Below are 56,369 nucleotides of genomic sequence, written 5' to 3' on the forward strand. Positions count from 1 at the left end.
GATCCCAGTAACGACCACCAGTTTGTAAAAAAATGATTTAGATGGGTCGTTAGCTCAGTCGGTAGAGCAGTTGACTTTTAATCAATTGGTCGCTGGTTCGAATCCAGCACGACCCACCATCATTTCAAGAATCCCAGGTCGTTTAGCTCAGCTGGGAGAGCACCTCCCTTACAAGGAGGGGGTCACTGGTTCGATCCCAGTAACGACCACCATATTCGCAAGCGAGGCTGAGATATCAGCTGCGGTTGCAGAAAAAATCCCCACTCAGATGGGGATTTTTTCTGCCTGAAATTCAGTGATCAGCATTTTCTATTGCTCGATCTCTTAACCTGTCCCGTCTTATCCAAGCGCCCTTTTCCACTCCCGCTCTGGGTCTGCTGATGCCTGCTCATCTTATTGCTGCACCTGACTGCTGCCTCTGGATAGCGGCAAGAAAAAGGGCAGGCCAGAGCCTGCCCTCATCGCGATGATCGACGTTACATGATCCCGCGGATCAGGATCCCGCTGATCAGCAGAGGCGCCACCACGCGCCAGCACCAGAGCAGCGCAAGGCGCAAGGCGGGTGACAGGCTTGCAGGCAGAATGGCATCACCCAGTCGCCAGCCCAGCAGCAGGGTCAGTACCAGGCCAAACAGCGGCATCATCAGGTTGGAGGTGAGGTAGTCGAGCAGCTCGAAGATGGTCTTGCCAAACAGGGTCAGATCGCTCCAGGGGCCGAACGACAGGCTGACCGGAATGCCGGAAGCCATGATGAGCAGGGTCAATACCCGGCAGGCGCCACGACGCGACCAACCCCACTCCTCGGTGGTGAAGCGCACCAGATGCTCCAGCATGGAGATGGAGGAGGAGAGAGCGGCAACCAGCAGCAGCAGGAAGAAGACGACGCCGAGCCCCTGACCGAACGGCAGATGGCTGAAGACGGCGGGCATGGTCATAAAAGTGAGCCCGGGCCCGGCAGTGGGGTCGATGCCGGTGGAGGCCAGCGCCGGGAAGATCATCAGCCCCGCCAGTACCGAGATCAGGCTGGCCAGGGTAACGACCCAGACGCCGGAGCGCACTACGCCGTCGCTATTGGGCAGGTAGGCGCCATAGGTGGTATGTACCCCGAGCCCGATGGAGAGGGAGAAGAAGGCCAGCCCCAGCGCATCCAGCACGCTCTGGCCGGTCAGCATGGAGAAGTCCGGCAGCAGCAGCCGGCGCACACCCGCCATGGAGCCGGGCATGGAGAGGCCAACCCCCACCAGCAGCAACATCATGATGAACAGCGCCGGCATCATCCAGCGCAGCGCCCGCTCCACCCCTTTCTGAATGCCACCCTGCACGAACCACCAGGTTAGCCCGGCAAAGATCAGATGGGTCAGCACCGGCCACCAGGGGTTGCTGACATAGCCGTTGAACAGGGCGGTGAGGGCGCTTCCTTCGCTCAGGTTGAGCTTGCCAGCCATCGCCAGCGCGGCGTAACCCACGGTCCAGCCGCCCACCACGCTGTAGAAGCTGTAGATAAAGAAGCCGCATGCGATCCCCATATACCCCATCCAGCGCCAGTTCGGCCCCACCAGCTTGCGGAAGGCGCCGAGCACCCCGCGCTGGCTATGGCTGCCGAGCAGGGTTTCGCCGACCTGTACCGCCACACCCAGGGTGAAGCTGAACAGCAGAAACACCAGCAGGAAGGCGCCACCGCCATTGGTGGCGGTCACATAGGGAAACTTCCAGATGGCACCAAGGCCAATCGCTGTACCTGCTGCGGCCAACACATGACCAAGACGGGAAGACCACTGAACCTGGCTCATACAACCTCCGGGTAACACGTCATCGAAGCAATACTCCTCTGTAGCAATAAACGACAGACAACAAAAAGGCCGCCCGAGGCGACCTTTGCAATGAACATTCAGAAAACTGTGCGTGCAAGGTCACCTCTCTTGCGAGATAAAAAATCGACCAAACAGCACGAGGATGGCAGACATGGGTGACAGCCTGAATAGTGAATGAGGGAACAGCCTAAACCATGGAAAGAAAAATTGACACATAAAATAAAATTTTTTTGATGGCGATGGGCTGTCTTCATGGTTCACCGCAGAGGCGGGGCTGGCATGCCCTATCTTTTATCCCCTTTCACCCGTTACTGGGCGATAATCCAGCTAGCTTCTTGTGGAACTTGCGGTCATCAGCTGGCCCGGCAGGTGCCAAACATGAGACAGGATGTCGTATGAGATGGATGGTTTTGCCCTGGCTGTTGTTGAGTCTGAGCTTGTCGACTCAGCCGGGATTAACGCTGCTAAGTCATGATCTGCCCCCCTTTACCGAGTCCCGCGACGGCAAGCTCGACGGTCTGGCCATTCGACTGGTGCAGCAGGTTCAGCATGAGCTGGGTAGTGACTATCCCGTCCGGCTCTATCCGCTCAAGCGCGCGCTGGCGTTGACTCAGGTCGAGCCGGGTTACGCGCTCTTTGTGGTGCAGCGGATCCCGGAGCGGGAGGCGCAGTTCAAATGGGTGGGCCCGCTTTTTATCAACCGGGTCTTTATCTATCAGGCGCCGGGCAGTCCTCGGCCACTGACCGAACTGGCCCAGCTGCGTCAACTGCCGAGAGTCGGGGTGGTGCTTGGCAATGCGGATGATGTGCGGCTGACCCACGAGGGCTACACCAATCTGGTGCGCTACAAGACGGTGACAGAGGCCATCGAGCGGTTGATGCTGGGCAAGATAGATGCCTTGCCGATGGCGGAGAGAGTCATGGATGCCACCCTCGACAAGATGGGGTTATCCCGTCACAGCGTGGCCAGCAGTGGCGTGCTGCTCCATGAGGCTGGCCTCTACATCGCCTTCTCCAGAGCCACTGACGATGGTGAGATAGTCCGTTGGCAACGAGCCCTGGACAAGGTGAGAGCCATAGAGGGGCGGGCCGGTGAGCCCACCCATCATCATTGATCCTCAGATAAGACCGCGAACCAGGATCCCGCCGATCAGCAAGGGTGCAATCCAGCGCCAGCAGTTCATCAGCAGGTGATGCCAGTGGGCAGAGAGCCCTTGCGGCAGCGCCCTACGCCCCAGTTTCCAGCCCAGCAGCAGCGTCAGCATCAGGCCGAACAGCGGCATCATCAGGTTGGAGGTGATGAAGTCGAGCAGCTCGAAGATAGTTTTGCCAAACAGGGTGACATGTTGCAGCGGGCCAAACGACAGGCTGACCGGAATACCGCACACCATGACGAACAGGGTGATGGCGCTGCAGGCGTTGCGACGCGACCAGCCCCAGGTTTCGCACAGGAAGCACTGCAGGTGCTCCAGCAGCGAAATGGCGGAGGAGAGCGCGGCAAAGACCAGCAGGGAGAAGAAGATCACCGCCAGACCCTGACCGAAGGGCAACAGCTGGAATACCGCCGGCATGGTCATGAAGGTGAGGCCCGGGCCCGCAGCAGGGTCGATACCGGTCGATGCCAGCACCGGGAAGATCATCAAGCCTGCCAGTACCGCCACCATGCTGGCCAGCAGCACCACCCAGAGGCTGGAGCGACCAACCCCTTCACTGGAGGGCAGGTAGGCGCCGTAGGTGGTATGAATGCCCAGACCGATGGAGAGGGAGAAGAAGGCCAGTCCCATGGCGTCGAGCACGCCGGACATCCCCAGCTTGCTGAAGTCGGGCATCAGGAAGTGGCGTACCCCCGCCATGGCGTTGGGCAGGGTGAGGCCAAAGGCGACCAGCATCAGGATCATCACGAACAGGGCCGGCATCATCCAGCGCAGGGTGCGTTCCACCCCTTTCTGGATCCCGCCCTGCACCACCATCCAAGTGAGGGCGGCAAACAGCAGATGAGTGAGAATGGGCCAGACGTCGCCGCTGACATAGTCATTGAAGCGGGCGGTGAGGGCCGCCGCATCCCCATGATTGAGCTGGCCGGCAGCTGCCATGCCGGTATAACCCAGGGTCCAGCCGCCCACCACACTGTAGAAGCAGAAGATCAGCAGGGTGCTCAGCACCCCCATGACGCCGACCCAGCTCCAGCGCTTGCCGAGCAGCTCGCCAAACGCACCCGCAACGCCGCGACGGCTCATGCTGCCAAGCAGGGTCTCGCCCATCAGCACCGCAACCCCCAGGGTGAAGCTGAACAGCAGAAAGACCAGCAAAAAGGCACCACCGCCGTTGACGGCAGTGACGTAGGGAAACTTCCAGATTGCGCCGATACCGACGGCGGAGCCGGCGGCAGCGAGAATATAGCCGAGGCGGGAGGACCATTGGGACTGCATCATTTGAACTCCAATCGAGGGCCCATGGCTGGGCCAGAATGGCGCTCATATTACGGAAAGGGGTCCGCAATCACTACGCAGCTTGCCAGCCTTAAATACGATTTATTGGCACGATTGCCTAATAAAATTCGCTTATTTGCGCGATTGTGCCAACAAATAAAAACCGGAGCATTTTTGCTCCGGTTTTGGATTGATGCCAGACTGGCAGGGCTGGTCAGATGACGCCCAGCTCGCGCAGCCGCTCCATCAGGTAGCTGTGGGCGGTATGACGCTCTGAGAGCACCACCTCGGGCCGCGGATGGAGGAACAGTGGCAGGGAGATGCGTGACTTGCTGGCGCTGCCGCCGGTCGGGTTGATGACGCGGTGGGTGGTGGAGGGGTAGTAGCCGCGGGAGGCCTCCTGCAGCATGTCACCGATGTTGATGATGAGGGTGCCAAAGTCGCACGGCACATCCATCCACTCGCCGTCGGAACCCTTCACCTGCAGACCGGGCTCGTTGGCGGCGGGGAGAATGGTGAGCAGGTTGATATCCTCGTGGGCGGCGGCGCGGATGGCACCCGGCTCCTCGGTGCCGTTGAACGGCGGATAGTGCAGCACCCGCAGCAGAGTCTTCTGGCTATCGTCGATCATCGAGGAGAGGGGGCAGCTGTAGTTGGCGGCGATATCGGCCGGGGTATGCTGCTCAACCCAGCCCAGCAGCTCGGCGGCCAGACCGTTGGCCAGACGATAGTACTCCATCGCCTGCTCTTTCAGCTCTGCCGGCATCTGGCCCCAGGGGTAGATGTGGAAGTACTCCTTGATGTCTTTCTGGCTATGGCCCTTGGCCACCTCGGACACCGATGGCGGGAAGTAGCCATCCTGGGTTTCGCGGTTGAACAGAAAATCCTGTTTCTGCTCGCTCATGAAGAAGCGATACCAGTTGTCGTAGATGGATTGCACCAGCTCTTTCGGGATGGGGTGGTTGGTCAACACACCAAAGCCGGTGGTACGCAGGGATTCGGTGAAGCGTTGGGCCGCATCGGGTGAGCGGTAATCGACGGTCAGGACTTGCATTGTTTTTGTTGCGCGCCAGTTAAAAGATGGCGCAGTTTACCCTGCAAGCCGTAACAAGGAAAGCAACGCAGCCTCCAGTGGCCGTCCCCTGCCTGATAGTGATAAAAACATCAGATAAAAGAGGCGGATAGTGGCGAGAGTGGCTCCCTTGTCCTGCCTGCCCATCCTCACTAGAATGCCAGCCACTGTCTTTTCCGGAGTCTGTCCATGTCCTCGAAGATCCTGTTGCTCACCCTGCCACTGCTGCTGGCCGGATGCAGCTCCCTGTCGGAAGATGAGTGCCGCACCATGAGCTGGTACAACCTTGGCTATCAGGATGGTGAGCAGGGCAAGACCCGCAATCAGGCGCGGGACTACGTCTCCACCTGCGGCGAGTATGGCCTCAAGGTGGACGAGGCGGAGTGGAAACGGGGTTACGACAAGGGGCTGGAGCTCTACTGCATTCCCGAGCTGGCCTACAGCAAGGGCAAGGAGGGGCAGGAGTATCGCGGTGTCTGTCCCAATGACGCCAGCTTCCTCAAGCAGTACCAGCGCGGCTATGAAGAGTACAAGCTGGCGACCCGGCTGCGGGAGATCAGCGACGAGCTGGAGCGCACCGAGCGGGATATCGACGATCTCGAGCGCAGCATCCGCAACGAGACCAACAGCGAGCAGCGCGACTACTACCGCGCCAAGCGCAATCGCGCCATTCGCCACTATGAATCCCTGCGCCGTGAATATGACCGGCTGCGCTATCCGGATCGGGTGATCCAGTTCTCCTTCGGCAACTAAGCCATCTCTTGTGGCCAGCCATTGCGGCTGGCCATCTTGCATCCTGTCCGCTCAGGGCAGAACCCAGCGCTGCAGCGCCAGCGCGATGCCATCCTCGTTGTGATCGGCGGTGACCTGGTCGGCATGGTGCTGGATCTGCGGCGCCGCATTGCCCATCGCTACCGCCAGCCCCACCTGCTCGAACATGCTGATGTCGTTGTTGTTGTCACCAAACGCCACCACCTGCTCCATCGCAATGCCCTCGCTGGCGGCCCACTGGGCCAGCCGGTTGCCCTTGCTGCAGCCGGGCTGTACCAGCTCCACCGCGTAGGGGGCAGCCCAGTCGCGGGTGAAGGGGATGAGGTCGCGCTCTTCGTCCATAAAGCGGTGCAGGCGTGCCGGATCCTGATTGAACAGCTCCAGCTTCCAGACCGGGTTGTCGAGCCAGCCTGCCAGCTCCTCGACCGGATGGATGGCGATCTTGAGGTGGTCCGGCTGATTGGCCGACCAGTGGCGGATGCGGGTGACATGCTCCTCGCAGCCGATGTAGCCGATCCCCTCGCTCAGGTGGAACAGGGCGCCCATCTGCTGCGCCTCGACTTGTGCCAGCAGGGCGTTGAGCGGCGCGCTTGCCAGCGGATCGCCAGTCAGAATGCGGTCTGTCGTCGGGTCGTAGAGGCAAGCGCCGTTGCTGCAGATGATGGGAGTATCGAGCGCCAGCTCGTGGTGAAAGGGGCGCGCCGTCATGAAGTGGCGCCCGGTGACCAGCAGCACCTTGATGCCGTGGGCGCGGGCCTGCGCCAGTGCCGCCCGGGTGGCCGACGAGATCTTGTGATCCCGGGTTAGCAGGGTGCCATCCATATCGAGGGCGATGGCCTTGTACTCACTCATAACTCCTCCAGCATCGAACAAACCAGCAAGAGCCTTACCGTCCCAGACCCGGCGCCCCGATGCAAGTCTTGCCGCATGGCGGAGCGCCGAACTGTGATCTTTTGCCGGCTCAGGCGCAGCTGGCCAACTGCTGGCGGCGGTCGGCACGCTGGCGCAGCAGATAGAAACCGGCGGCGCTGGCAAGGGCGCAGAGGGTGGCGAGGTAGAAGGGCCACTCGCTCCCTGCCAGCAGTACCAGACTACCGAGCACGACCGCCAGGATCTCGCTGCCCACCGCGAGGGCGCGGTAGAGCCCCATCGCCTGTCCCTGCTGCTCGGCATGGCTGCGGTTGGAGACCGCCACCGAGGTGGCCAGCTCCCCCAGACTCATGCCGATGCCGGCCGGAATGAAGGTGAGCGCCAGTCCCCACCAGTGGCTCGGCAGGATAAAGAGCAGCATGCCGGTCGCCATCACCAGATGGCCGACGATGCCGAGAGAGCTGCCGCGCCAGTGGCGGGCGATGCGGGAGCCGAGCCAGGAGCCCGCCATCATCGGCAGGCTCACCAGCACCGCCGCCTGCGCCAGCTGGGCCGGATCCCAGGCCAGCCGCTCCACCAGCCAGATATTGAAGTAGGTGAAGTAGAGCTGCACCGCGCCATAGCTGACCAGAGTGAGGGCGAAGTAGGGGAGCAGGGCCGGTTGCAGCAACAGCTGGCGGCTGGAGAGGGTCGGTGCCTGCCGGGCGGCTGCCACCGGCGGGCGATGGGGCACCAGCCAGAGCACCAGCAGCAGGTTGAGCAGGGTCATCGCGACGGCCAGCCAAGCCGCCAGACTGTAATCCCCCGAGATCACCGCGGCGTAGCCCCCGATCACCGGCCCCACCACCCAGCCCAGATTCATGCCGATATTGATCCAGGCGAAGCTGCGCGCCTTGTGCTCCTTGCCGGCGAGATCCGCCGCCATCGCCTGCACGATGGCGATGTTGCCGTTGCACAGCCCCTCCACCACCCGGCTGAGCAGCAGCAGGGGGAGGGAGCGCCAGGCGATGCCAAGCGCCATCAGGGCATAGCCGGTCAGCACGCCAGCCAGCGAGAGCAGCAGCAGTGGCTTGCGGCCGTAGCGGTCGGAGAGCCGCCCGAGCCAGGGGCTGCCCACCAGCTGGAACAGGGGATAGAGCCCCATGATGACCCCCAGCCACACCTTGCGGCTCCAGTCGGAGGCTTCCGGTGTCAGCATCCCCTGTGCCGGATCCAGCAGCAAGGGGGCCAATACCGGGGAGGGGAGGCTGAAGCCGGCGACCGCCAGCGTGACCGTCATCACCAGCACCCAGAGAGGGTTTTTGGGCTGTTGTTTCGTCATGTTGCACCCATTAAGTAAAGTAATTGGTTTATTTATGCTGGGTGATAATCGGCATTAAGTAAAGTGAATTGTTGATTTAATAGAGGGGGCTCCCCATAATGGGGTCATGAACGCAAGCACCGACAAGATCCTGTTTCTGCTCAAGAGCCATGGCCCGCAGAGCGCCGCCGCGCTGGGGGAGCAGTTGCAGATGACCTCCATGGGCGCCCGCCAGCACCTGCTCGCACTGGAGCAGGAGGGGTGGGTCACATTCAGCGACGAGGCGCGCGGACGCGGTCGTCCCGTGCGGCTGTGGCAGCTCACCGAGCAGGCCTGGCAGCGCTTCCCCGATACCCATAGCGACCTGACCGTGCAGCTGATCGACAATGTGCGCGAGCTGTTTGGCGAGGAGGGGATGGAGCGGCTGATCCTGCAGCGGGAGCAGCAGATGCTGGCGCGTTATCAGCAGACGCTGGGCAGCATGGGGTTGTCCGGTCGGCTGGAGGCGCTCAGGGAGCTGCGCAGCCGCGAAGGCTACATGGCGGAGATCCGCCGTGAGGAGGATGGCAGCTGGCTGCTGTGGGAGAGTCACTGCCCCATCTGTACAGCGGCGCGCAGCTGCCGCGGTTTTTGTCGCAGCGAGCTGGCGCTGTTTCGCCAGCTGCTGGCACCGGCGACGGTGGAGCGGGAGCAGTATCTGCTGGATGGCGCGCACCGCTGCCTCTATCGCATCACGCCGACCGCGCTCTGATGGTGCCGTTGGCAACCCTCCAAAAACAACAAAGCAGGCGCCGGGATGCCTGCTTTGTTGCCTTCGGGGGAGTGGATGCTCTCGTTCCAGCCCGTCGTTGCCCGATAAGGTGAGACGGCTGATGGGGCTCTTGACCCGGTAAGGTCCTTCGCCACAGAGACCCGGTCAGGTATCTGTCTTGCCACCGGAAGATGTAACCATAGTATCCCTCCCGTGCCAGTGAGTGGTTGCAAAGTAGCCACTTATTTCGGTTGTTTTTGCAATAGTTCACCCTTAACCTAGGAAAAGTGGATTAGTCATTGCAACGAGGAAGGGGTAATGCTGAAACTGGATCGCATAGACAGACACATTCTGGAGCTGATGCAGGAGAATGGCCGCATCAGCAATCTCGAACTGGCCGAGCTGGTGGGGCTCTCGCCGTCACCCTGCTCCCGTCGGGTCAAGGCGCTGGAGGATGCCGGTCTCATCGACACCCACGTCACCCTGCTCAATGCCCGCCAGCTTGGTCTCACCCTCACCGCCTACATTCATATCTCCATGGACCGCCACACGCCGGAGCGGTTCGAAAACTTCGACCGTGCCATCAGCGAGCTGCCCGAAGTGCTCGAGTGTGACCTCATCACCGGCAACGATGCCGACTACCAGCTCAAGGTAGTGGTGCGCGACATGGAGCACTACCAGCACTTCCTGCTGGACAAGCTGACTCATATTCCGGGGGTGACCGGGGTGCGCTCCAGCTTCGTGCTGCGCCGCATCAAGCACAAGACGGCGCTGCCGCTCAACCACCTCGGCTAACGGCGGGGCGACCAAAAGCAAAAGAGGAGGCCAATGCCTCCTCTTTGTTTAACCGGTTGCCGGTCAGACGGCCACTTCGCGGACCTGCTCCACCTGCAGCAGCCAGCCGCTCTGATCCTGTTGCGGTGCCCCGCTCACCCGCAGCCGTTCCCCTGCGGGCACCCAAGCCCCGTCGGGCAGGGAGACCTGCAGACTCTCGCTGCCGTTGTCGAATAGCCAGCGATTTTCGCCAAGCGATTCAATCAGATAACCTTCCATCTCCACTCTGGATCCGGTTTGCCAGGATGGCGCAACGGAATCACGGCTCTCGATGAAATCCCCCTGAACACCAAAACTGGCTAGCCCCCACAGAATGGAGAGCCCGACCAATGATGACTCCATCTTGTCTCTCCTCTTTTGGAACTGTGGGGCCAGTATGGGAAGAGAAAACTGAGCGCTCTATGAACAAAACCGCAAAGTGGAACCGGGATCGCTAAAAAATCGATATCCGGTACCACTTTCGTCATTTTATGGCGCAGAGATCACACTCTCTGGCGGCTTGCTCCGTGGTGGCGGTCGTTACTGGCGTATCTCTCTGCGGGCCGTTTTTGCGGTTGATGGCGTGCAGCGCCTCCGGCAGGCTTGTCCTGCCCGTTTATCCGGCCTAAGGTAGGCCGTTTTCATTGCGCCATCGAGGAGGCTTGCTCATGTCCACCCCCTATCCCCGCGTCGGTGTCGGCGTCATCCTGACCAACCGCGACGGGTTGGTGCTGCTTGGCAAGCGCAAGGGGAGCCACGCCCCCTACTGGTCCATCCCGGGCGGTCATCTCGAATTGGGTGAGAGCTTCGAATCGGCGGCGATCCGCGAAGTGGCCGAGGAGACGGGGCTGGCGATCAGCGCGCCCGAGGTGGTGGCGGTGACCAACAATCTGGAGACTTGGCGCGAGAGCGGCCTGCACTATATCTCGGTGACCCTGCACGCCCGGGTCGAGGGCGAGCCGCAGTTGCTGGAGCCGGAGAAGTGCGAGGGGTGGGTCTGGTGCGATCCGCGCGCGCTGCCCGAGCCCCACTTCGATGCCAGCCGCCAGTCGATCGCCTGCTGGCTGGCGGGACGCTGCTATCTGCCGGGTGATGTGGCCATGGTGTCGGCCGGATCAGCCTGATTGTCATAAAAAGATCATCGCGCTGTCATATTATCTCCCCTCCATCGGCGTGAAAGGGACGGGAGCAGCAGCGTGGGCGAGGTCTTTTGGCGGTTTTTGTGGCTGGGATGCGTCAGTTTTGGCGGCCCGGCCGCCCATATCGGGTATTTCCAGCGCACCTTTGTCCAGCGCCTGGGCTGGCTGGAGCAGGGCGAATTTGCCCGCCTGCTGGCGCTCTGCCAGCTGCTGCCGGGGCCAGTCTCCAGTCAGCTTGGCTTTGCCATCGGCCGCCACCGTGCCGGTTTTGGCGGGGCGCTGGCCGCCTTTGTCGGCTTCACCCTTCCCTCTTTTATCCTGCTGCTGGCGGCTGCCCTCGGGGTAGCGCTGGTGGGCAGCAACCTCTGGCTGGCGAGCGCCCAGCACGGCCTCAAGCTGCTGGCGCTGATCGTGGTGGCCGATGCCGTGCTCGCCATGAGTCGCCAGTTCTGCAGCAACCGCTTGGCTCAGGGGATCATGGTGGCGACCGCCGCCGCGCTCTGGTGGCAGCCCGGCCTGCTGACCCAGCTGGGGATGCTGGCGCTCGCCGCGCTGCTCTCGGCCCGCTTCCAGCGCGGGGAGGGGAGACAAGGGGCCGCCGAGTCACAAGCTGCCACCACCAGCCAACCAAACTGGCTGCTTCTGCTGCTCTTTGCCGCCCTCTTTGTTGGCCTGCCGCTGCTCGGTGGCCCCCTCGGCCAGCTGGTGGCCGACTTCTATCGGGCGGGCGCGCTGGTCTTTGGCGGTGGCCACGTGGTGCTGCCGCTGCTGGCCGAGAGCGTGGGCCACACCCTCAGCGAGCAGCAGTTCCTGACCGGCTACAGTCTGGCCCAGCTGGTGCCGGGCCCCATGTTTACCCTTGCCACCTACCTTGGCGCCCAGCTGTTGCCCGGGATGCCGCTGCTCGGGGCCCTGTCGGCGACGCTGGCGCTCTTTGCGCCCGGCTTTCTGCTGCTCTGGGCGGTGGGCCCCTGTTGGCAGCAGTGGCTGGCGCGGCCCCGTCTGGCGGGGGCCGTCGCCGGCATCAATGCGGCCGTGGTGGGGCTCTTGCTGGCCGCGCTCTACCAGCCGGTGTGGCAGAGCGCCGTGCTGGCACCCACCGATCTGGCGCTGGCCGTTATCGGCTTTTATCTGCTGCGGGTGGTGAAGCTGCCGGTGCCGGCCATCGCAGGGTTGCTGGTGATGGCGGCCCTGTTGCAGGCGTGACAGGGATGTTCCCTGCTGCGTTGTCAGGGGATGCCGCTTGGCGTTTTGCTGTTAATCGCTCATAGCGGATCGGGCGCTGGTCTGTGGCGGCTGCCGACATGCTGCGAAAGGCGAGGGAGGCTATGACTGGCTTGGTATAAGGCAAAATTGGGTCATGCAGCCAAAATCCATAAATTAAATTTATAGTGTCGGCTTGGCGGTACGGCAGGCTCCGGGGGCGGGGATCGCCGCTGAAAGAGAGCCCCTCCGATCCTGTCAGGCAGATAAAAAAACGGCGCCTCCATAGGGAGGCGCCGTTTTTTATTTTGGTCGGGCTCAGGCGTCCGGCTCGAAGTCGAGGCTCAGGCTGTTGACGCAGTAGCGCTGGCCGGTATCGGTCGGCCCGTCGGGGAAGACGTGCCCGAGGTGGGAGCCGCACTGGCTGCAGGTGATCTCCACCCGCTTCATGCCGTGGCTGTTGTCCTCGGTGTAGGTCACGGTTCCCTCGATGGCGCGGTCGAACGAGGGCCAGCCGCAGCCGGAGTCAAACTTCGCATCCGAGTGGAACAGCACGCTCTTGCAGCAGACGCAGAGGTAGTCGCCACTCTTGCGATTGTGGAGCAGGGCGCCGCTGTAGGGGCGCTCGGTGCCCTTCTCCCAGCAGACATGAAACTGCTCGGCGCTCAGCTTGCTGCGCCACTGTTCCGGGTTGTTACTGCTCATACCGACTCCTTGCCATCAATAACGGAGCCCAGCATAGCGGCTCCGTAAAGCTGACTCCAGCATGCCTGTTATGGTTTGCCCGGATCTGTGATCGGGGTTTCAGCCATATCCGCACTGGATGCCGGCAGCAGCGCCTGCTCCGGCGGCTGGGCATCCTCAGCCGTACAGGCCAGTGCCACCCGCTCCAGCAGCTTGAGGGAGTGGGCGCGGCCGACCGCCACCTGCCGTTTGATGTCGTCGGGCAGGAACGGCAACCCGTCGTTGGTGGCGGTGTCGATGGTCTGGATCCACTCCAGCCCTTCCCCCGGCGGTGGCAGGCGGAACTGGATATCGTAGTCGCTGGCGTTGAACAGCACGTACCAGCGCTCGCCAACGCAGTTGATCATGCCGATATCCATGGCAAACGCCTGCCCCATGGGGGCGTGCCAATCCTGATCGGTGAGCTGGTGGCCATCCGGGTGATACCAGTTGACCTGATGGCAGCTGGTGGCGGTGCCGTGCCAGCTGTCATCGCTCAGTTGCAGGTTGGAGAAGACGGTGGACTCCGCCCGCAGCGCCATCATCTGCTGGGTGAAGGCGAACAGCCGCTCATCCTCCGGGCGCCACTGCCAGTTGACCCAGCTGATCTGGTTGTCCTGACAGTAGGCGTTGTTGTTGCCAAGCTGGCTGCGCCCCATCTCGTCGCCGGCGAGGAAGTGCGGGGTGCCCTGGGAGAGCAGCAGGGTGGCGATCAGGTTGCGCTTCTGCTGCTGGCGCAGGTTGTTGATGCGCGGATCCAGGGTCGGCCCCTCGACGCCGTGGTTGCTGGAGAGGTTGTTGCCGTGGCCGTCGCGGTTATCCTCGCCGTTGGCCTGATTGTGGCGCTGGTTGTAGGAGACCAGATCCTCCAGGGTGAAGCCATCGTGATAGCAGAGGTAGTTGACGCTGGTGTGGGGCGAGCGCCAGTTCTTCGGGAAGAGATCCCGCGAGCCGACCAGCCGGGTGGCAAAGTCACCCATCTTGCCCGCATCGCCGCGCCAGAAGGAGCGCACCGTGTCGCGGTAGCGGTCGTTGATCTCCAGCCACTGGCTCGGGAACTGGCCGAGGCGATAGCCGAAGGGGCCGATATCCCAGGGTTCGGCGATGAGCTTGACCTGTGACAGCACGGGGTCGGCCATCACCGCCTTGAAGAAGGCGCCCATGGGGTCGAACTCGCCCGCTTCGCGGGCCAGCGTCACCGCCAGATCGAAGCGGAAGCCATCCACCTGCATCTCGGTCACCCAGTAGCGCAGGGCATCGAGCACCAGTCGCAGGGTGTTGGGGTGATCCAGATTGACGCTGTTGCCACAGCCGGTGACGTTGGCGTGACGGGTGTAATCGGGGCCGTGGGAGCCCGCCTCGAAGGCGTAGTAACCGGCGTTGTCAAAGCCCTTGAAGGAGAGCATGGGGCCGTCGAAGCCCGACTCGGCGGTGTGGTTGTAGACCACATCCAGAATCACCTCGAGCCCGGCCCGGTGCAGCTCGCGCACCATGGTCTTGAACTCGGTCACGGCATCGTCTTGTCTGGTGCCGTAACGGGGCTCGGGGGCGAAGAAAGCGATGGGGTTGTAGCCCCAGTAGTTGGTCAGTCCCAGCTCTTCCAGCCGGGGCTCCGACATGAAGGCGGCCACCGGCATCAGTTGTAGCGAGGTGATGCCGAGGGACTTCATGTGTTCGATCATCAGCGGGTGGCTGATGCCAAGATAGGTGCCCTGCAGCTCCTTGGGGATCCCCGGGTGCTGGCGGGTAAAGCCCTTGACGTGGGCCTCGTAGAGAATGGTGCGCGAGTGGCAGATGGCCGGTTTTCCTACCCCCTGCCAGTCAAAGGCGTCATCCACCACCAGCGACTTGGCGATCATGGCGGCGCTGTCACCCTGATAGAGGGCGTTGTCCCAGTAGGTGGGGCGGCTCACCGCCCGGGCATAAGGGTCGATCAGCAGCTTTTGCGGGTCAAACAGCATCCCCTCCTGGGGGATGCCATAGACCCGGTAGCCGTAGCGCTGGCCGGCTTGCACGCCGCTGACATAGCCAAAGCGATACTGGCCGCGGCGGCCGGGCAGCTCGAGGCGCGCCAGCTCCTGCTCCTGTTCGTCGAACAGACAGAGTTCCACCTTGTCCGACTGGGGAGCCCAGACGCAGAAGTTGCAACCGTTCTCGTCAAGACGGGCCCCCAGCGGGTAGCCCGACCCTTTTTCCATTACCAGCATCAGGACTCCTGTTTGATGAACAAGGTCGCCAGTGGCGGCAGATCCAGCACTATGCTGTGTGCCATCCCCTGCCAGGGGGTCGGCTCGGCCGCGAAGACCAGACCCACATCATAGTTGCTGCCCCAGTAATACTCGCTGTCGGTATTGAGCACCACCCGATAGTGGCCCGCCGCCGGTACGCCAATCCGGTATTCGATGCGCGGCACCGGCGTGAAGTTGCACGCCACCATGATGGCCTGCTTGCCCTCTTTGTCGGCCCGCAGCCAGGCAAAGATGCTGTTGTCGGCATCGTTGTGATCCAGCCAGCGGAAGCCGTTCTGCTCATAGTCCGCCTGATACAAGGCAGGCTCATGACGGTAGAGGTGGTTGAGGTCGTGGATCAACCGCTGCTGGCCGCCGTGTTTGGGATATTGCAGCAGGTGCCAGGGCAGCTGGGCATCGTGGTTCCACTCGTTGCTCTGGGCGATTTCGGTGCCCATGAAGTTGAGCTTCTTGCCCGGGTGGCCGTACATGAAGCCCATGTAGGCGCGCAGGTTGGCGGCCTGCTGCCACTCGTCGCCAGGCATCTTGTAGAGCATGGAGTGTTTGCCGTGCACCACCTCGTCGTGAGAGAGCGACAGGATGAAGTTCTCGTCATAGTGGTAAACCATGGAGAAAGTCATGTCGTTGTGGTGATAGCGACGGTGGATCGGCTCTTTCTGCATGTAGGTGAGGGTGTCGTGCATCCAGCCCATATTCCACTTGAAGCCAAAACCCAAGCCCCCCAGGAAGGTGGGACGGGAGACCCCAGCAAAGGCGGTGGACTCCTCGGCGATGGTCATGGCGTGGGGGTACTTGCGATAGACCTCCTCGTTGGTCCACTTGAGCAGGCTGATCGCCTCGTAGTTGTGGTTGCCGCCATCGACGTTCGGTACCCACTCGCCGGCGTTGCGCGAATAGTCCAGATAGAGCATGGAGGCGACAGCATCGACCCGCAGACCATCGATATGGAACTTGTCGAGCCAGAACAGGGCGCTGGCTACGAGGAACTGACGCACGGTATTGCGGCCGAAGTCGTAGATGTAGGAGTTCCAGTCCGGGTGCCAACCACGGCGCGGATCTTCGTATTCGTAGAGCGGGGTGCCGTCGAAGCGGGCCAGCCCGTGGGCATCGGACGGGAAGTGGGCGGGTACCCAGTCCAGAATGATGCCGATCCCGGCCTGGTGGCACTGATCGACGAAGTATTTGAAATCATCCGCGGTGCCGTAGCGGCTGGTGGGGGAGAACATACCCACCGGCTGGTAGCCCCAGGAGCCGCTGAAGGGGTGCTCGGAGACCGGCAGCAGCTCGATATGGGTGTACTCCATCTCCTTGATGTAGGCGACCAGCTCCACCGCCAGCTCGCGCCAGCTCAGGCTGTCGCCGTTGGGGTGACGCTTCCAGGAGCCGACGTGCAGCTCATAGATGGAGAGCGGCTGCTCGCGCTTGTCGTTGAGCTGGCTCTCGCGCCAGGCGGCATCCTGCCACTGGTACTGGTCGTGGTCATAGACCACGGAGGCGAACGAGGGATACTGCTCGCAGTAGAAGCCGACCGGGTCGCTCTTGTGCGGCAGCCGGTTGCCCATGGGATCTTTAAGTTCGAACTTGTAGCGATCCCCGGCCTTGATGCCCGGCACGAACAGCACCCAGTGGCCGCACTGGCTGCGCTCCATCGGGTGGCGACGGCCATCCCAGAAGTTGAAATCGCCGATCAGGCTCACCGAGGTGGCGCTCGGCGCATAGACCGCAAAACGGACCCCTTCCACCTGCTGACCGAGATGCTCCACGGTGCGCAGCTGGGCGCCAAGGGTGTGGTAGAGGTTTTCCGGCTGGGCGGTCAGTTCGGCAAGACCCGACCAGGCGGCATCCTGAAACTGGTAGGGATCGATGACTTCGGCAGTCGCTTCTGCGTAACTGACGAGCAACTGGTAGGGGAAGGCGTTCTTGCGGCGGGTGAAAACAGTTTCAAAAAGACCCGATTCATCGGTGGGCGCCAGGGTGGCAACAACTTTGCCCGACTTGAGATCCTTGACGCGAACTTCAACGGCATCAGGCAACCAGGCAGTCAGTTTGAGGCCGGGCCCATCCGGATTGGCCTGCAGGCCTAAGTGTGAGAAGGGATCGGAACAGCGGGCAGCAACCAAACGTTCAACGAGCATCGAGATTTCCTTTCATGACAGAGCGTCCGCTCCGGCCAGGGCCGGAGCGGATTTAGGTGAGTCGGCTGTAGCGGACAACCGCTCAACGACTGGCCTCATCACGGGCGCGGCTCATCTTGCCGGCCAGTGCCTTGAGTGCCTCATTGGCAAAAATATCTTCCAGGTCGGTGGAGAGCTTGCGGCGCCAGTTGGGGTATTCGTAACTGGTGCCCGGTACGTTGACCGGCTTGTCCATCTCCAGCCAGTCTTCCAGCTGGGTGCTGAACAGGGCGCAGCTGCCACGGGACATGTGGATCTGCAGACCGTGGTTGAGTTCGGTATTCATACCGACCCAGTTCACGTCATGGCTGATGCTCTCGGGGATGACACCGTGGCCATGCAGGCTGTCGAGGATCCGCTGTTTGGCCTGGTGGCGATCAGCATACAGACTCTTCAGCACATCTTCATCTGGATACAAACCCAGTTGGCGGCCCAGCGCCAGATCATCGCAGTGCCAGAAGCCCTTGAGAGTCGGCATGTCGTGAGTGGTCAGGGCAGACATCGCCTGCTCGGCATAGTGGGCCGGGGAGATGAAGCCGCCATCGGCCTTGGAGCGCTCGAAGAAGAACACCTTGTAGGAGTGGACGCCGTTCTCCTTCAGGGTCACGTCGATCCCCTCCGGCACGGTACCCAGATCTTCGCCGATCAGCAGGCACTGGTTGCGGTGGGATTCGAGGGCCAGGATGCCCAGCAGATCGTTGACCGGATAGTAGATGTAGGCGCCCTTGGCGGCAGACTCTCCGGGTGGGACCCACCAGAGGCGCAGCAGCGCCATCACGTGGTCGATGCGCAGTGCGCCGCAGGAGCGCATGTTGGCACGGAACAGATCCACCATCGGCTGGTAGGCCGCTTCGAACAGCCTGTTCGGGTTCATCGGGGGCAGACCCCAGTTCTGACCAAGCGGGCCGAGGATATCGGGCGGCGCACCGACCGAGGCTTTCGGGCAGTAGAGATCCTGGTTGGCCCAGATCTCGGTGGAGCCTTCGGAGACGCCCACCGCCAGATCGCGGTAGATCCCCATCACCATGCCGGCAGCCTTGGCACGGGCATCGGCTTGCGCCAGCTGCTCGTCGGCCAGGAATTGCAGGTAGAGGTAGAAGTTCACATCCTGCTGGTGTTCGGCCATCCACTTGGCAACGGCGGGATTGTGGTAGTTGCGGAACTGCTCCGGCCATACCGGCCAGCCCCAGGCATTCTCGCCCTTGCCATAGAAATAGGCTTGCAGGGCATCGAACGCGGCCTGCTGTTGCAGGCTGTCGCCACCGGCGGCGACGAAGGCATCGAAGGCGGCCTGACGCTCAGCGCTCAGGGTGGCGTCGTCGAATACCTGACGCAGCATGCCGATCTTGGTCTCGATGACGCCGGTGTAATCGACGTTCTCTTTGGCGCGCAGATCGGCCAGATGCTGCTGGAAGGCGGGACTCGCCACGTCAGCTTTCAGGCGCGCATTGCTCTGGAATTCGGGCACCGCTTCCACATTGATGTAGGCCACGTTGAGCCAGCGACGGGAAGAGGGGCTGTAGGGACTGGCGCTCTCCGGGTTGGCCGGATAGAGGGCGTGGATGGGGTTGAGACCGACGAAGTGGGCACCCCAGTCGGCCGCTTTCTCGACCAGCTGGCCGAGATCGCTGAAATCGCCGATACCCCAGTTGTGGCGGCTGCGCAGGCAGTAGAGCTGCACGCTCGGGCCCCACACCTTGCGACCATTGGCGATAGGTGCCTGCTTGTAGCACGCCTTGGGTGCAACGATGAGGCGCATGGTGGCCAGCGGCTCGTCGTTGCCCTCTTCCAGCAGTACCAGCTCGTGATAACCCAGTTCAGGGGCCATCTCCAGTGTCACGCGGTAGGCCTGGCACTCCATCTCTTCAAATTCGGCCACGCCAACCAGCTCGCCCTCGATGGGGGTGAACTGGCCGGAGAGCTCGCCGCCCTGTTCCAGCTTGAGCTGCCAGGTGAGGGCGTCATTGACGAATTCGATGGGGAGACGGACTTCGAGCGTGACGGCGTCACCGGTGCGAACCACCATGACGGGATCCAGCGCTCGCAGCCAGTGCTGGCGATGTTCCTCTTCCAGCTGCTGCATCAGGGCTGCTTCGTCATCGACGCGATAACCCATGGCGCCCAGCATGGCGGCCTTGCTCTCTTCGGATACCTGAGCCGGCTGGCCCCAGGCATCGACATACTCGCTGGCAATGCCTTTTGCGGCAGCCAGCTGTTCAATCAGGGTGGTCATAGTTTGAGAATTCCCGCTGTGGATTCTATCTATACTATTTTGTTTGATTTTTATGGGGTGGTACTTGAACAGTGGCTCTATGGGCCATGCTAAACCGCGCACATTTTTACATATCCATCATCACGGTTGTGTGACGTGGCAGGCACTATTGTCGATCTCCGGGCGATGCAACAACTGACCTCTTTTTCGACAAAACGTGGTAATCAGTTACATAAACAGAAAATAAATTTCACAGTTTTTCATGATATAGCGCAATTTCAGACAGAATGTTGGTTGACTCACCAGAGAGTTCTAGTAAATTTACAAGCGGAATTTTCTTTGACTACTGAACAGTTAGGTAACTAAATATGACTATCAAAGTAGGTATTAACGGTTTTGGCCGTATCGGTCGTTTCGTATTCCGTCTGGCTTGCGAGCGTTCTGACATCGAAGTTGTTGGTATCAACGACCTGATCGATGTTGACTACATGGCTTACATGCTGAAGTACGACTCTACCCACGGTCGTTTCAAGGGTACCGTTGAAGTTAAAGACGGCAACCTGGTTGTAAACGGCAAAACCGTACGTGTTACCGCTGAGCGTGACCCGGCCAACCTGCGTTGGAACGAAATCGGTGTTGACGTTGTTGCTGAAGCTACCGGTCTGTTCCTGACCGACGAGACTGCTCGCAAGCACATCGCTGCCGGTGCCAAGAAAGTTGTTCTGACTGGCCCGTCCAAAGACGCGACCCCGATGTTCGTAATGGGCGTTAACCACGCTACCTATGCTGGCCAGGACATCGTTTCCAACGCTTCCTGCACCACCAACTGCCTGGCTCCGATCGCCAAAGTACTGAACGACACCTTCGGTATCGAATCCGGTCTGATGACTACCGTTCACGCTACCACTGCTACCCAGAAGACCGTTGATGGTCCGTCTGCCAAAGACTGGCGCGGTGGCCGTGGCGCGGCTCAGAACATCATCCCGTCCTCTACCGGTGCTGCCAAGGCTGTTGGCGTAGTTATCCCGGAACTGAAAGGCCTGCTGACCGGTATGGCTTTCCGTGTTCCGACTCCGGACGTGTCTGTTGTTGACCTGACCGTTAACCTGAAGAAAGCTGCCACCTACGCAGAAATCTGCGAAGCGATGAAAGCTGCTTCCGAAGGCTCCATGAAGGGCGTTCTGGGCTACACCGAAGACGAAGTTGTATCTACCGACTTCCTGGGTGAGCGTCAGACCTCCGTATTCGACGCCAAAGCTGGTATCCAGCTGACCGACAAGTTCGTTAAAGTTGTATCCTGGTACGACAACGAAATGGGCTACTCCAGCAAAGTTCTGGACCTGATCGCTCACATCACCAAGTAATTTGGGATGCGCAATCGCGTAGCTTGAAAAAGGCGGCCATGGGCCGCCTTTTTGTTTTCCGGTTTCCCTGATGACAGGAGTCCTCATGCAATCCATTCGTCCCCTGACAGCCAGCTGCCAGCTCGCCAACAATGCAGCCGGCCTGCCCGTTCTCACCGTCAACAACGACTATGCCAAGGCCGAGATCAGCCTGTTCGGTGGTCATGTGCTCACCTATCAGCGCCATGGTGAGCCAGCCTCCATCTGGTTGAGCGACAAGGCGGTGCTGGATGGCAGCAAGCCGATCCGTGGCGGTATTCCGCTTTGCTGGCCCTGGTTTGGTCCGGCGCCGGCCCGTGTCGGTAGCGGCAAGCCTTCCCACGGTTTTGCCCGCACCACCCTCTGGATGCTGGACGGGGTCTCCGACCATGCCGACGGCACGCTCGTCCATCTCTCTCTGCGCGACAGCGACGCCACCCGTGCCCTGTGGGATCACGCCTTCGAACTGGAGCTGGATGTGCTGGTTGGCAAGGAGCTTTCGCTGGTGCTGACCACTCGCAATACCGGCAGCCAGCCGCTGGTCTATAGCGGGGCGCTGCACACCTATTTGCAGATCAGCGCACCGGAGGCGGTGAGCGTCACCGGCCTTGGCGAGCCCTATGCCGACAAGCTGACCGGTCTGAATGGCCAGCAGCAGGGGGCGTTGACCCTGAACGGGCCGCTGGATCGGGTCTACTGGCAGCCTGAGGCGCTGGTGAGTGTGCAAGATGGCGAGCGCGAGATCCGGGTGGTAAGTGGCAACCATGACAGCACAGTGGTCTGGACCCCCTGGCTGGAAGGGGCTACCGCCATGGCTGACATGAGCGATGACGGCTATCGCACCATGCTCTGCGTCGAAGCTGCCATTGCCGGGGATGCGGGGGTGACCGTCGCACCGGATGAGGAGCACAGCTTCTCTACCGTGATCATCTGAGCAGGATGAGGTTCAGCTAAATAAAGAGGGCTCCCGCGGGAGCCCTCTTTGCATCTCGTTATCCCGGCAATCAGGCGTTGCCCTGGGTTTTCAGCTTGAGTTCGGCGGCGAAATTGAGCATGCGGTCGAGCGGGATGAGGGCTTTTACCCGCAGCGCTTCATCGACATGGATCTCGTGGCGCTCGGCTCCATCGGTGAGCGCCTCCTTGATCGCCACCAGACCATTCATCGCCATCCAGGGGCAGTGGGCACAACTGCGGCAGGTGGCACCATCACCACCGGTCGGGGCTTCCACCATCTCTTTCTCCGGACAAGCCTGCTGCATCTTGTAGAAGATGCCCCGGTCGGTCGCCACGATCAGCTTCTGCTGGGGCAGCTCTTTGGCTGCCTTGATCAGCTGGCTGGTGGAGCCGACCGCATCGGCCAGCTCGATTACCGAAGCGGGGGATTCCGGGTGAACCAGCACGGCGGCGTCCGGATTCTGCTCTTTCAGCTCGCGCAGGGCGCGGGCCTTGAACTCGTCGTGGACGATGCAGTGGCCCTGCCAGCGCAGCATCTGGGCGCCGGTTTTCTTCTCGATATAGGCACCCAGATGGCGATCCGGGCCCCAGATGATCTTGTGACCCAGACTGTCGAGGTGTTCGACAATCTCGAGCGCGATGCTGGAGGTAACGACCCAGTCAGCCTGCGCTTTGACCGCAGCCGAGGTATTGGCGTAGACCACCACGGTATGATCCGGGTTGGCATCGCAGAACGCGGAGAACTGCTCGATGGGGCAGCCCAGATCGAGCGAGCATTCGGCCTCCAGCGTCGGCATCAGCACCCGCTTGTGGGGGCTCAGGATCTTGGAGGTTTCGCCCATAAAGCGCACCCCGGCGACGATCAGGGTCTGAGCCTCGTGATCGCGGCCAAAACGGGCCATCTCCAGCGAGTCACCAACAAAACCGCCAGTGGCTTCGGCCAGCGCCTGGATCTCGGGATCCGTGTAGTAGTGGGCTACCAGCACCGCCTTGCGCTCCTTGAGCAGTGCCTTTATCTCTGTCGTCAGGGCGGCTCTCTGCTCGGCACTCAGGGGCTGCGGTTTGGCCGGAAAGGGGTAGTCCATTTCGACTACCGGTGGGATACTGCTCAGTGCATTGCTCATTTGCGACTGTTCCATCAACGCTCGGGAAGGCAAAAATTATAACCAGAAGCCGGCTGCAAACCCATCAACAAATCGGGTGAGTGGCAAGTAGGGGAATATACTCAACTTATTCGTTGTTACTCTTGCCATAAGGAGTTGCCGCATGAAACAACGTTCGCTCAAGTTCAAGCTCTTGTGTCTGACCATGGGGCTCTTTCTGCTCACCGGGTTGGCCATGACCTTGCTGCAATCGGCCTCTTTCAGTTCTCTTCGTACCATGGTGATGACCCAGACCAGCGATGCGCTGGAGCAGGAGGTCTCCCACAGCCTGCAGTATCAGGCGGAGCGCTATGCCATCCAGATATCCTCTCTGATGCAGAACTCCTACCAGATCCCCCTGACGGTCACTGCCCAGATTGAAGCGGCCATGGCCAAACCGGAACAACGTCTCTCACGGCCACAGGTGGAGTCGCTGCTCGGCAGCAGCTTGCAACAGGCGAGCGGGATCAGCTCCATCTATGCCCAGTTTGAACCGAACGGCTACGATGGCGAGGATGCCAACTGGGTGGCCGGAGCCAGCCACTCGGTGGCGGGCAAGGGGAGCCTGGAGGTTTACTTCACCAAGGATCAGGGGGGCACAGTTACCCAGCAGCCGATCGATGCGGCTGCCAGCGAGGCCAAATTCGATACATCCGTCAACGAATTTGGCATCCGCAACAGCGAGTGGTATCTCTGTGGCCGCGATACCCGCCAACCCTGCCTGATGGAGCCCTACCTCTACGAGATAAGCCCGGGCAACAAGATGCTGATGACCAGCCTGACCGTGCCCGTTCTTCACGACGGCAAATTTGTCGGTCTGACCGGGGTCGACATGAACCTGCCCATCTTCCAGCAACTGGCCGAAACGCTGGGCAAGAGCCTTTATGACAACAAGGCGGATGTCACCATCGTCAGCAAGATGGGGCTGATTGTTGGCAGCAACCGCTACGCCAACAAACTGGGTCGCCCGCTCAAGGAGGTGGGCCTTGCCCTGCCGACCGGCCAGCGGGTCAGCAGTGACAGTGACTTTATCCTCGAGCAGCCGATCCGGGTTGATGTCGCCAATGCCCAGTGGTGGCTGATGATCAAGGTGCCCAAAGCGCTGGCGCTGAGCAAGGCGCGCAGCATCAGTAACGATCTGGGCGCCCTGCTGCAGGATGCCCAGCAGCAGCAGGTGATGGCCATGGGAGTCATCACGCTGCTGGTGCTTGGCCTGCTGATCTGGTTTATCCAGACCATTACTGCGCCGCTGGCTCTGATCAGCCGTCATGTATCCCATCTCTCCAGCAATGAGGGAGACCTGACCCAGAAGATCGAGATTGATACCCACGCAGAACTGATAGAGCTGGGAAGGCATCTCAACGCTTTCCTTGGCAAGCTGCGCGGTATGGTGCAGAGCAGCAAGGAGATAGGCCAGCAGGTTAACGATCAGGCCAGAGGCATGAAGCAGACTGCCAACACCATGCGCCAGAGTCTGGATGAACAGCATCTGGAGCTGGAGAGCGTGGTCAGTGCCATGCATGAGATGAGCACTACCGCGGTCAGCGTCGCAGGCTATGCCGAGCAGGCTGCCGAGGAGTCGGAGGCTGCGACCCATCACATCAACAGTGCCCAGCAGACCTTGAGCAATGCACGGCAGGAGATCCATACCCTGGTTGAGGATATGCACGAGGCTGACAAGGCGGTGGCACTGGTGGCCCAGCGCAGCGCCAATATCAGCCGGATCCTCGATGTGATCCGTGCCATCGCCGAGCAGACCAACCTGCTGGCTCTGAACGCCGCCATCGAGGCGGCCCGCGCTGGCGACATGGGGCGCGGTTTTGCGGTGGTGGCTGACGAGGTGCGAGCGCTGGCGACCAAGACAAGGGCGTCAACCGACGAGATAGGTCAGTTGATTGGTAGCTTGCAGGCCGAGGTGAACAGTAGCCAGCGCCTGATGAATACCGGCATCGAGCGCTCCAGCTCTACCGTGCAGGGAACCGAGCAGGCATTCGAGGCGCTCAATCTGGTCGTCTCCCAGATCCAGCAGATCCACGACCATATCAGCCAGGTCGCCACGGCTGCTGAACAGCAGAGCGCCGTCAGCGACGACATCAACCAGAACCTGATGCGTATTGGCGACACCGCCAACGTGATTGGTCAGGAGGCCAATGCCAGCCATCAGCTCAGCGAAACGCTGGAGCAAGCGGCAACGGCGCTGGCCAGCCAGCTGGATCGGCTGCGCACTTGATGGTGATGCAAACAAAAGCCCGCGATATCGCGGGCTTTTTTATGGCTTGCTGGCGGTCAGGAGAGCGGTTCAACCAGCAGGATATGGGAGTCAGCTCCTACCACCCTGACTTGGGTGCCTGCCGGCAGTTGCTGGCTGCAGCGCACCGTCCAGACCGTATCGTCCAGATGCACCCGGCTGCTGTCCTGCACGACATCATCGAGCAGGGTCAGCTCACGGCCCAGATAGCTCTGCATCCGCTCGTTGATGGGAGCGGCGGCATCTTTTCCTGAGCGATCCCTATTGTGCTGCCAGCGCCACCAGACCCAAGTGGTGAGCAGGGATTGCAGGGCGAACAGCAGAAGTTGTGCCTGCCAGCCGAAGGGCCAGACCAGCAGCAGCAGGCCCACCTCCAGCGCGGCGATGCCGGTCCAGAGCAGAAAACCCACCGACCCCAGCACCTCGATGGCCAGCAGCACGAAGCCGAGCCCCAGCCAGTGCCAGTGGGTCAGCCCCTCGAACAGGGAGATCATGACTTGCCGCCCTTGCCATCCTTGAACAGCTCGGCCATGCCGGCCACGGCGCCAATCAGGCTGCCCGCTTCCAGCGGCATCATTACCACCTTGCTGTTGGGACCTTCACCGATGCGCGCCAGCGCTTCGGTATATTTCTGGGCCACGAAGTAGTTGATGGCCTGCAGATCCCCTTCGGCGATGGCCTTGGAGACCATGTGGGTCGCCTTGGCTTCCGCTTCGGCAGCCCGCTCCCGCGCTTCGGCGGCGAGGAAGGCGGCCTGACGCTCACCCTCGGCTTTCAGGATCTGGGACTGTTTCTCCCCCTCGGCTTTCAGGATCTTGGACTGGCGCACCCCTTCGGCCTCCAGCACCTCGGCCCGTTTCTGGCGCTCGGCCTTCATCTGGGCGTTCATCGCTTCGACCAGCGCCAGCGGCGGACGTACATCTTTAATCTCGATGCGGGTCACCTTGATGCCCCAAGGGGCGGTGGCGGCATCCATGGTGCGCAGCAGCTTCTCGTTGATGGTGTCGCGCTGGGAGAGCATCTCGTCCAGCTCCATGGCGCCGAGCACGGTACGCATGTTGGTCATGGTGAGGTTGCGTATAGCGCTGGTGAGATCGTTGACCTCGTAGCCCGCTTTGCGGGCATCCACCACCTGCACAAAGCTGATGGCGTCGATGGTGACGTTGGCGTTGTCGCGGGAGATCACCTCTTGTGCCGGGATGTCCAGCACCTGCTCCATCATGATGATCTTGTGGCCGACCCGATCCACATAGGGGATCAGCAGGTTGAGGCCCGGGGTCAGGGTACGGGTGTAGCGGCCGAAGCGCTCGACAGTCCAGTTGAAGCCCTGTGGCACTATCTTGATGCCGGCACTCAGGGTTGCGATGACCAGAAATACAAAAATCCCTAGCACAATCAATGATTCGTTCATCATTAAGCTCCTTATGAAACACAGTCCATAGCCTAGGGTTTGCCCTTTGGCACTACAAGCGACTTTCGCTCTCTTTAGTCAGTAAATGGCTTTGCTAATTACCAAAGTGTCTTAAAAAGCATTTTTTATTATTTTGAGGGATAAGTGGCCCTGCCTATAGTCGCCCCATATTAGTCGTATTCCGAGGGATGGGTCGAAATGGATTATTTGCCGATGTTTGCCAAGTTGGACGGGCGCCCGGTGCTGCTGGTGGGCGGGGGCGAAGTGGCCCTGCGCAAGGCGCGCCTGCTGCTGGCGGCCGGTGCCAGGCTGACCATCGTCTCCCCGGAGCTTGAACCCGAATTCACGGAATTTGCCGGTCGTTTTACCCATCTTGCCGAGCGCTTCACCCCGGCCCATCTGGCAGGCCAGATTTTGGTGGTGGCGGCGACCGACAACCTCGAAGTCAACGCGCTCGTTTACCAAAGCGCCAACCAGCTGAGTCTGTTCGTCAACGTGGTGGATGACCCCAAGCGTTCCAGCTTTATCTTCCCCTCGATCATCGATCGTTCGCCGCTGATGGTGGCTGTCTCCAGCGGCGGTAAGGCGCCGGTGCTGGTGCGCCTGTTGCGCGAGCGGTTGGAGAGCCTGCTGCCGCGCCATCTCGGCGGACTGACCGAGCTCTCCGGCCGGGTGCGTGACAAGGCCAAGCGGGTACTCTCCTCGATTTCCGATCGTCGCCGCTTCTGGGAGCGCGCCTTTGCCTCCAACACCCTCGCCAGCCTGATTGAAAAAGAGGATTGGCAAGGGGCCGAGCAGTGGCTGAGCGATGGCCTCGACCAGGCGAAAAGCGAAGTAGGAGAAGTTGTGCTGGTCGGCGCGGGCCCCGGCGATCCGGGCCTGTTGACCCTCAAGGCATTGCAACAGATTCAACAGGCTGAAGTGGTGCTTTACGACCAGCTGGTCTCCGCCGAGATCCTCGATCTGGTGCGCCGCGATGCCACTCTGGTGTCGGTTGGCAAGAAGGCGGGTGCCCACAGCGTGCCGCAGGAGGAGACCAATCGCCTGCTGGTGGAATACGCCAAGGCGGGCAATCGGGTAGTGCGGCTGAAAGGGGGCGATCCCTTTATGTTTGGCCGGGGTGGCGAGGAGCTGGAAGTGCTGGCCGACGAAGGCATCCCCTTCTCGGTGGTGCCCGGCATCACGGCTGCCGCCGGAGCCACCGCCTATGCCGGCATTCCGCTCACCCACCGTGACTATGCCCAGAGCGCCGTCTTTATTACCGGCCACTGCCAAAAAGAGGGTAAGGAGCCCGACTGGCAGCAGCTCGCTGCCACCAGTCAGACCCTTGTCATCTACATGGGGCTGATGCGCTCCGGGCATATCCAGCAGCAGTTGGTGGATCACGGCCGCAGCCAAGCCACCCCCATCGCCATCATCGAGCGCGGCACCACATCCCGCCAGCGGGTGCTGACCGGCACTCTGGCCGATTTGGCCGAGCTGGCCAAAAAGGCGGTGAGCCCGTCGCTTATCGTCATCGGCGAGGTAGTAGCCCTGCGCGAACGGCTCGCCTGGTTTGGGGAAAAGAGCGGAGAAAAAAGCGGCAAGCAGCTTCGCGCTAACCCGGATCTCGATAGCTGCGACCTCAAGCTGGTGCAGCTGGCCTGAGCGCAAAGAGCTATTTGATGCGGCTGCCGGTGCGGCCGCGCACTGAACCACCCCGCGCCCTGACCATGCGCGTTAGTAATGACCAGAGGACCAACATGGATCGTGAAAGATTGACCCACTTGCAGCAGCTGGAAGCCGAGAGCATCCACATCATCCGCGAGGTGGCTGCCGAATTTGAAAACCCGGTGATGATGTACTCCATCGGCAAGGACTCCTCCGTCATGCTGCATCTGGCCCGCAAGGCCTTCTATCCGGGCAAGATCCCGTTCCCCTTGCTCCACGTCGACACCGACTGGAAGTTCAAGGAGATGATCAAGTTCCGCGACGAAACCGCCAAAAAGTACGGGCTGGATCTGATCGTCCACAAGAACCCGGAAGGGCTCGCCATGGGCATCAACCCCTTCGTGCACGGCAGCGGCAAGCACACCGACATCATGAAGACCGAGGGGCTCAAGCAGGCGCTCAACAAATATGGCTTCGACGCTGCTTTCGGTGGCGCCCGCCGCGATGAGGAGAAGTCCCGCGCCAAGGAGCGGGTCTACTCCTTCCGTGACAAGTCCCACCGCTGGGATCCGAAGAACCAGCGCCCCGAGCTGTGGCGGGTCTACAACAGCCAGGTCAACAAGGGGGAGAGCATCCGGGTGTTCCCTCTCTCCAACTGGACCGAGCTGGACATCTGGCAATACATCTATCTCGAGAACATCGACATAGTGCCGCTCTACTTTGCGGCCCATCGCCCGGTGGTGGAGCGTAACGGCATCAAGATCATGGTGGATGATGAGCGCATGCCGCTCACCGCCGAGGATGAGGTGAAGCAGGAGCTGGTGCGCTTCCGCACCCTCGGCTGCTACCCGCTGACCGGGGCCATCGAATCCGCTGCCACCACCTTGCCGGAAATTATTGAAGAGATGCTGCTCACCACCTCGAGCGAGCGGCAAGGGCGGCTGATTGACCACGATCAGGCCGGCTCCATGGAGCAGAAGAAGCGTCAGGGATATTTCTAAGGAGTCGTCAGCATGAACAGCCATATTCAGACCGCCATTACCGAACAGGGCATCGAAGCCTATCTGCACGCCCAGCAGCACAAGAGTCTGCTGCGCTTTCTCACCTGCGGCAGCGTGGATGACGGCAAGAGCACCCTCATAGGCCGGTTGTTGCACGACTCCCAGCAGATTTATGAAGATCAGCTCAAAGCGCTGGAGTCCGACAGCCAGAAGCTCGGCACCACCGGCGAGAAGCTGGACTTGGCGCTCTTGGTAGACGGCCTGCAAGCGGAGCGCGAGCAGGGCATCACCATCGACGTGGCCTACCGCTATTTCTCCACCGCCAAGCGCAAATTTATCATCTCGGATACACCGGGCCATGAGCAGTACACCCGCAACATGGCCACCGGCGCCTCCACCTGCGATCTGGCCATCATCCTGATCGACGCCCGCAAAGGCGTGCTGGATCAGACCCGCCGTCACAGCTTTATTGCGAGCCTGCTCGGCATCAAGCAGTTCGTGGTGGCGGTCAACAAGATGGATCTGGTGGAGTTCAGTCAGGAGGTGTTCGAGCGCATCAGCGCCGATTACCGCGAGTTCGCCAAGAAGCTCAGCGTCGATACCATCCATATCGTGCCGGTCTCGGCGCTGGACGGTGACAACGTGGTCAACCAGAGCGACAAGCTGGCCTGGTATCAGGGGGAAACCCTGCTCTCCCTGCTTGAAACAGCTGAAGTGGAGCGCGAGCTGGAGCGCCATCCGGTGCGCCTGCCGGTGCAGTATGTGAACCGCCCCAACCTCGATTTTCGCGGCTTCGCGGGCACGCTCGCCTCCGGCATCCTGCGGGTGGGCGACCGGCTTGCTGTGCTGCCGTCGGGCAAGGAGAGCACAGTCACCCGCATCGTCACCTTCGACGGCGATCTGGAGTACGCCCTGCCGGGTCAGGCCATCACCGTCACCTTCGCCGACGAGATCGACATCAGCCGCGGCGACCTGCTGGTGGATGCCGCCAACCGTCCGCAAGTGACCCAGAACCTGCTGGCCCACATCGTCTGGATGGGGGAGGAGTCCCTGCAACCGGGCCGGGTCTACGACGTCAAGCTGGCCACCAAGAAGAGTCGCGGTCAGGTGGAGGCCATCCGCCACCGCATCGAGATCAACAAGCTCGACGAGCTGCCCGCAAGCGAGCTCAAGCTCAACGAAATCGGCTTGTGCGAGCTGAGCCTCACCGACCCGGTGGCATTCGACCCGTATCAGGAGATCCGCGATACCGGCAGCTTTATCCTGATCGACCGGCTGAGCAACGTCACCGTCGGCGCCGGCATGATAGTGGAAGGCTTGGCCGCCAAAGTCGCCAAAGGTCACTACAGCGAGTTTGAAATCGAGCTCAATGCGCTGGTGCGCAAGCACTTCCCCCACTGGCAGGCGCTGACCATCAACAACGACAGCGGTAAGTCATAGCGCCTGGTGCCTCTCCCTTGGGAGAGGCAAATATTCCCTCTCCCTCTGGGAGAGGGTTAGGGTGAGGGGCCTGATCCCGCCGAGGGAAAAGAGGAGGCAGGGAGTGTTCCCTCTCCCTTTGGGAGAGGGTCAGGGTGAGGTGCGGGATTGCGCCGAAAAGAAGGAGTCAGGATGAATAACGTTGTGTGGCACCAGCATGCGGTGAACAAGGCCAGCCGGGCCGAAGCCAAGGGGCAGCGACCGCTGGTGATCTGGTTTACCGGGCTGTCGGGGGCGGGCAAATCGACTCTGGCGGGGGCGCTGGAGCAGGCGCTGGCTGCCGAGGGCAAGCACACCTATCTGCTCGATGGCGACAATGTGCGCCACGGCCTGTGCGGCGATCTCGGTTTCGACTATGCCGCGCGGCAGGAGAATATCCGCCGGGTCGGCGAGGTGGCAAAGCTGATGGTGGATGCGGGCCTGATCGTGCTCACCGCCTTTATCTCGCCGTTTCGTGCCGAGCGGGCGCTGGTGCGCAGTCTCTTGGGTGAAGGGGAGTTTGTCGAGGTCTTTGTCGATGCGCCGCTCGCCATCTGTGAAGAACGCGACCCCAAGGGGCTCTATAAAAAGGCGCGGGCAGGGGAAATTCGCAATTTTACCGGTATCGACTCCGCCTATGAGGCACCGGAGCAGCCGGAGATCCATCTGCTCAACGCCGGCAAACCGGTCGCTGCGCTGGTGGATGAGCTGCTGACCGCCCTGCGACAGGGGAACTACCTGTAGCTGGATCGGAAGAATCTATAACAAGCGCCCGGCAGCTGGCCAGTTGGCCACCACAGGCGCTGCTGGGCTGGTGGCAGCCACTATAAGCAAAAGTTGGGTCATTATCGGAAAACCCATAAATCCAGCTTATAGTGGCACCGGCGAGCCTTGAGCCACCCCAAGGTGGTCGATAGCAACCCCGCAAGAGGATCTTCCGATCCTTGCTTATATCGCGGCTGGGTTATTCGCGATTGTCCGAATACGCTGCGCTATTCGAACCTACGGGCTTTCTGTGTGCAAAAACCTGTTATAAACGCCACGGCATTGGTGACGATTGGTAAAAATAGAAAACCGGAAATCGACTTTGGCCTAACGATAAAATTACCGGCTTAAAAAGCTCGGTTAAAATTCACGATGCGAATTTAACGCAAAAACTTGTTAAACCTGTCGCGTAACGCCGTATTAAGGTGTGAGCAACGCTACCACTGAACCTAACTATACCATCTTAAACACGAAACCCAACGATGACGCTAAAAATGCCAAGCGTTGGGAATCCGTCTTAAACGCTTTGTTATGGCTTGGGGTACGATGTAGTTGCCAGTTCTGATATAACGACTGCTGTACTTTTCGGGTTCGCAGATAAGCTACCAAGGCGCAATCGCCCCATAGCTACGAGGACATCTTCAGATGTCCCCCTAGTAGCACCCCAATCACCAGGGCTTTCATATGCAGAATATCCATGCTCCAACTGAAATACACGCTCCATTTCCTTATAAAAAGAAATATTCAAGTGACACAATGTATCGATCAACTCTTGACCAGAAATTGTATCTATAATTCCGTGAGCCAGTTTGTTTCGATACACACAGCTAAAAGAGAAAAATAAATCTCTTAGCTTGATCATATCAGGGTAGTTTGCAGATAAATGCGAGATAGCCACTGATTGACTCCGATGAGAAGAGGAATCTAATAAATACCAAGCCTTAGCCACCATGCTTTTAATATCTAAGTGTGCTGTATCGACTATTGTTCTCGCTGTTTCGTATTGTACTGAGTTTAAACGTAAGCCAATGAGAAAAACACGTTTTAGATAGCCTTCGACATGGCGATGGATTTTCAGTACATCATCAGAAGAATAAGACGTATAAGACTTATCCAGTACCTTCTTTAAATTTACATTGGATATCATATTTCTTCACTCTGAGCCATAACGCCCAATTAAGGAGTGAGGCACGCTATACTGATGCTTCCGCATACCACCTTAACCACTAAAACCAACGCATAGTAAAAATGCCACGCGTGCCGAATCACTCTTAAACAGTTTGTTAAGGCTCAAACCGTTTAAGAGCTAAAATTGATTGAAACTTCAATTTTCTTCATTTCATTGTTAATGTGTGACTTATACTTCCAACCAACGTTTGGAGAATATTGCGGGAAAACTTTAAATAACACCTCAAGCTCGCTCTCTGTACAATAGCTAATTTCGTCCTTATCGGAATATGGTAAAATGAAAAAGAAACTATAGAATCCTACCTTAAGCTCAGCCATAGCATGGGGAGTGCTTAAACTATCGTTGGTCCTTGTCATAACAATAATTCTTGGTTTACTTACATAGAACTCTGGTGTCATTCTTAAACCTACAAGAGGCAAGCGATGACCTGCATTATTTTCGTTTTTCAACCAATCTAATGTCAATTCTAGTGACTCTAATTCTTCTGTATCTATTACTGATAGTGCTATTTTACACAAAGCCTTATAAAAATAATTATCACTATAATATTCATTTGACTTTAACTTTATCGAACCACTTCCATCCTCATTCATGATCATGTTTTCAGAATAAACCTGAGACAATCCGTCACGATGAAATGCATATCCATTTTGATATTTAATAAAAGGAAAACCTTCTTTAGACTTAACACCATCTATTACTCTAAAAAAGTTAAAATATTCAACTAGAGACTTCTCATACGTCTTACCAAAAAAATGATTACATGTGTCACATTCGTCAGCGCAAATGATATTTTTATTACCAAGACTCTCGGGTATCGCATGAGCTACTTTTTTAAAGGTAGCACCTGTATAAGTGGTCTCTCCACAGAATCTACATTTACGTTCCTTCTTTCTTGCTGGTCCTATTAGAATTCTTAGATCAACTCGTGGGCTAAAAAATCTATAGTTATAAGCTTGTTTTTTAAATGCGCAAAGATCATCACTACTAAGTTTCCCAAGATCGGGAATTGAAAATGAGTTGCTCGATAATACTGCGTCGATAACCATTATTTCATCTATTGTAGAATCAATTTTTTTGCTCAATAAAGCAAAGCCTTCACCACACTCCATTTTAGAGATAGCACTATTCAACTGGTTAATTTGTGGAATATATTTTTCAAACTTCTTAGTATATAGCCTCACTTCCTCCTTCATTTTCATTGTTACATAATGAATTTCACTATCGTAAACAAAACGTTTATTCTTAACTTCAAAGAAAATAGAGTGCAGTTCATAAAGAGCTCCCATACTCTTCTCATTGTTTGCTTCAACTCTAAGTTCAAATCCTCCACTTAGAGTATGAAAATGATACTCCAATTTATCAATCTTCATAATTTCTTATCTCGTATCTTATACCGAGCCTTAACGCCCTGTTAAGGTGTGAGCAACGCAATACCGAAGCTCCCGCATACCACCTTAACCACTAAAACCACCGCATAGTAAAAATGCCACGTGTTGCGAATCACTCTTAAACAGTTTGTTAACTGTTTTTTTTGTGGTGCTGATTCAGGATATAAAGCACAAAAGTAGTTACGCACAATGCAAAAGTAATCGAAACAAATAGATTGGGGGTGAACCAGATCTTCATTACTAGGCTGAACAAAGCTATAAATCCGACCCAAAATGTTGGGAGCAACTCCATGATAAAGTGCCTACGATATTGGCTGTTTTGGAAGAATAAAAAATTCTCGTCAAACCTTTTTATCGACTCAATCAAATAAGGAGAATCCATTGCTTTTTTGTATTGCTGTATTAACTCTCGAGTAACTCTCATATCAACCAGAAGAGCGTGCCAATAGTCTTTATCTGTATTCGTAATAGCATAGCCTCGTCCACCTTGGTCTGCTTCCTCTTTGCTAATGCCAACCATTAACCGCGCTTTCTCTTGGCAATTTTTCATCTCATCTTCGCTGATTTTGATATCTATGAACGCATCCGAATACAACTGATGAATCTGCAAATATGAGTATAAGTTTGATTGCTCAGCACTATCATTGTGATCCTTATAAGGATGTTGACTAGTAACGTTGCTACAAAACCTTTCACTCTGACTTGGCTTACTTATCGGATTTTTTGTACCCGAAACCCGAATTTTCCACTTAGCGATATACTCCGTGCAAAGCCAACCATAATTAGAAAGTAAATACACTAAGCTCACCAACAGCATCATAAATACGAAGTCAAAGTCGATATGCGAAGACCTGATAAAGAACAACGTGAAGGTTACACTTTCCTCTGTATCTGGCGTAGACTTCAAACCAAAAATGATCAAAAGTGAAATTGCACTTAACACTAAAATGTTTCGTTTAACTTTTAGCTCATTGTCCGTAAATGTTGGAGCCACTGGCTCGCCCATGGACTTCTTTGTTAGCTGAGATAAGTCCGTCATACAACCTCAATTGACTATATTGATAAAACAAAAATAGTTAACAATTTATTATACGGAATGTTTCTACATAGAAACATGCGGCTGTTCCACATATCCTGCCAATTTTTTTTGTATCACATCAATGTAGTTATCCATACTTTCAATATGTTTTATCAATGTTTCTTGCATTAACTGTAGGATAAATGGTCTTATTTCCTCCATATCCAATATGGGGCTCCACTAGCATCCATACTGTGTGCAAATACATCTAGTATGTTGGGCCAAAAATTGTATCTCGTATGTTGGGCTAAAAATCGTAGGTTGGTGCTGAACGAAGTGAAGCCCAACGTTTACCGAGGAACGTATCTAAAAGTTTGTGTTCTCGATCGACCCAATCCATCTTTATCCCGCTCTGGTTGAGGTGATCATGCTCGTCTGTTGGGCTTCGCTACGCTCTGTACCAACCTGCAAAAACCACGCTACCGCCCCTGAATTCCAGCCTCCAGTCTGCTGCTTGTTACCTGCGTTTTGGTAATGGCTTGGCTCATGGCTGACTCCTGCGAGAGGCCGCCAAGCGGCTATGTTACCGAATGGGGCTGCGGAAGAAAGTGGATGTGGAAAATTTCCTGAGCAAGATCAACAAACTACTCAGTTACGGGGGCGATATGAATTTTCAACAGATGCGTCCATCAGAGCTGGGGAAAATCGGACGGTGAAGCGGGAGTATCGTCCTCTTGTTGGCGGGCATTAAAAAACCATATGGGCCCTTGGGCCCATATGGTTTTTCTGCGGCGATTGTTTGTGTATCTGGCTTAGCGAACCGGCACCACGCGGGCGGCTGGCATCTCGTAGCGGCTCTGGGTTGCCGGAGCCCCTTTCTGGAACTGGCGTACCAGACGGTTGAGGTCGCTCAGCTGGGTCACCAGCTGGGTGATGCCATGGACGGCGTGCTGGCTGCCGACGCTGGAGTCATCGGCCAGGGTTTTGATGCTGAGCACGTTGCGGTTGATCTCGTCGGTGACGTGGGACTGTTCCAGCACCGCCTGGGCAATCTGGCCGCTGCCGGAGGCAACCTGATGCAGCATGTTGTTGATTTGCTGCAGGATGGTGCCGGTGACCGATGCCTTCTGTTGGCAGCTCTCGGCCAGTTGGCAACCCTTCTCCATCGCCTGCTCAGCCTCGCCGGAGCTGTTCTGCAGTTCGGTGATCATCTTCTGGATTTCGCTGGTAGAGGATTGGGTCTTGATGGCGAGGGAGCGGATCTCGTCGGCGACCACCGAGAAGCCGCGACCCGCTTCACCGGCCCGGGCGGCTTCGATGGCGGCATTGAGGGCCAGCAGGTTGGTCTGGTTGGCGATGTTGTTGATGACATCGAGGATGCCGTCGATATCGCGGCAGTGGCCGACCAGCGCACTGATGACCGTTCTGGAGGTGGTCAGTTCGCTGTTCATGCCGGCGACGGCGGCGACGGTTTCGGTGACGCTGTCGTTGCCGCTCTTGAACAGATCGGCGGTCTCGTCCAGCAGGCTGGAGGAGTCGCTGGAGCTTTGCGATACCTCGCGAATGGACTCGGACATCTCGGTGATGGCGGTCGCTACCTGATTGGTCTCTGCCTGTTGTTGCTGCAGGTTCTCGGTGATGGATTCGGCGTTGCGCAGATCCCCTTCGGCGGCTTGCAGGATCCGGCTGCAGGTCTGCTGGGTACGGGCCAGCACGGCGTTGAACTCGGCCTGATTCATCACCATCGAGAGCTCGATGGCGGCGATGTTGTCCACCTTGTTGGTGTAGAGCAGCTGCATCAGCGGGTTGTCGAAGCGGCTGCGGGCCATCTTGTTGAGCTTGCCGAGGCGACGGGAGAGGGCGTTGAGGGTGATGGCGGCCACGGCCAGCGGAATGGCGGCCAGGGTCAGTTGCCAGCCCACGGTATGGGTGTAGCCAAAGCTGAGGATGGCGACCAGGCTCAGCAGCAGGCAGAGGTTGATGGCCAGAGTGTGGGAGAAGGTCGGCAGTTTCAGCGCCAGCGGCAGCTTGTCATTGCGCAGGTCGGCATAGATCTTCTCGGCCCGCTGTTTGATCTCTTCACTCGGTGCAGAGCGTACCGACTGGTACTCGACGACCCGGCCATTGCCATCCTTGATGGGGGTGACAAAGGCGCTGACCCAGTAGTGGTCGCCATTTTTGCAGCGGTTCTTCACCGGCCCCATCCAGACTTTGCCCTCTTTGATATGGTTCCACAGATCGGCAAAGGCCTGTTTCGGCATGTCCGGGTGGCGCACCAGATTGTGGTGTTGTCCCACCAGTTCGTCGGGAGTGAAGCCTGCAATCTCGCAGAACTCGTCGTTGGCGTAGGTGATACGACTCTCCAGATCCGTGGTGGAGATGAGGCTCTGGTGTTCCGGATAGAGGCGTTCGCGCTGGGTAACCGGTTGATTGACTCTCATGGCGTTGCTCCCGAACTGTGGTGGCTAAAGTTTGATCTACATCAAGAGTGTGTGCAAAGGATGGGCCATGCGCTGTCTTTAATGATTTTTATGTCATTAAAGGGCTGGCGAGCGTGGTTGTGGGGATTTTGTTTTGCAAGTTGCAAAAAATGGGGGCGGTGAGGGGGGGGCGATCTGCATTTTGCACATCATTTTGACGATGAGAGTAATGCAGATCGCCCTATTCGCAATAAGGGAGGGCTTGCCTCCCCGAGGTATTCAGGAACGGGTTCAGGGATGGCTTGCGGGAGTGGGCTCGGTGGTGGAGGGGGGCTGCTCGCTCGGTTGTTGCTGCACCTCTATCTGCATCCCCTGCACCAGCACGGTTTTCAGATCCTGCAGGTACTCATCCAGCGGCGCATCGGTGAGCAGCTGGGCCAGCTCGTTGCCCACCGGGGTGAGCCGGTAGTAGAGCAGGGTGATGTTGTTCTGTTTGCGCTGTAGCCGCCAGCGCTGGTTGCCAAACTCCAGCTCTACCCCATCGGCGGGCAGCGGGCCGGACTCCAGTTCTCCCTTGTGCAGCAGACCCAGCTCGAACAGTTGCAGCAGGGCGCTGTAGGGCAGGCGATATTTGCCGAGCCCCAGCCGGGTTGCCTTGGCGCGGCTCAGCAGGCTGGCTCCCTTGTGCAGCCCCAGCAGCAGGCGCTGCTCGTCACTGCCCGCATAGTGGCAGGTGAGGGAGCAGATGCGCTGGAACAGCTGGGCCTCGCGCTGGGTCATCTCCTTCAGGGTGGAGAGCGCCCGAATGGAGAAGCGACCCGGGGTGGCGATCTCCAGCGCGAAGATGCGCCCCCACAGCTGCTGCATCGGCACCATGCTGATATCTTCCGCCAGTTGCAGGAAGCGGGTCAGCCAGTCGCTGTCCATCTCGCCGCCAGCGGCGGTCTCTTCACAATGACGGGAGGCCATCACCATGATGGCTTCCAGATTGCGCTGGCGGGCGGCCTGATCCGCCAGATGGCGAAAGGTGGCACGCTGTTCGAAGGTGCTGTCGGTGTTGCGGGTGAGCATGCCGTCGATGCCGCGGCTGCGTGCCAGACGCAGAGTCTGCTCCTGACTGCTCAGGATCGAACTCTCTTTCTTGGGGGGGGGCAGATCGGCCATGCTGACTCCATTCGCACTGGTGCAGGAGGTGAATGTTACTCCAAGCCAGGTTTGAAGATAACAAAGCGGCCTCCGTGGAGGCCGCTTTTTTTGCAAAGGGAGGATTACTCCTCGTAAACGCTCACCTCCACCGCATCCATGGCGTAGGAGGCGGTGGCCATTTCGTGGCTGGAGCTGACGGTGCGCATCTTGCCCTTGACCCAGATGGCGTCCCACAGGTCATCCACCGGCGCCCCCTTGGGGTAGCTCACATAGACCACCTGATTGGTGGGCGGGGGCGGGACGTGGATGCAGGCGCCAAAGTAGGGCACCAGCAGAAAGGCGGTGATCTTCTTGGCATCCCCCTCCAGCGGTACCACGAAGCCCGGCAGCCGTACATTCTGCTCATTCAGCTTCTTGTTCACGCCACCCACAGGTTGCGGCACCGAGGCAAAGTTGCCGTCATGGTTGATCGGCGGGGGCGGCTGGATCTTCTCCCCTTGCGGGATGAGCACGTCCCAGTCGATGGTCTTGTAATCGTCTGCGGCCATGGCGGGCAGCGCCAGCAGGCTGGCGAGCAGCGCCACTATTTTCCACTTCATCATCTGTCCTTCTGTTTCTCTTTTGGGCGTCTCGCTAGACGCGAATACTCATGCCATCGCTCAGGCTGTAGCGGTAAGCGCGGGCGGCGGGGAGCAGGCCGATCACCATGCCCGCCAGCCACACCAGCCCCAGCAACTGCCACTCGTAGGCGCTTGGCAGCCCCAGACTCAGTTGCAGGCCATAGTGGCTGAGCAGCCAGGGGGTAGCAAGCCCCTGCCCGAGGTAGAGCACCGCCACCCCGAACGCGATGCCAACCGTGGTCAGCGCCATCGCCTCCAGCGCCAGCAACAGGAACAGGTGGGCAGGGCCGGCACCGAGGGATCGCAATATGGCGAGCTCGCGGCGTCGTTCGTTAAGCCCGGCGAGCAAGGTGGTCAGCATGCCGATCAGGCCCGCCACCACCACAAAACCGGCGATGACCGACAAGGCGGTTTCCGCCACGCTCATCAGGCTCCACAGCTCCTGCAGGGCGGCGCCCGGCAAGATCGCCATCAGCGGCTCTCTGGGATAGGTGTTGATGGTGCGTTGCAGCTGGAACGCCAGAATGCGGTTGCTCAACCCCACCATAAAGGCGGTGATGGTTTTCGGGGTGAGATCCTGCGCCAGCGCCTGCTCCGGGGTGACGTTCTTGCTGTGGCGACCGGTATCCCACCCGAGATGGATCGCCTCGATCCCCGCCAGCGGCACATGGATGGTGCGATCGATGGGCGTGCCGGTCGGCGCCAGAATGCCCACCACCTTAAACGGCAGGTTGTCGTGCTGGCTGAACGAGGTGTTGCCAGCGCCATGGGCGATGACGATGGACTGGCCAAGGTGATAGCCGAGCTTCTCGGCTACCTGGGCGCCGAGTACCGCTTCAAACGGCGTGTCGAATGGTCGCCCCTCGCGCAACTGCAGCGACTGCTGCTGGCCGTACTTCAGGTGGGTGAAGTAGTCGCCGTTGGTGCCGAGCACCCGAAATCCCTTGTGGGAGTCACCGAGGGAGAGCGGGATGGTCCAGGCGATGCCGGGGCGCTGCTTGATGGCCTGATAGGAGTCCCAGCCCACGTTGTTGGTGGGGTTGCCGATGCGAAACACCGAGTAGAGCAGCAGATTCACCTGACCGGAGCGGGCGCCGACGATGAGATCGGTGCCCGAGACGGTATTGGCAAAGCTGTCGCGCGCCTGATTGCGCACCCGCTCCACCCCGAGCAGCAGGGTGACGCTGATGGCGATGGCCAGCAGGGTAAGCCCGGCGGTGAGGCGGCGGGCCCAGAGACTTTGCAGGGCGAGAGTCAGCATGATGCCCTCCGGTTGAGCTGTTGCAGGTTCTCCACCCGCGGGAACAGGGGTTCGAGATGAGGGTCGTGGCTGACGAAGATGAGGGTAGAACCCTGCTTGTCGCACTCCTCGAACAGCAGCTTGATAAAGGCGGCCCGGTTGTCGGTGTCGAGGGCCGAGGTGGGCTCGTCGGCAATCACCAGCGGTGGCGAGCCAATGAGGGCGCGTGCCGCAGCGACCCGCTGCTGCTGGCCGATGCTGAGGGCGTGCACGGGACGATGCAGCGCTTCGTCCGGCAGTTGCAGTTCTGCCAGCAGGCGGCGCGCCTCCTGTTGTGGCGAGGCTTGCAGCCGGCTGCGCTTCTCGGGGGAGAAGGTGAGCGCAGCGGTGACGTTATCCAGCACCGAGAGAAACGGCAGCAGGTTGAACTGCTGGAAGATGTAACCGAGATTGGCCGCCCGGAAGTGGTCACGGGCGCGACCAGAGAGCTGGGCCAGTGGCTGGCCCAGCACCTCCAGGGTGCCGTGGTTGGCGGTCTGGATCCCGGCCAGCAGGCCGAGCAGCGTCGATTTGCCGGAGCCTGACGGCCCCTTGATAAAGACCCGCTCGCCCTTTGCAATGGTCAGGGTGGGCAGGTCGAGTACAACCTCGTGACCCGGCCAGGCAAAGGCCAGATCGCGGATCTCAACCACGGCGTTTTTCATGGCGTTACCAGCTCAGCTTGTTGGCGGACGGGGTCAGTTCGGCTGCGGTCTGGCCGGTGGGCAGGATCCCCTGCACGCTCAGCTTCTCAAGGCTCGGATAGACGCTGAACAGGGTCGCTTCAAGACCGGTGAGTTTGGCCGGGGTAGCGCAGGTGTAGGTATACATGGCGCCCATATCGGCGTGACCCGCTTCGTCATGATCATGGTGGTGTTCATGCTCGCCGCTGGCAGCCTTGTTATGGTCATGGTCATGGTCATGGTCATGGTCGTGCTCTTCTTTGGCGGCCTGCAGCTCCTGTTGGGTCAGCTTGCAGCCGGCGGCCGGGTCGAAGCGGAACAGGGTGTCAGGCTGCTGGAGGCGGGCGATAGCCCTGGCGTATTGCGCCTTCTCTTCATCGCTTTTGGCTGCGTGCTCGAAGCCCACCAGATCGGCGGCGGGGGCTTGCAGCTCGATCATCAGCTGGTCGCCATCGACCACCAGATTCAGGTGGCCGTGGCCATGTTCGTGGGCGCCGTGGCTGTGACTTTCGTGTTCATCGTGATTGGCGTGCACGGCAAAGGTGGCTACCGCCAGCAACAGGGTAACTGCTTTCATCTTGAATCCTTTTAATAACAAAAAGAGAACTTAAACAAAGGGATAGATAAAAGCGGAGAGCGGTGGCGCACGGATTGCGTAGCTGTGGGGAGGGGTGGCATCTGCTGAATGTTGCATGAGTGCAACAAAAGGCGTGTCGGCCGTTTTATCAGCGTAACAATATGGGGCAGGGGTGATCGCCTGTTTGCCATCCAGATGGAGGGCGCAGACCAGACAGTGGTGGTTGTCGTGACCGGGCAGGGCGGAGTCAAGCTGATGGCGGGCGAGCAGGGGTTGCAGCAACAACCAGCCCAGCAGCAGGATCCAGATTTTCAGCTTGATACGACCCATAGACCCTTATGGAAAGGGCGCCATCAGCGCCCTTTCACTCTGATTAGAGATGGGACTTGATGAGCCCCATCACGGTTGCGATGTTGTTGGCATCGAGCTGGCCATCTTTGGCAAACAGCACCTTGCCCTCTTTATCCAGCAGGATGATGGCTGAACTCTCCGGCGCCAGATCCCAGGCATTGCGCGCCATACCCTTGGCATCCAGCACCAGTGCGGACCAGGGGAACTCTTTCTTGGTATCTTCGGCGCTGCTCTTCACAAAGCCGGAAGTACCCCAGATGGCGTCATTGCTGTTGATGATGGTGACGGTCTGGTACTTGTCATGGGGCAGATGAGCCGCCTTGATCGCCTCGATCATCGGTGCATTCAGCTCTTTGGCACTGGTGCGACCGGCGATGTGCTGGATCAGGAAGACCTTGCCGGTGAGCGCCTTGCTCTGCCACGGCTGGTAGCTGATCTCCTTGCCGCTGAGTACCAGCTCACCCTTGTCGCTGATATTGACCAGCGGAACCGGGTTCGCTTCCTTGATGTTGCTGGCGAAGGCGAGGCAGGGCAGCAGCGCCAAAGTAAGTACGAGATGTTTCATCCTGATGACACTCCATTTGTTATGTTATAACGAGTTTCAGATTGAGGGAATGGGCGAGCTTCATCCTAAACTGATCGGATCTGTTTAAAAAGTGTTAAATAGAATCGCAATTCGGAAGTGCCACCACCCCGTCGGTTTGACGAGGTGGGCTAGGATGGCATGACATCGATAAAAATCAATGAATTGGCAGCTGGTCTGAGTTCTCGGGTTCAGTAGAGCGGCTGGCTGACGAGGGGGATCCTGGCCAGCGCCATCTGCTGCACCATCAGCGGAGATCCGGTCAGCAATACCTGACGCTGGTTGTTGATCATCAGGGTATCGCCTTTGAGGCCGCTGTCGGCGGTGATGGCGAGCCAGGCGGGCGAGACGCTGCCGATGCTGATATCGGGATAGATGATGCTGAGCACATATTGCGGTGCCAGCTCTGCCAGCAGGCTGGCCATCAGCAGCGCCTTCTCGTCGCTGTCGGCCTTGTTCTCCTGCAGCGCCAGCAGCGGCGGCGCGAAGTGATCCATCTGTTCAGGCTGGGTCGGGATGGCGTTCAGCCACTCCTGCAGCAGGCTGACGCTGGTGGCGAGATCCTTGGCGGCAAACTGGCGGGCCAGCGGCTTGAGGGAGTCCTTGAAGTGGTAGAAGAGCCGCGAGTAGTCGGGCCGCACGCAGGGCAGCTTGCGATTGGAGGGATGCACGCAGGGCACCACCATCATCTGGTAGAAGGCGTCATCCTGATACTGCTGGTACGCCTGCCAGAAGAGTTGTGACTCCATGCTGTCGTCGTGCAGGGTGAAGGCCTGCTCCAGCGAGCGAAACTTGGTGGCGGTCTCGGGGCTGTACTGATTGATGAGATTGATGCTGTTGTAGAGCCTGGGCCCTATGTAGGCGTACAGGGTCTCCAGCGGCTTGGTGAGGGAGGCATCGAGCAGTTGCATCTCGTGCTGGCTGGCAGCCAGGGTCTGATCATCCGTGGTCAGCTGAAAGTGCTGGTGCTGGCCGCCCGGCGATTGCCACTGCCAGCTCATCTGGATCTCGCTGGCATGAGCGGTGGTAGAGAGGGTCAAAGCGAGCAACAGCGCGGCGATTGGCTTCATGGCGGTGTTTCCTGCCGGGGATGATAATTAACAACTAGGTGAGACGGGGCCAGTTTGGCGATGTTTCGTTTTGTGAACCGGATAACAGACTGATGTGGCTTTAAATTTAATTGTGAAAAAAAGTCACAAGGAGGGGTTATGAAGCTGTGGCTCTTGGGATGGCTGGTGGCGATGAGCCTGCCAGCAGTGGCGGGGCCTGTCATCGTCAGCAAGGGAGATGACGGTATCGATGCCTTTGCCCTGCGCGACAAGCTGGCGCGCGAACATGAGTGGCAGGAGTGGTTGCGCTTCCAGCAGGCTATCAAGTGGCTGGAGGTGCTGCCGGTCAATTGTGAACTGGTGAGCCAGAAGGAAGGGGGATATCGCTGTGGGAGCGATTACTACCGTCCCTACCAGCAGCAAGATGGCCGTGAAATATATATTCAGGGGGATCCGGCTGGCGAAACACCCAAAAATTTGCCGCAACAACCCACTAAAAAGGCGCCATAAGGCGCCTTTTTCATCTGCGGGTTGCGCTTACTTGGCAGCGTAACGCTCGGCAGAGGTTTTGATCTCGGCTTCGGCAGCGGCCTTGTCGCCCCAACCTTCCACCTTGACCCATTTGCCTGCTTCCAGCTCTTTGTAGCGCTCGAAGAAGTGCTGGATCTGTGCTTTCAGCAGTTCCGGCAGATCGTTCACATCCTGGATGTGGTCGTACTGCTTGGTCAGCTTGGAGTGCGGTACGGCAACGATCTTGGCATCTTCGCCAGATTCGTCGGTCATCTTCAGCACGCCAACCGGGCGGCAGCGGATGACGGAGCCTGCCAGCAGCGGGTAGGGGGTCGGAACCAGTACGTCGACGGGGTCACCATCCAGCGAGAGGGTCGCGTTCACATAGCCGTAGTTGCACGGATAGAACATCGGGGTGGACATGAAGCGATCCACGAAAATCGCACCGCTATCCTTGTCGACTTCGTATTTGATCGGGTCGGCATTCTGCGGGATTTCGATGATGACGTAGATATCGTCGGGCAGGCTCTTGCCGGCCGGTACCAGGTTCAGGCTCATGATATTTCCTTGGTTTTAATATCGGGTTTGCAGGCCGACATTATAGCGATGTGATGTTAAATGACCATATTTCAGCGGATATCGCCGCCAAAGAGAGGGGATGTTTATCGCGGGGGGATGGTAGGTGTGCGTAAAACGCAACAAATTGGCTGTTTTCATGCCATACCGGTGGGTTGCCTCACCGGTATGGCATGAGATTCAGAGTGAGTAGGGAAGCCGCGATTCATTGACCAGTCGGGCGAGAGCAGCCACGACATGGGGGTCAAACTGGGTGCCGGAGCGCGACTGGATGTACTCCATGGTCTGCTCCAGCGTCCAGGGCTCCTTGTAGGGGCGTTTGCTCAGCAGAGCATCGAACACATCGACCACCGCCACAATCCGCGCCGAGAGCGGGATCTGCTGGCCAGCCAGCCGTTCGGGGTAACCCTTGCCGTCAAAATGCTCGTGGTGGCCACGGGCAATCTCGGCTCCGAGCGACAGGTAGCTGGTACCTTCCACCATTTCGCCCGCCTTGTGCAGTATGTTGGCGCCGATGCCGGCATGCTGCTCCATGATGGCCCGCTCGTCGGGATCGAAACGTCCCGGCTTGTGCAGGATATGGTCCGGTGTGCCCACCTTGCCCACATCGTGCAGGATGGAGGCCATGCCGATCATCTCGACAAACTCTGGGGTGAGCTGCTCGGGGTAGGCGGCCATCTGCTGCAGCTCTTCCACCAGGGCATCTGATAGCTTCTGGACCCGCAAGACGTGTTCGCCGGTGTCCGAGTCGCGGAACTCTGCCAGTGCAGCCAGCGCCACTACGGTCGCCTCCTGGGCACGCAGCAACTGGTTGTAGAGATAGAGGTTGTCGTAGGCGGCGGAGATACGCTGGCAGAACACATCCAGCAGGTCGCACTCGAGAGGATCGAGAGGCTGGGTGGGGGTAAAGCTCAGCACGAACTCGCGACCATTCTGGGCGGCGATATAGAGCGAGTCCTGCGGATGTTCAAAGCGGTTGCAGCGGGCGGCCAGCGCCTTGGTCACCGACTCGTTGAGGGTCGGGAAGTCGGTGAGACTACCCTGACTCAGCAGGGTTTCATAGTCACCGGTAGCCGCCAGGATCTCCAGTTTCTGCTCGCCCGGGCGGCGTTCGGCGCAGATGGCACCCTCGGTGCCGACGTCCAGAATCGCGCTGATCTGTTTGAGCACGCCGGAGGCAAACTCCTTGAGCGAATGGAGATGGTAGAGGTCTCCCGCCCCTTCCAGGATCTTGCCAAGACCTTGCCGGCTCTTGTCGATGGCACTCAGCGTTTCATACGAGCGCAGGGAGGCGATGACGGTGGTGTAGAGCTTTTGTACCGTCAGCTCGGTCTTGGTCTTGTAGTCGTTGATGTCGTAATCGAGGATCACCCGCTGCTCCGGTGCCTGCCCGGGCTGGCCGGTTCGCAGCACGATACGCACCAGCGAGTTATGCATTTCGTTGCGGATCCTGTGCACCAGTCGCAGGCCGGCGTCTTCTGTCTCCATCACCACATCCAGCAGGATCAGGGCAATTTTGGGATTGGCCTCCAGCATGGTGGCGGCTTCAGCACCACTGTAGGCATTGAGCAGTTCGAGCGGGCGGGATTTGTACTGAATATTGGAGAGGGCAAGCCGGGTGGCATGATGAATGTCGGGCTCATCATCCACGATCAGCACCTGCCAGGGGTTGAGTGCCTTGGGGGTTACGACCTCTTCGTCATCGAGTTCGATGATGTCGTCATCCAGCCAAATGTCGTCCTTGTCTTGGGCACTGCTCATATCGGTTACGCCTCCGGCGTTCAATGAGTATGTAAACAGTATGCACGATCATGCTCGGTAGACGCATCAGCTTAAATGCATATCGTGAACTTGCTCCGTGACTTTCATCTATTCGAATGGTTCCAGATATGTCTGGATTGAGCGCTTCAACCAGGCCAGTGCCTTGCCGTGATAGGCATTCTGCGCCAGATAGACCCCGTAATCCCGCCACTGCAGGCTGAACTTGTGTTTCAGGGTCAGCAGCGAACCCTGCCTCAGCTGGCTCTGTATGAGGGGCGAGGGGAGCACCGCCCAGCCAAGGCCGTCCAGCACCGCATTGCGCATTAACTCGAAGCTGGAGAGACCAATATGCTTGCCGCCCACTGGCAGCAGGCTTTTTACAGAAAACTCATCCACATAGGAGAGTGTGACCTGAGTGTGATCGGTGAGATCCTGCTGCACCACCCGTTTCAGCGCCGCCAGCGGGTGGTTGGGGGCGACCACCATCAGGGTGCGGATCGGGTTGAGCAGATCGATGTGGAGGCCGCTGCGCTCCTGATCTTCGGTAATGAGGCCGAAAGCGGCATCGACAAATCCCTCCTCGACCAGCGCGGGCAGCTCGGGCGGGGAGGCGAGCACCAGCGAGATGCTGGTGCCGGGAAACTGGTTGTGCAGTCCAGCCAGCATCTCGCGCCATACCTGCTCGGGAATGGCGTCATCGCGGGCGATCCGCAGCGCCACTTCGGCCCCCGAAGCGTAGTGCTCGCATTTCTGTTGCAGGCTGTTGGCGGCCTGCAGCAGGCGGGTACAGTCATCCAGCACCAGCTCGCCGATTTCGGTCAGCCGACTCTGGTTGGCACCGCGTTCAAAAAGTTCGACGCCAAGCTCGACTTCAAGAGCCGCAATGGCGGTACTGACTGCGCTGCGGCTCTTGCCACGGTGGCGGGCAGTGCTGGCGATGGAGCCACTATTGGCGGACTCGACAAAGAGTTCTATCTGATAAAGCTTCATGGTTTACGACATATGACACAGTGATCCCATCTTCACCTTACCCTGCCCCCGACTGACAAGGCAAACGAGTAGCGTCAATATTGTCGACGCTCAGCGACTCCCGCCAAAGAGAGTGCCCGAGCTACCATCTCTCCCGTCGCAGCAACAAAAGGAAATTTTATGTTATTCAGTCGCATGCTTTTAGCTCGAATATTTTTGACGGGCGCCATAGTGACCGAGGTGGCAGGCACCTCGAGTATGGCGATGATCCCCGAGAACGATGCCGGATGGCTCAACTATTTGCCGATGTGGGTGCTGATTTCGCTCTCGTATCTGCTACTGGCCAAAGCCGCCAAAACAATCTCCATTGGTATTGCCTTTGCGTTGTGGGAGGGGCTGGGGATTGCGCTGATCACCGTCGTCTCCGTGATGTTCCTCGACTACAACCTGAGTGCTCAGGAGTTGATTGGTCTGGGGCTGGCGATAGTGGGTATTGTTATGGTGACCATGGGGGAGTGCCACGATGAGCCGACAAGTGCTCACGATGACACCCGCAATGGCGAGGAGGTTGTATGCACCCGTTAATTATCGTTTTTGGCGCAGCTCTGCTGGATATCGGCGCCAACATGGCGATCAACCGCTCGGTCGGCTTTCGCTACAAGAGGTGGGGGTTCCTCGGCATCCTGCTGGTGCTGATGGCCTTTACCCTGCTCTCCGAGGCGGTCAGCGGTGGCAAGATCGACCTGGCCGTGGCCTACGCGACCTGGGGCGCCATCGGTATTCTCGGTACTGCGCTGGGTGGCTTGCTCATCTTCCGCGAGCGCCTCAAGCCCATCGGCTGGGCCGGCATGATGGTGATGGCACTGGCTGTCGCCATGCTGACCACCGCCTGATAACACGCCAGCAATAAATAAAAAAGCCGCCCGGTTCGCCGGGCGGCTTTTTGTTTGGCCGATGCAGACTCAGCGCGGTGCTTCATAGAGCTCCAGCGGCAGGCCGTCGGGGTCAGCGAAAAAGGTGAAGCGCTTGCCGGTCAGCTCATCCACCCGCACCGGTTCCACTGCGACTTGGTGGGCATGCAGATGGGCGATGACGCGATCGAGGTCGCACACCCGAAAGGCCAAATGACGCAGGCCGCATGCCTCCGGCGTAGAGGGGCGCTTGGGGGTGATGGGGAAGCTGAACAGCTCCAGCTGACTGCCATCCGGCAGGGCCAGATCCAGTTTCCACGACTGGCGCGCCTCGCGCAGGGTCTCCGAAATGATGGGGAGCCCCAGCACCTCGTGATAGAAGTGGCGCGAGCGAGCGTAATCGCTGGCGATGATGGCAACGTGGTGGATGGCCTCAAACAGCGGTTGGTTCATGGTGACTCCTTGTAAGCGGGATAGTGAGACGGGCAGCCCTGGCTACCCGTCTCCCTCGGTCAGTTGAAGAATCCGCCGAACCAGTCGTCCAGCGCGCTGCGTGGCGTACCAGGGCTGCTGCAGCTGGTCGGTGAGCCCATGGTCGAGACCTTGGCCGGCACCTGCAGGCTGCCCGGGCAGTCGCTGGTGACGCGGGTGCCGCTGGCGCGGGAGAAGTTGGCCCAGGTAACCCCTTCCGGGATCTGCAGGCTCAGGCTGTTGACGCCGCGCTGGCTCATGTAGCCGGTAAAGAGCTGCAGGGCGCCGCTGGCGCCGGTCAGGCCTGCCGGGGTGTTGTCATCGCGGCCGACCCAGATACTGACCAGCTCGTTGTTGTCGAGCCCGGTAAACCAGGAGTCACGCAGCTCGTTGGTGGTGCCGGTCTTGGCCGCCATGGTGGCGCCCGGGAACTTGGCGCCCAGCGAGCGCGCCGTCCCCTGACTCACCGTCTTGGTCATGGCGAACAGGGTGAGCCAGCTCGCCTGACTGTCGGTAACCCGTTTGGCGGTCTGATCATGCTGATAGAGCAGGCTGCCATCCCCTTTGACCACGGCGCGGATCGCTGACAGCGGCTGGGTCAGACCCTGATTGGCGATGGGCAGGTACATCTGGTTCACCTCCATCGGTGAGAGCGCAACGGCCCCCAGCACCAGCGACGGATAGGGCTGGATCTCCTGCTGCACTCCCAGCTTGTGCAGGGTATCGACCACCTTCTCCAGCCCCACCTGCAGACCGAGATTGACGGTCGGCACGTTGAGGGAGCTGGCCAGCGCATCCATCAGCGGCACGCTCTGGCGGAACTTGCGATCGTAGTTTTGCGGCGTCCAGACCTGACCATCCTGACCGCGAATGCGGATCGGCTGATCTTTGAGGGGGGTCGCCAGGGTCAGGCCGTTGGAGAGGCCAGTCAGGTAGACCGCAGGTTTCACCAGCGAACCGATCTGGCGGCGGGCATCGAGCGCCCGGTTGAAGCCGGCGTAGCGGGGATCGCGACCACCGACCAGCGCCACCACTTCGCCCTTGTGCCAGTCGGAGACCACCATTGCGGCCTCCAGCTTCTTCTTGCCACGCAGTTTTTCGATGTCGGCGAGGCCAGAAGCGACCGCCTGCTCGGCGGCATGCTGGGCGATGGGGTCAAGGCTGGTGAAGATCTTGAGGCCGGACTGCTTGAGCAGCTCCGGGCCGAAGCGGCTCTGGATCTCGCGCTTGAGCAGTCCCATGAAGGCCGGGGTGCGGCCGTAGCTCATCTGGCCGCGGGCGATGATGCCGAGCGGCTGCTTGCTGGCCAGATCATATTCGGCCTGGGTCAGGCTGCCGTGATCCATCAGCAGTTTCAGTACCAGATCGCGGCGCACCTTGGCCCGATCGGGGAAGCGCCAGGGATCGTAATAGGAGGGGCCTTTTACCAGACCGACCAGCAGGGCGACCTGATCAATATCCAGCTCGTTGACCGGAATGCCGAAGTAGAAGTAGGAGGCGAGGCCGAAGCCATAGACCCCTTGCGAGAAGTTCTGCCCCAGATAGACCTCGTTGAGGTAGGACTCCAGGATCTCGTCCTTGCTATAGCGGTAGTCGATCAGCACCGCCATGTAGGCTTCCTGCAGTTTTCGCCACAGGCTGCGCTCACGGGTCAGGAAGAAGTTCTTGGCCAGCTGCTGGGTGAGGGTACTCCCGCCCTGCACGGTGCGACCGGCGATCAGGTTGGCAAACATGGCGCGCATGATGGCGATAGGGGAGACGCCACCATGCTGATAGAAGTCGCGATCCTCGGTGGTGAGCAGGGTCACCAGCAGGCTGTCCGGCACCTCGGCGAGGCGTACCAGCAGGCGGTCTTCCCGATCCTCGGTGTTGAGGCGATCGAGCAGCACCGGGTCCATCTGGGCGTAACCGAGCTGGCGCTGGTTCTCTAGCGACTGGATCCCCTCGAGACGCGGGCCGTTGAAGGTGAGGCGCAGGCCGCGCGCACCATCGGTGCCATCGTAGAAGGCAAATGGTCGGCGAATAAGCTCGATGCGGTTGCCGATGATGGTGTATTCACCCGGGGTATGGGGCTGGCGCACCTGCTTGTAGCTCAGCATGTTGAGCTCGCGCAGCATCTGGTCGCGCGACAGGCGCTGGCCCGGATAGAGCTCCAGCGGACGGCTGTAGACCATCACCGGCAGCTGCCACTTCTCGCCATCAAATCGCTCGCGCACCTGGGTATCGAGGTAGATGCCAAACACCACCATGAAGGCCGCTACCACCAGCGAGAGCTTGAAGCCAAGCCAGAACAGCTTGCGCCAGATGGTACGCTTGGGTGGCGCTTTCTTGGGGGCGCGCTTGCGTCGTTGGGTTGCCATAAATCCTCTTTGCTTTCCTTTCTACTTGTTATGTCGCATTCGCGAACGTCCGATCGGGCCTGGCCAATCGAACCTAGATACCCATCTTCTTCTTGGTGACTCTGGTCGGCATCGCCTCCAGCGGATTGTCCGGCCAGTAGTGGCGGGGATAGCGCCCCTTCATCTCTTTTTTCACCTGCTCGTAGGAGCCAGCCCAGAAAGCGGCCAGATCGGCGGTGATCTGCAGCGGTCGCTGGGCGGGGGAGAGCAGCTCCACCACCAGTGGTACCCGGCCATCGGCCACGCAGGGGGTTGCCGCCTGACCGAACATCTCCTGAATTCGCACCGGGATCACCGGGGCCTGCCCCGGCTGATAGCGGATCCGTACCCGGCTGCCGGTCGGTGCCGTGAAGTGGCCGGGCAGTGCCTCGTCCAGCCGTTTGGGCAGTGGCCAGGGCAGAGATTGGCGCAGGATGTCGCTCATATCGAGCTTTTTCAACTGCTCCAGCCGGGTCATGCAGCTCACCGCAGGCAGCAGCCACTGTTCGAGGGTGGCCAGCAGGCTGTCGTCATCCATGGCTGGCCACTCCTCATCGGGCAACCAGTCGCGTGCGCAGCGCAGACGGGCCAGCAGCCCTTCGCTGCTCTCGTCCCACGGCAGCACATGCAGCCCCTTGCGGCGGATGCCCTGCAGCAGGCAGCGCCCCTTCTGTTCATCCGAAAGCTCCGTCAGCGGTCGCTGGCTCAGCACCAGCTCGCCGATCACTTGCTGGCGTTCGGCTCGCACCCGCTCCTCGCGCTCGTCCCAGTCGAACCACTGGCGCTCGCTTACCAGCTCCGGCAACAGACGCGCCAGCTCGTCCAGCTCTATCGGTTCGGCGATAAAGATGCGGCTGCCGCGCTCGTTCTGGCCCATCTCCACCGCAATCAGCGCTCCCTGACCCTGACAGGGGTGACCCTCGATCAGATCGCAGCTCACCCCGCCACTGAGCTGGTAACGGCTGCCGCTGCGCAGCTTGCCGATGCGATCCGGCCAGGCGAGGGCGCAGAGCAGCCCGAGCCACTGACCCTGTGGATTGGCCGGGCGAGTGCCAAGCCGTTCAAACCAGCGGGCCGCACTCTGGCGCAGGGCTCCCTGACGGCGGTGGAACAGCACCGAGAGGCGCTCCGATCCTCGCAGATCTTCTTCCAGCAACGCCACCAGATATGTGGCATCGGCGACAATCCCTGTCAGACCTTCAGCCTCCAGCTCGCGGGCGCGCAGCAGCATGCGGGCGAGCCGGGGATGGGTACCGAAGGCCGCCATGGCGCGGCCAGCCGGGGTAAGTTGTTGCTCACCCCCCGGCTTCATGGCGCCGAGGGCGACCAGCAGCCGCTGGGCGCTGGCGACGGCCGCGGCCGGCGGCATGTCGAGCAGCGGCAGATCTTCCACCTTTGCCCCCCACTGGGCAGCATCGAGCAGCAGACCGGTCAGCTCCTGAGTGAGGATGTCGGGCGGACTCTGCTCGGCGAGCCGCTCCTGCACCTCGCTGCTCCAGAGCCGGTAGCAGACGCCGGGGCCAAGACGACCGGCACGGCCCGCCCGCTGGGTGGCGGAGGCTTTGGCGATGGGGCGGGTCTCCAGTCGGGTGACGCCGCTTTTCAGATCGAACGAGGCACGCCGCTCCAGCCCGCTGTCGATCACGACAGAGACTCCTTCGATGGTGAGGGAGGTCTCCGCCACATTGGTGGTGAGCACCAGCTTACGGCGGCCCGCAGGTGGCGGCTCGATGGCCGCTTGCTGGGCTACCATGTCGAGGCGGCCGTAGAGGGGGGCGAGGGTCACATCATCCGGCAGCCGTCCTTCCAGCCACTGTGCCAGCCGCTCGATCTCTCCCTGTCCCGGCAGGAAGACCAGCAGGCTGCCATCTTGCCCGGCCAGCGCTTCGAGCACCACGGCGCCGACTTGCGGCTCCAGCCACTGCTGGCGATTGGCGGGGCGGTAGTGGTAGTCGATGGGAAAGCCGCGCCCTTCCGAGCGGATCACCGGCGCATCCGGCAGCAGCTTTTCCAGTGCCATGCCATCCAGAGTGGCGGACATCACCAGCAGCTTGAGGTCATCGCGCAATCCCTGCTGGCTCTCGATGGCGAAGGCCAGTGCGGTATCGGCGTGCAGGCTGCGTTCGTGGAACTCATCGAAGATGACCAGCGAGACGCCGCCGAGCTCGGGATCCTGCTGCAACATCCGGGTCAGCACCCCCTCGGTGACGATCTCGAGCCGGGTCGCGGAGCTGGTGCGGCTCTCGCCGCGCACCCGCAGGCCGATGCGCTCGCCCACCTTCTCCCCGAGCTGGCGTGCCAGAAAGCTGGCGATATTGCGCGCCGCCAGCCGCCTTGGCTCCAGCATGATGATGCGGCCGGGCAGCCGGTTCTGACGTACCAGCTCCAGCGGCAGCAGGGTCGATTTGCCCGCGCCGGGGGGCGCCTGCAGGATCACGCTGTTGTGGCGGTCGAGGGCGGCAAAGAGTTCGGGCAGCACCGAAACGATGGGGAGTGGGGACAAAACGATCAACACCTTCTGTTGCAACCGGTAAAACGGCGCCTATTCTGCCACAGCCAGCCCGGCCACCGTGAGCAGATGTAGGGGAGCAGATGGCCCTCGGCCCGGATGGCGAGACAGGAGGAGATGGCTGCCATAGAATGGGCCACCCTCTCTGTCTGGAAAAAGGCATCTTCACCCGAATGGCCAAACTCTTCTTTGCCCTGCCCGTCGGGGAGCTCGCTCCCGAACTCATCAGCTGGCGTGATCAACGCCCCTGGCCCGGTCAGCCGGTGCCGCAAGCCAATCTTCACCTCACCCTCGCCTTCCTCGGTGAAGCGGACGAGGTGACCACCCGTCGCCTGATCGCCGCCGTTGAGCGCCAGCACTGTCCGCCGCTCACCATCAGGCTTGACGAGACCGGCTGGTTCAGCCGCGCCAAGGCTGGCTGGATTGGCCCGAAGGAGTGGCCCAACGAGCTGACCGTGCTGGCGAAGGCGCTGCGGCGTCACGGCGAGAAGCTGGGGCTTGGCAATGGCGAGCAGGGATATCGCCCTCACGTCACCCTGTCGCGCAAGGCGGGCGAGGCGCCAGCCACCCTGCCTGCCCCCGATTTTCTGCTGAAGGCCGATCAATTTTGCCTCTATGAGTCGATCTCGACCCCGGACGGGGTGCGCTACCAGCCGCTTGCCTGCTGGCCGCTGCGGGCCAGAGCCAGGGATGAGGGCGCTCGGGATGAGTGGGACAACGAACAGGCGCGGAGGGCGAACCCGTGATATTCGAGCCGCCACTGCAATCCGGGCAACTTGTCGCCCGCTACAAGCGCTTTCTGACCGATGTCGAACTGGCCAATGGCGAGGTGATCACCATCCACTGCGCCAACACCGGCGCCATGACCGGCTGCGCCGACCCGGGTACCCGGGTCTGGTATTCGACCTCCGACAACCCCAAGCGCAAGCTGCCCCATAGCTGGGAGATCGCCGAGAGCCCGGCCGGCCACTTTATCTGCGTCAACACCGCGCGCGCCAACCAGATTGCCCGCGAGCTGATCGAGCAGGATGCCATCACACCGCTGTGCGGCTATGCCAGATTGCGCACCGAGGTGAAATATGGCGAAGAGAACAGTCGCATCGACCTCTTGCTGGAAGATGAGGAGAAGGGCAACTGTTACATCGAGGTAAAATCGGTCACCCTGCTCGATGAGCGGGAAGAGGCCGGCATGGGCTACTTCCCCGATGCGGTAACTGCCCGTGGCGCCAAGCATTTACGTGAATTGATGGCCATGAAAGCGGCCGGTCACAGAGCCGTGCTGCTATTTATGGTGTTGCACTCCGGAATAAGCCGGATGCGCCCTGCAGCGCACATAGATCCGCACTATAGTCTGCTAATTGAACAGGCAATTGCGGCGGGGGTTGAAATTTTATGCTATCGGCCCCATGTTGGGGTGCAAGGCATGGTGGCACAAGGATTTATCCCGTTTGAATCCAGCCACCTGTTACCCGAGGGGAGTTCATAAATATTGGAGTGGGTAACATTATTGGTACGGCTCGTTTGCTTACCCGTTACCCTTCTGCTATAGATGTCGCCCTCAATTTATGGATGGCACGGGTAGCGTGCTGAATTAGGAGACAGGGCATGCCAACAGGCGAAAACAGGAAATCTCTGGGCCCCCTGGCCATTGCGGGTGTCGCGCCTTACCAGGAAAAGCCGGGTGAGGAGTACATGAATGACCAACAGAAGGCGCATTTTCGCAAGATCCTGGGTGCCTGGCGCAACCAACTGATGCAGGAAGTTGACCGCACCGTTGATCACATGAAGGACGAGGCTGCCAACTTCCCGGATCCCGTGGATCGTGCCGCGCAGGAAGAGGAGTTCGCTCTCGAACTGCGTACCCGCGATCGTGAACGCAAGCTGATCAAGAAGATCGAGAAGACCTTGCAGCTGCTGGAAGATGACGACTTCGGTTACTGCGAGCACTGCGGTATCGAAATCGGTATCCGCCGTCTGGAAGCCCGTCCGACCGCCGACCTCTGTGTCGACTGCAAGACGCTGGCCGAGATCAAGGAAAAGCAGATGGCCGGTTGATACCGACCCGCTGCAATATGAAAAAGGGAGCTTGCGGGCTCCCTTTTTTATTGCGCATTTTTTATTGAGCTTTTGAGCGGGTCGTCCCAAAATGCGCCTCACTGAACTGCTTACCCGAACCGTCATGGCTGTGAATACCCCTTCCTCCCCCCAAATACGCCCCTATGTGGGCCGCTTTGCGCCGTCCCCTTCCGGCCCGCTCCACTTCGGTTCGCTGATTGCGGCCCTCGGCAGCTTTTTGCAGGCCAGAGCGCAGCAGGGGCGCTGGCTGGTGCGGATCGAGGATATCGATCCGCCGCGGGAGATGGCGGGGGCGGCCGACCTTATTCTCAAGACCCTTGAGGCATATGGTCTTGAGTGGGATGGCGAGGTGATGTTCCAGAGCGCGCGCCACG

At 59.6% G+C, this 56,369-nt stretch carries 51 protein-coding genes and 2 tRNA genes (1 of these 53 running past the window's edge); 22 read left to right on the forward strand and 31 right to left on the reverse strand.

From position 1 onward, the window contains the following. Positions 1-43: 43 nt before the first annotated feature. Positions 44-119: transfer RNA gene (locus AAHA41_RS19240), tRNA-Lys, on the forward strand. A 17-nt stretch (positions 120-136) separates the two neighbouring features. Further along, positions 137-212, forward strand: a tRNA-Val gene (locus tag AAHA41_RS19245). Positions 213-476: 264 nt separating this feature from the next. Here AAHA41_RS19245 and AAHA41_RS19250 read toward each other — a convergent pair. Further along, on the reverse strand, positions 477-1,790 hold the full coding sequence (locus AAHA41_RS19250; RefSeq protein WP_323070801.1) for a sodium-dependent transporter: 1,314 nt from the start codon (positions 1,788-1,790) through the stop codon (positions 477-479). A 416-nt stretch (positions 1,791-2,206) separates the two neighbouring features. Here AAHA41_RS19250 and AAHA41_RS19255 point away from each other — a divergent pair, with 416 nt between their 5' ends. After that, entirely contained in the window at positions 2,207-2,926 is a 720-nt protein-coding gene (locus AAHA41_RS19255) for a transporter substrate-binding domain-containing protein (RefSeq protein WP_323070802.1), read from the forward strand. Between the two features lie 3 nt (positions 2,927-2,929). On the opposite strand, the gene AAHA41_RS19260 is transcribed toward AAHA41_RS19255, so the two are convergent. Next, on the reverse strand, positions 2,930-4,243 hold the full coding sequence (locus tag AAHA41_RS19260; RefSeq protein ID WP_219271720.1) for a sodium-dependent transporter: 1,314 nt from the start codon (positions 4,241-4,243) through the stop codon (positions 2,930-2,932). Between the two features lie 211 nt (positions 4,244-4,454). Then, positions 4,455-5,294: a 2OG-Fe(II) oxygenase family protein gene (locus AAHA41_RS19265; protein WP_323070803.1), complete on the reverse strand. Its 840-nt coding sequence runs from the start codon at positions 5,292-5,294 to the stop codon at positions 4,455-4,457. Positions 5,295-5,501: 207 nt separating this feature from the next. Here AAHA41_RS19265 and AAHA41_RS19270 point away from each other — a divergent pair, with 207 nt between their 5' ends. Continuing rightward, on the forward strand, positions 5,502-6,065 hold the full coding sequence (locus AAHA41_RS19270; RefSeq protein ID WP_033113966.1) for a DUF2799 domain-containing protein: 564 nt from the start codon (positions 5,502-5,504) through the stop codon (positions 6,063-6,065). Between the two features lie 51 nt (positions 6,066-6,116). Here AAHA41_RS19270 and AAHA41_RS19275 read toward each other — a convergent pair whose 3' ends face one another. Further along, on the reverse strand, positions 6,117-6,935 hold the full coding sequence (locus AAHA41_RS19275) for a Cof-type HAD-IIB family hydrolase (RefSeq protein ID WP_156853589.1): 819 nt from the start codon (positions 6,933-6,935) through the stop codon (positions 6,117-6,119). Positions 6,936-7,044: 109 nt separating this feature from the next. Continuing rightward, positions 7,045-8,274: an MFS transporter gene (locus tag AAHA41_RS19280; protein WP_323070804.1), complete on the reverse strand. Its 1,230-nt coding sequence runs from the start codon at positions 8,272-8,274 to the stop codon at positions 7,045-7,047. 106 nt (positions 8,275-8,380) lie between these two features. On the opposite strand from AAHA41_RS19280, the gene AAHA41_RS19285 reads away from it, so the two are divergent. Together AAHA41_RS19285 and AAHA41_RS19290 are read left to right on the forward strand one after the other, a co-directional pair. Next, entirely contained in the window at positions 8,381-9,004 is a 624-nt protein-coding gene (locus AAHA41_RS19285; RefSeq protein WP_323070805.1) for a metalloregulator ArsR/SmtB family transcription factor, read from the forward strand. A 318-nt stretch (positions 9,005-9,322) separates the two neighbouring features. Continuing rightward, entirely contained in the window at positions 9,323-9,799 is a 477-nt protein-coding gene (locus AAHA41_RS19290; protein WP_005304871.1) for an Lrp/AsnC family transcriptional regulator, read from the forward strand. Positions 9,800-9,862: 63 nt separating this feature from the next. Here AAHA41_RS19290 and AAHA41_RS19295 read toward each other — a convergent pair whose 3' ends face one another. Beyond that, on the reverse strand, positions 9,863-10,180 hold the full coding sequence (locus AAHA41_RS19295) for a hypothetical protein (protein ID WP_041210257.1): 318 nt from the start codon (positions 10,178-10,180) through the stop codon (positions 9,863-9,865). A 305-nt stretch (positions 10,181-10,485) separates the two neighbouring features. Here AAHA41_RS19295 and AAHA41_RS19300 point away from each other — a divergent pair, with 305 nt between their 5' ends. Then, complete coding sequence (locus AAHA41_RS19300) at positions 10,486-10,941, forward strand: NUDIX hydrolase (RefSeq protein ID WP_323070806.1); 456 nt, start codon at positions 10,486-10,488, stop codon at positions 10,939-10,941. A 72-nt stretch (positions 10,942-11,013) separates the two neighbouring features. After that, entirely contained in the window at positions 11,014-12,162 is a 1,149-nt protein-coding gene (chrA, locus tag AAHA41_RS19305; RefSeq protein WP_323070807.1) for a chromate efflux transporter, read from the forward strand. A gap of 315 nt (positions 12,163-12,477) precedes the next feature. Here the strand turns inward: chrA and msrB are convergent, their stop codons facing one another. The 4 genes from msrB to malQ form a co-directional block, all read right to left on the reverse strand. Further along, positions 12,478-12,864, reverse strand: a complete 387-nt coding sequence (gene msrB, locus AAHA41_RS19310; RefSeq protein ID WP_033113220.1) for a peptide-methionine (R)-S-oxide reductase MsrB — start codon at positions 12,862-12,864, stop codon at positions 12,478-12,480. Positions 12,865-12,932: 68 nt separating this feature from the next. Continuing rightward, on the reverse strand, positions 12,933-15,089 hold the full coding sequence (gene glgX / locus AAHA41_RS19315; protein WP_201961567.1) for a glycogen debranching protein GlgX: 2,157 nt from the start codon (positions 15,087-15,089) through the stop codon (positions 12,933-12,935). Continuing rightward, positions 15,089-17,266, reverse strand: coding sequence for a 1,4-alpha-glucan branching protein GlgB (gene glgB, locus AAHA41_RS19320; protein WP_203131963.1), 2,178 nt, complete (start codon positions 17,264-17,266; stop codon positions 15,089-15,091). The genes glgX and glgB overlap by 1 nt, the downstream gene beginning before the upstream one ends. Before the next feature lie 82 nt (positions 17,267-17,348). Beyond that, a complete protein-coding gene (gene malQ / locus AAHA41_RS19325; protein ID WP_182926217.1) occupies positions 17,349-19,538 on the reverse strand; it encodes a 4-alpha-glucanotransferase in 2,190 nt (729 codons plus the stop codon). 347 nt (positions 19,539-19,885) lie between these two features. Here malQ and gap point away from each other — a divergent pair, with 347 nt between their 5' ends. Further along, entirely contained in the window at positions 19,886-20,881 is a 996-nt protein-coding gene (gene gap / locus AAHA41_RS19330; protein ID WP_033113224.1) for a type I glyceraldehyde-3-phosphate dehydrogenase, read from the forward strand. An 85-nt stretch (positions 20,882-20,966) separates the two neighbouring features. Continuing rightward, a complete protein-coding gene (locus AAHA41_RS19335) occupies positions 20,967-21,833 on the forward strand; it encodes a D-hexose-6-phosphate mutarotase (RefSeq protein WP_201930536.1) in 867 nt (288 codons plus the stop codon). Positions 21,834-21,903: 70 nt separating this feature from the next. Here AAHA41_RS19335 and nadA read toward each other — a convergent pair whose 3' ends face one another. Next, a complete protein-coding gene (gene nadA, locus AAHA41_RS19340) occupies positions 21,904-22,977 on the reverse strand; it encodes a quinolinate synthase NadA (RefSeq protein ID WP_323070809.1) in 1,074 nt (357 codons plus the stop codon). A gap of 142 nt (positions 22,978-23,119) precedes the next feature. On the opposite strand from nadA, the gene AAHA41_RS19345 reads away from it, so the two are divergent. Next, positions 23,120-25,225 carry a methyl-accepting chemotaxis protein gene (locus tag AAHA41_RS19345; protein ID WP_323070810.1) on the forward strand — a complete coding sequence of 702 codons (2,106 nt, stop codon included), beginning with the start codon at positions 23,120-23,122 and terminating at the stop codon, positions 25,223-25,225. A gap of 56 nt (positions 25,226-25,281) precedes the next feature. Here the strand turns inward: AAHA41_RS19345 and AAHA41_RS19350 are convergent, their stop codons facing one another. After that, positions 25,282-25,737 carry an NfeD family protein gene (locus tag AAHA41_RS19350; RefSeq protein ID WP_323070811.1) on the reverse strand — a complete coding sequence of 152 codons (456 nt, stop codon included), beginning with the start codon at positions 25,735-25,737 and terminating at the stop codon, positions 25,282-25,284. Beyond that, the gene (locus AAHA41_RS19355; RefSeq protein ID WP_041210247.1) at positions 25,734-26,654 is read right to left on the reverse strand and encodes an SPFH domain-containing protein; all 921 of its coding nucleotides are present in this window, start codon (positions 26,652-26,654) and stop codon (positions 25,734-25,736) included. Before AAHA41_RS19355 ends, AAHA41_RS19350 begins: the two co-directional genes overlap by 4 nt. Positions 26,655-26,852: 198 nt before the next feature. Between AAHA41_RS19355 and cysG the strand changes: the two genes are divergently transcribed. The 4 genes from cysG to cysC all read left to right on the forward strand — a co-directional run bounded on the left by cysG (position 26,853) and on the right by cysC (position 31,507). After that, on the forward strand, positions 26,853-28,301 hold the full coding sequence (gene cysG / locus AAHA41_RS19360) for a siroheme synthase CysG (protein ID WP_323070812.1): 1,449 nt from the start codon (positions 26,853-26,855) through the stop codon (positions 28,299-28,301). 65 nt (positions 28,302-28,366) lie between these two features. After that, positions 28,367-29,305 carry a sulfate adenylyltransferase subunit CysD gene (cysD, locus tag AAHA41_RS19365; RefSeq protein ID WP_203977854.1) on the forward strand — a complete coding sequence of 313 codons (939 nt, stop codon included), beginning with the start codon at positions 28,367-28,369 and terminating at the stop codon, positions 29,303-29,305. Between the two features lie 12 nt (positions 29,306-29,317). Next, positions 29,318-30,745: a sulfate adenylyltransferase subunit CysN gene (gene cysN, locus AAHA41_RS19370; RefSeq protein WP_323070813.1), complete on the forward strand. Its 1,428-nt coding sequence runs from the start codon at positions 29,318-29,320 to the stop codon at positions 30,743-30,745. 171 nt (positions 30,746-30,916) lie between these two features. Continuing rightward, positions 30,917-31,507 (forward strand): adenylyl-sulfate kinase, encoded by a 591-nt coding sequence (cysC, locus tag AAHA41_RS19375; protein ID WP_323070814.1) that lies wholly within the window; start codon positions 30,917-30,919, stop codon positions 31,505-31,507. A 550-nt stretch (positions 31,508-32,057) separates the two neighbouring features. Here cysC and AAHA41_RS19380 read toward each other — a convergent pair. The 12 genes from AAHA41_RS19380 to AAHA41_RS19435 form a co-directional block, all read right to left on the reverse strand. Next, complete coding sequence (locus AAHA41_RS19380; RefSeq protein WP_323070815.1) at positions 32,058-32,675, reverse strand: hypothetical protein; 618 nt, start codon at positions 32,673-32,675, stop codon at positions 32,058-32,060. Between the two features lie 152 nt (positions 32,676-32,827). Next, a complete protein-coding gene (locus AAHA41_RS19385) occupies positions 32,828-34,090 on the reverse strand; it encodes an HNH endonuclease (protein ID WP_342697335.1) in 1,263 nt (420 codons plus the stop codon). A 148-nt stretch (positions 34,091-34,238) separates the two neighbouring features. After that, a complete protein-coding gene (locus AAHA41_RS19390; RefSeq protein WP_323071542.1) occupies positions 34,239-35,147 on the reverse strand; it encodes a hypothetical protein in 909 nt (302 codons plus the stop codon). 791 nt (positions 35,148-35,938) lie between these two features. After that, entirely contained in the window at positions 35,939-37,567 is a 1,629-nt protein-coding gene (locus AAHA41_RS19395) for a PAS domain-containing methyl-accepting chemotaxis protein (RefSeq protein ID WP_323071540.1), read from the reverse strand. A gap of 270 nt (positions 37,568-37,837) precedes the next feature. After that, positions 37,838-38,710, reverse strand: coding sequence for a TIGR03899 family protein (locus tag AAHA41_RS19400; protein WP_323070543.1), 873 nt, complete (start codon positions 38,708-38,710; stop codon positions 37,838-37,840). Between the two features lie 104 nt (positions 38,711-38,814). Beyond that, on the reverse strand, positions 38,815-39,294 hold the full coding sequence (locus AAHA41_RS19405; RefSeq protein ID WP_041210241.1) for a DUF3299 domain-containing protein: 480 nt from the start codon (positions 39,292-39,294) through the stop codon (positions 38,815-38,817). 31 nt (positions 39,295-39,325) lie between these two features. Then, entirely contained in the window at positions 39,326-40,573 is a 1,248-nt protein-coding gene (locus AAHA41_RS19410) for an ABC transporter permease (protein ID WP_201909092.1), read from the reverse strand. Beyond that, positions 40,567-41,256: an ABC transporter ATP-binding protein gene (locus AAHA41_RS19415; protein WP_041210239.1), complete on the reverse strand. Its 690-nt coding sequence runs from the start codon at positions 41,254-41,256 to the stop codon at positions 40,567-40,569. The genes AAHA41_RS19410 and AAHA41_RS19415 overlap by 7 nt, the downstream gene beginning before the upstream one ends. 4 nt (positions 41,257-41,260) lie before the next feature. Further along, complete coding sequence (locus AAHA41_RS19420) at positions 41,261-41,851, reverse strand: DUF2796 domain-containing protein (RefSeq protein ID WP_323070544.1); 591 nt, start codon at positions 41,849-41,851, stop codon at positions 41,261-41,263. A 30-nt stretch (positions 41,852-41,881) separates the two neighbouring features. Further along, positions 41,882-42,181 carry a hypothetical protein gene (locus AAHA41_RS19425; RefSeq protein ID WP_323070545.1) on the reverse strand — a complete coding sequence of 100 codons (300 nt, stop codon included), beginning with the start codon at positions 42,179-42,181 and terminating at the stop codon, positions 41,882-41,884. 43 nt (positions 42,182-42,224) lie between these two features. Continuing rightward, the gene (locus AAHA41_RS19430) at positions 42,225-42,767 is read right to left on the reverse strand and encodes a YtfJ family protein (RefSeq protein ID WP_041210236.1); all 543 of its coding nucleotides are present in this window, start codon (positions 42,765-42,767) and stop codon (positions 42,225-42,227) included. 209 nt (positions 42,768-42,976) lie between these two features. Beyond that, complete coding sequence (locus AAHA41_RS19435; protein WP_201967726.1) at positions 42,977-43,855, reverse strand: hypothetical protein; 879 nt, start codon at positions 43,853-43,855, stop codon at positions 42,977-42,979. Between the two features lie 138 nt (positions 43,856-43,993). Here AAHA41_RS19435 and AAHA41_RS19440 point away from each other — a divergent pair, with 138 nt between their 5' ends. Continuing rightward, the gene (locus tag AAHA41_RS19440; protein WP_323070546.1) at positions 43,994-44,344 is read left to right on the forward strand and encodes a hypothetical protein; all 351 of its coding nucleotides are present in this window, start codon (positions 43,994-43,996) and stop codon (positions 44,342-44,344) included. A gap of 27 nt (positions 44,345-44,371) precedes the next feature. On the opposite strand, the gene ppa is transcribed toward AAHA41_RS19440, so the two are convergent. The 3 genes from ppa to AAHA41_RS19455 form a co-directional block, all read right to left on the reverse strand. Beyond that, entirely contained in the window at positions 44,372-44,902 is a 531-nt protein-coding gene (gene ppa, locus AAHA41_RS19445) for an inorganic diphosphatase (RefSeq protein ID WP_005335667.1), read from the reverse strand. 198 nt (positions 44,903-45,100) lie between these two features. Then, positions 45,101-46,681, reverse strand: a complete 1,581-nt coding sequence (locus AAHA41_RS19450) for a DUF3369 domain-containing protein (RefSeq protein ID WP_041210233.1) — start codon at positions 46,679-46,681, stop codon at positions 45,101-45,103. 108 nt (positions 46,682-46,789) lie between these two features. Beyond that, positions 46,790-47,671, reverse strand: coding sequence for a LysR family transcriptional regulator (locus AAHA41_RS19455; protein ID WP_323070547.1), 882 nt, complete (start codon positions 47,669-47,671; stop codon positions 46,790-46,792). Between the two features lie 159 nt (positions 47,672-47,830). Between AAHA41_RS19455 and AAHA41_RS19460 the strand changes: the two genes are divergently transcribed. Together AAHA41_RS19460 and AAHA41_RS19465 are read left to right on the forward strand one after the other, a co-directional pair. Next, positions 47,831-48,235 carry an SMR family transporter gene (locus AAHA41_RS19460; protein WP_082035428.1) on the forward strand — a complete coding sequence of 135 codons (405 nt, stop codon included), beginning with the start codon at positions 47,831-47,833 and terminating at the stop codon, positions 48,233-48,235. Then, positions 48,223-48,543 (forward strand): SMR family transporter, encoded by a 321-nt coding sequence (locus AAHA41_RS19465; protein WP_033113059.1) that lies wholly within the window; start codon positions 48,223-48,225, stop codon positions 48,541-48,543. Before AAHA41_RS19460 ends, AAHA41_RS19465 begins: the two co-directional genes overlap by 13 nt. A gap of 69 nt (positions 48,544-48,612) precedes the next feature. Here AAHA41_RS19465 and AAHA41_RS19470 read toward each other — a convergent pair whose 3' ends face one another. The 3 genes from AAHA41_RS19470 to hrpB all read right to left on the reverse strand — a co-directional run bounded on the left by AAHA41_RS19470 (position 48,613) and on the right by hrpB (position 53,913). Then, positions 48,613-49,014: a VOC family protein gene (locus AAHA41_RS19470; protein WP_323070548.1), complete on the reverse strand. Its 402-nt coding sequence runs from the start codon at positions 49,012-49,014 to the stop codon at positions 48,613-48,615. Positions 49,015-49,073: 59 nt separating this feature from the next. Continuing rightward, positions 49,074-51,392 carry a penicillin-binding protein 1B gene (gene mrcB, locus AAHA41_RS19475; RefSeq protein WP_323070549.1) on the reverse strand — a complete coding sequence of 773 codons (2,319 nt, stop codon included), beginning with the start codon at positions 51,390-51,392 and terminating at the stop codon, positions 49,074-49,076. Between the two features lie 73 nt (positions 51,393-51,465). Then, positions 51,466-53,913: an ATP-dependent helicase HrpB gene (gene hrpB / locus AAHA41_RS19480; protein WP_323070550.1), complete on the reverse strand. Its 2,448-nt coding sequence runs from the start codon at positions 53,911-53,913 to the stop codon at positions 51,466-51,468. 179 nt (positions 53,914-54,092) lie between these two features. On the opposite strand from hrpB, the gene thpR reads away from it, so the two are divergent. The 4 genes from thpR to gluQRS form a co-directional block, all read left to right on the forward strand. Next, complete coding sequence (thpR, locus tag AAHA41_RS19485; RefSeq protein WP_182928015.1) at positions 54,093-54,665, forward strand: RNA 2',3'-cyclic phosphodiesterase; 573 nt, start codon at positions 54,093-54,095, stop codon at positions 54,663-54,665. Further along, positions 54,662-55,405: a DNA/RNA nuclease SfsA gene (sfsA, locus tag AAHA41_RS19490; protein WP_323070551.1), complete on the forward strand. Its 744-nt coding sequence runs from the start codon at positions 54,662-54,664 to the stop codon at positions 55,403-55,405. The genes thpR and sfsA overlap by 4 nt, the downstream gene beginning before the upstream one ends. Positions 55,406-55,524: 119 nt before the next feature. Further along, positions 55,525-55,974: an RNA polymerase-binding protein DksA gene (dksA, locus tag AAHA41_RS19495; RefSeq protein ID WP_005335644.1), complete on the forward strand. Its 450-nt coding sequence runs from the start codon at positions 55,525-55,527 to the stop codon at positions 55,972-55,974. A 124-nt stretch (positions 55,975-56,098) separates the two neighbouring features. Beyond that, positions 56,099-56,369, forward strand: partial view of a tRNA glutamyl-Q(34) synthetase GluQRS gene (gluQRS, locus tag AAHA41_RS19500; protein ID WP_255937733.1) — the 5' portion only. It continues 638 nt past the right edge of the window; only the first 271 of its 909 coding nucleotides appear in the window; the start codon lies at positions 56,099-56,101; its stop codon lies off the right edge, out of view.

It is taken from the genome of Aeromonas sp. SER (assembly GCF_038739615.1).
Taxonomy (GTDB): Bacteria; Pseudomonadota; Gammaproteobacteria; order Enterobacterales; family Aeromonadaceae; genus Aeromonas; species Aeromonas jandaei.

What these genes read in the sequence shown, in the direction of transcription:
- AAHA41_RS19250 (WP_323070801.1), bottom strand. Translation starts at nt 1,790, where the DNA reads ATGAGCCAGGTTCAGTGGTCTTCCCGTCTTGGTCATGTGTTGGCCGCA.
- AAHA41_RS19255 (WP_323070802.1), top strand. Translation starts at nt 2,207, where the DNA reads ATGAGATGGATGGTTTTGCCCTGGCTGTTGTTGAGTCTGAGCTTGTCG.
- AAHA41_RS19260 (WP_219271720.1), bottom strand. Translation starts at nt 4,243, where the DNA reads ATGATGCAGTCCCAATGGTCCTCCCGCCTCGGCTATATTCTCGCTGCC.
- AAHA41_RS19265 (WP_323070803.1), bottom strand. Translation starts at nt 5,294, where the DNA reads ATGCAAGTCCTGACCGTCGATTACCGCTCACCCGATGCGGCCCAACGC.
- AAHA41_RS19270 (WP_033113966.1), top strand. Translation starts at nt 5,502, where the DNA reads ATGTCCTCGAAGATCCTGTTGCTCACCCTGCCACTGCTGCTGGCCGGA.
- AAHA41_RS19275 (WP_156853589.1), bottom strand. Translation starts at nt 6,935, where the DNA reads ATGAGTGAGTACAAGGCCATCGCCCTCGATATGGATGGCACCCTGCTA.
- AAHA41_RS19280 (WP_323070804.1), bottom strand. Translation starts at nt 8,274, where the DNA reads ATGACGAAACAACAGCCCAAAAACCCTCTCTGGGTGCTGGTGATGACG.
- AAHA41_RS19285 (WP_323070805.1), top strand. Translation starts at nt 8,381, where the DNA reads ATGAACGCAAGCACCGACAAGATCCTGTTTCTGCTCAAGAGCCATGGC.
- AAHA41_RS19290 (WP_005304871.1), top strand. Translation starts at nt 9,323, where the DNA reads ATGCTGAAACTGGATCGCATAGACAGACACATTCTGGAGCTGATGCAG.
- AAHA41_RS19295 (WP_041210257.1), bottom strand. Translation starts at nt 10,180, where the DNA reads ATGGAGTCATCATTGGTCGGGCTCTCCATTCTGTGGGGGCTAGCCAGT.
- AAHA41_RS19300 (WP_323070806.1), top strand. Translation starts at nt 10,486, where the DNA reads ATGTCCACCCCCTATCCCCGCGTCGGTGTCGGCGTCATCCTGACCAAC.
- msrB (WP_033113220.1), bottom strand. Translation starts at nt 12,864, where the DNA reads ATGAGCAGTAACAACCCGGAACAGTGGCGCAGCAAGCTGAGCGCCGAG.
- glgX (WP_201961567.1), bottom strand. Translation starts at nt 15,089, where the DNA reads ATGCTGGTAATGGAAAAAGGGTCGGGCTACCCGCTGGGGGCCCGTCTT.
- glgB (WP_203131963.1), bottom strand. Translation starts at nt 17,266, where the DNA reads ATGCTCGTTGAACGTTTGGTTGCTGCCCGCTGTTCCGATCCCTTCTCA.
- malQ (WP_182926217.1), bottom strand. Translation starts at nt 19,538, where the DNA reads ATGACCACCCTGATTGAACAGCTGGCTGCCGCAAAAGGCATTGCCAGC.
- gap (WP_033113224.1), top strand. Translation starts at nt 19,886, where the DNA reads ATGACTATCAAAGTAGGTATTAACGGTTTTGGCCGTATCGGTCGTTTC.
- AAHA41_RS19335 (WP_201930536.1), top strand. Translation starts at nt 20,967, where the DNA reads ATGCAATCCATTCGTCCCCTGACAGCCAGCTGCCAGCTCGCCAACAAT.
- nadA (WP_323070809.1), bottom strand. Translation starts at nt 22,977, where the DNA reads ATGAGCAATGCACTGAGCAGTATCCCACCGGTAGTCGAAATGGACTAC.
- AAHA41_RS19345 (WP_323070810.1), top strand. Translation starts at nt 23,120, where the DNA reads ATGAAACAACGTTCGCTCAAGTTCAAGCTCTTGTGTCTGACCATGGGG.
- AAHA41_RS19350 (WP_323070811.1), bottom strand. Translation starts at nt 25,737, where the DNA reads ATGATCTCCCTGTTCGAGGGGCTGACCCACTGGCACTGGCTGGGGCTC.
- AAHA41_RS19355 (WP_041210247.1), bottom strand. Translation starts at nt 26,654, where the DNA reads ATGAACGAATCATTGATTGTGCTAGGGATTTTTGTATTTCTGGTCATC.
- cysG (WP_323070812.1), top strand. Translation starts at nt 26,853, where the DNA reads ATGGATTATTTGCCGATGTTTGCCAAGTTGGACGGGCGCCCGGTGCTG.
- cysD (WP_203977854.1), top strand. Translation starts at nt 28,367, where the DNA reads ATGCGCGTTAGTAATGACCAGAGGACCAACATGGATCGTGAAAGATTG.
- cysN (WP_323070813.1), top strand. Translation starts at nt 29,318, where the DNA reads ATGAACAGCCATATTCAGACCGCCATTACCGAACAGGGCATCGAAGCC.
- cysC (WP_323070814.1), top strand. Translation starts at nt 30,917, where the DNA reads ATGAATAACGTTGTGTGGCACCAGCATGCGGTGAACAAGGCCAGCCGG.
- AAHA41_RS19380 (WP_323070815.1), bottom strand. Translation starts at nt 32,675, where the DNA reads ATGATATCCAATGTAAATTTAAAGAAGGTACTGGATAAGTCTTATACG.
- AAHA41_RS19385 (WP_342697335.1), bottom strand. Translation starts at nt 34,090, where the DNA reads ATGAAGATTGATAAATTGGAGTATCATTTTCATACTCTAAGTGGAGGA.
- AAHA41_RS19390 (WP_323071542.1), bottom strand. Translation starts at nt 35,147, where the DNA reads ATGACGGACTTATCTCAGCTAACAAAGAAGTCCATGGGCGAGCCAGTG.
- AAHA41_RS19395 (WP_323071540.1), bottom strand. Translation starts at nt 37,567, where the DNA reads ATGAGAGTCAATCAACCGGTTACCCAGCGCGAACGCCTCTATCCGGAA.
- AAHA41_RS19400 (WP_323070543.1), bottom strand. Translation starts at nt 38,710, where the DNA reads ATGGCCGATCTGCCCCCCCCCAAGAAAGAGAGTTCGATCCTGAGCAGT.
- AAHA41_RS19405 (WP_041210241.1), bottom strand. Translation starts at nt 39,294, where the DNA reads ATGATGAAGTGGAAAATAGTGGCGCTGCTCGCCAGCCTGCTGGCGCTG.
- AAHA41_RS19410 (WP_201909092.1), bottom strand. Translation starts at nt 40,573, where the DNA reads ATGCTGACTCTCGCCCTGCAAAGTCTCTGGGCCCGCCGCCTCACCGCC.
- AAHA41_RS19415 (WP_041210239.1), bottom strand. Translation starts at nt 41,256, where the DNA reads ATGAAAAACGCCGTGGTTGAGATCCGCGATCTGGCCTTTGCCTGGCCG.
- AAHA41_RS19420 (WP_323070544.1), bottom strand. Translation starts at nt 41,851, where the DNA reads ATGAAAGCAGTTACCCTGTTGCTGGCGGTAGCCACCTTTGCCGTGCAC.
- AAHA41_RS19425 (WP_323070545.1), bottom strand. Translation starts at nt 42,181, where the DNA reads ATGGGTCGTATCAAGCTGAAAATCTGGATCCTGCTGCTGGGCTGGTTG.
- AAHA41_RS19430 (WP_041210236.1), bottom strand. Translation starts at nt 42,767, where the DNA reads ATGAAACATCTCGTACTTACTTTGGCGCTGCTGCCCTGCCTCGCCTTC.
- AAHA41_RS19435 (WP_201967726.1), bottom strand. Translation starts at nt 43,855, where the DNA reads ATGAAGCCAATCGCCGCGCTGTTGCTCGCTTTGACCCTCTCTACCACC.
- AAHA41_RS19440 (WP_323070546.1), top strand. Translation starts at nt 43,994, where the DNA reads ATGAAGCTGTGGCTCTTGGGATGGCTGGTGGCGATGAGCCTGCCAGCA.
- ppa (WP_005335667.1), bottom strand. Translation starts at nt 44,902, where the DNA reads ATGAGCCTGAACCTGGTACCGGCCGGCAAGAGCCTGCCCGACGATATC.
- AAHA41_RS19450 (WP_041210233.1), bottom strand. Translation starts at nt 46,681, where the DNA reads ATGAGCAGTGCCCAAGACAAGGACGACATTTGGCTGGATGACGACATC.
- AAHA41_RS19455 (WP_323070547.1), bottom strand. Translation starts at nt 47,671, where the DNA reads ATGAAGCTTTATCAGATAGAACTCTTTGTCGAGTCCGCCAATAGTGGC.
- AAHA41_RS19460 (WP_082035428.1), top strand. Translation starts at nt 47,831, where the DNA reads ATGTTATTCAGTCGCATGCTTTTAGCTCGAATATTTTTGACGGGCGCC.
- AAHA41_RS19465 (WP_033113059.1), top strand. Translation starts at nt 48,223, where the DNA reads ATGCACCCGTTAATTATCGTTTTTGGCGCAGCTCTGCTGGATATCGGC.
- AAHA41_RS19470 (WP_323070548.1), bottom strand. Translation starts at nt 49,014, where the DNA reads ATGAACCAACCGCTGTTTGAGGCCATCCACCACGTTGCCATCATCGCC.
- mrcB (WP_323070549.1), bottom strand. Translation starts at nt 51,392, where the DNA reads ATGGCAACCCAACGACGCAAGCGCGCCCCCAAGAAAGCGCCACCCAAG.
- thpR (WP_182928015.1), top strand. Translation starts at nt 54,093, where the DNA reads ATGGCCAAACTCTTCTTTGCCCTGCCCGTCGGGGAGCTCGCTCCCGAA.
- dksA (WP_005335644.1), top strand. Translation starts at nt 55,525, where the DNA reads ATGCCAACAGGCGAAAACAGGAAATCTCTGGGCCCCCTGGCCATTGCG.